The 52,087-nt window shown below is 61.6% G+C and carries 53 protein-coding genes and 2 pseudogenes; 18 read left to right on the forward strand and 37 right to left on the reverse strand.

Annotation, left to right across the window (positions count from 1 at the left end):
- Positions 1–63: 63 nt before the first annotated feature.
- Both HEP69_RS16410 and HEP69_RS16415 read right to left on the reverse strand, forming a co-directional pair.
- Complete coding sequence (locus tag HEP69_RS16410; RefSeq protein ID WP_290559607.1) at positions 64–543, reverse strand: transposase family protein; 480 nt, start codon at positions 541–543, stop codon at positions 64–66.
- Positions 524–949 (reverse strand): hypothetical protein, encoded by a 426-nt coding sequence (locus HEP69_RS16415; protein WP_290559608.1) that lies wholly within the window; start codon positions 947–949, stop codon positions 524–526. The genes HEP69_RS16410 and HEP69_RS16415 overlap by 20 nt, the downstream gene beginning before the upstream one ends.
- A gap of 256 nt (positions 950–1,205) precedes the next feature.
- Between HEP69_RS16415 and HEP69_RS16420 the strand changes: the two genes are divergently transcribed.
- The gene (locus HEP69_RS16420) at positions 1,206–2,210 is read left to right on the forward strand and encodes a tyrosine-type recombinase/integrase (RefSeq protein WP_290559656.1); all 1,005 of its coding nucleotides are present in this window, start codon (positions 1,206–1,208) and stop codon (positions 2,208–2,210) included.
- A gap of 349 nt (positions 2,211–2,559) precedes the next feature.
- Here the strand turns inward: HEP69_RS16420 and repC are convergent, their stop codons facing one another.
- From repC to HEP69_RS16460, 8 genes are all read right to left on the reverse strand, one after another.
- Entirely contained in the window at positions 2,560–3,759 is a 1,200-nt protein-coding gene (gene repC, locus HEP69_RS16425; protein ID WP_290559609.1) for a plasmid replication protein RepC, read from the reverse strand.
- Positions 3,760–3,935: 176 nt separating this feature from the next.
- Entirely contained in the window at positions 3,936–4,949 is a 1,014-nt protein-coding gene (gene repB, locus HEP69_RS16430) for a plasmid partitioning protein RepB (protein WP_290559610.1), read from the reverse strand.
- The gene (gene repA, locus HEP69_RS16435; protein WP_290559611.1) at positions 4,946–6,133 is read right to left on the reverse strand and encodes a plasmid partitioning protein RepA; all 1,188 of its coding nucleotides are present in this window, start codon (positions 6,131–6,133) and stop codon (positions 4,946–4,948) included. Before repA ends, repB begins: the two co-directional genes overlap by 4 nt.
- Positions 6,134–6,300: 167 nt before the next feature.
- Positions 6,301–7,029 (reverse strand): MBL fold metallo-hydrolase, encoded by a 729-nt coding sequence (locus HEP69_RS16440; RefSeq protein WP_290559612.1) that lies wholly within the window; start codon positions 7,027–7,029, stop codon positions 6,301–6,303.
- A gap of 62 nt (positions 7,030–7,091) precedes the next feature.
- The gene (locus HEP69_RS16445; RefSeq protein ID WP_290559613.1) at positions 7,092–8,132 is read right to left on the reverse strand and encodes an ABC transporter ATP-binding protein; all 1,041 of its coding nucleotides are present in this window, start codon (positions 8,130–8,132) and stop codon (positions 7,092–7,094) included.
- Positions 8,129–8,902: an ABC transporter permease gene (locus HEP69_RS16450; RefSeq protein ID WP_290559614.1), complete on the reverse strand. Its 774-nt coding sequence runs from the start codon at positions 8,900–8,902 to the stop codon at positions 8,129–8,131. The genes HEP69_RS16445 and HEP69_RS16450 overlap by 4 nt, the downstream gene beginning before the upstream one ends.
- Positions 8,899–9,762, reverse strand: coding sequence for an ABC transporter permease (locus tag HEP69_RS16455; protein WP_290559615.1), 864 nt, complete (start codon positions 9,760–9,762; stop codon positions 8,899–8,901). Before HEP69_RS16455 ends, HEP69_RS16450 begins: the two co-directional genes overlap by 4 nt.
- Positions 9,738–10,793, reverse strand: a complete 1,056-nt coding sequence (locus tag HEP69_RS16460; RefSeq protein ID WP_290559616.1) for an extracellular solute-binding protein — start codon at positions 10,791–10,793, stop codon at positions 9,738–9,740. The genes HEP69_RS16455 and HEP69_RS16460 overlap by 25 nt, the downstream gene beginning before the upstream one ends.
- 126 nt (positions 10,794–10,919) lie before the next feature.
- Between HEP69_RS16460 and HEP69_RS16465 the strand changes: the two genes are divergently transcribed.
- The 3 genes from HEP69_RS16465 (at position 10,920) to HEP69_RS16475 (ending at position 13,518) form a co-directional block, all read left to right on the forward strand.
- On the forward strand, positions 10,920–11,546 hold the full coding sequence (locus HEP69_RS16465) for a TetR/AcrR family transcriptional regulator (RefSeq protein ID WP_290559617.1): 627 nt from the start codon (positions 10,920–10,922) through the stop codon (positions 11,544–11,546).
- Between the two features lie 67 nt (positions 11,547–11,613).
- On the forward strand, positions 11,614–11,931 hold the full coding sequence (locus tag HEP69_RS16470) for an AAA family ATPase (RefSeq protein WP_290559618.1): 318 nt from the start codon (positions 11,614–11,616) through the stop codon (positions 11,929–11,931).
- A gap of 639 nt (positions 11,932–12,570) precedes the next feature.
- Positions 12,571–13,518 carry a 1-phosphofructokinase family hexose kinase gene (locus tag HEP69_RS16475; RefSeq protein ID WP_290559619.1) on the forward strand — a complete coding sequence of 316 codons (948 nt, stop codon included), beginning with the start codon at positions 12,571–12,573 and terminating at the stop codon, positions 13,516–13,518.
- 170 nt (positions 13,519–13,688) lie between these two features.
- On the opposite strand, the gene pqqE is transcribed toward HEP69_RS16475, so the two are convergent.
- From pqqE to HEP69_RS16525, 10 genes are all read right to left on the reverse strand, one after another.
- On the reverse strand, positions 13,689–14,795 hold the full coding sequence (pqqE, locus tag HEP69_RS16480; protein ID WP_290559620.1) for a pyrroloquinoline quinone biosynthesis protein PqqE: 1,107 nt from the start codon (positions 14,793–14,795) through the stop codon (positions 13,689–13,691).
- Positions 14,792–15,067, reverse strand: coding sequence for a pyrroloquinoline quinone biosynthesis peptide chaperone PqqD (gene pqqD / locus HEP69_RS16485; protein ID WP_290559621.1), 276 nt, complete (start codon positions 15,065–15,067; stop codon positions 14,792–14,794). The genes pqqE and pqqD overlap by 4 nt, the downstream gene beginning before the upstream one ends.
- Position 15,068: 1 nt before the next feature.
- A complete protein-coding gene (pqqC, locus tag HEP69_RS16490; RefSeq protein ID WP_290559622.1) occupies positions 15,069–15,818 on the reverse strand; it encodes a pyrroloquinoline-quinone synthase PqqC in 750 nt (249 codons plus the stop codon).
- Positions 15,819–16,712, reverse strand: coding sequence for a pyrroloquinoline quinone biosynthesis protein PqqB (pqqB, locus tag HEP69_RS16495; protein ID WP_290559623.1), 894 nt, complete (start codon positions 16,710–16,712; stop codon positions 15,819–15,821).
- A gap of 25 nt (positions 16,713–16,737) precedes the next feature.
- The gene (pqqA, locus tag HEP69_RS16500) at positions 16,738–16,836 is read right to left on the reverse strand and encodes a pyrroloquinoline quinone precursor peptide PqqA (protein WP_012177128.1); all 99 of its coding nucleotides are present in this window, start codon (positions 16,834–16,836) and stop codon (positions 16,738–16,740) included.
- A 363-nt stretch (positions 16,837–17,199) separates the two neighbouring features.
- On the reverse strand, positions 17,200–19,290 hold the full coding sequence (locus tag HEP69_RS16505; RefSeq protein ID WP_290559624.1) for a PQQ-dependent dehydrogenase, methanol/ethanol family: 2,091 nt from the start codon (positions 19,288–19,290) through the stop codon (positions 17,200–17,202).
- Positions 19,291–19,345: 55 nt separating this feature from the next.
- On the reverse strand, positions 19,346–21,013 hold the full coding sequence (locus HEP69_RS16510; protein WP_290559657.1) for an AMP-binding protein: 1,668 nt from the start codon (positions 21,011–21,013) through the stop codon (positions 19,346–19,348).
- Positions 21,014–21,122: 109 nt separating this feature from the next.
- A complete protein-coding gene (locus HEP69_RS16515) occupies positions 21,123–22,526 on the reverse strand; it encodes an aldehyde dehydrogenase family protein (RefSeq protein ID WP_290559625.1) in 1,404 nt (467 codons plus the stop codon).
- A gap of 130 nt (positions 22,527–22,656) precedes the next feature.
- A complete protein-coding gene (locus HEP69_RS16520; RefSeq protein ID WP_290559626.1) occupies positions 22,657–23,613 on the reverse strand; it encodes a helix-turn-helix domain-containing protein in 957 nt (318 codons plus the stop codon).
- Between the two features lie 182 nt (positions 23,614–23,795).
- Positions 23,796–24,326, reverse strand: a complete 531-nt coding sequence (locus tag HEP69_RS16525) for a winged helix DNA-binding protein (protein WP_290559627.1) — start codon at positions 24,324–24,326, stop codon at positions 23,796–23,798.
- Positions 24,327–24,445: 119 nt separating this feature from the next.
- Between HEP69_RS16525 and HEP69_RS16530 the strand changes: the two genes are divergently transcribed.
- From HEP69_RS16530 to HEP69_RS16540, 3 genes are all read left to right on the forward strand, one after another.
- Complete coding sequence (locus HEP69_RS16530) at positions 24,446–25,540, forward strand: LLM class flavin-dependent oxidoreductase (RefSeq protein WP_290559628.1); 1,095 nt, start codon at positions 24,446–24,448, stop codon at positions 25,538–25,540.
- Positions 25,537–26,031, forward strand: a complete 495-nt coding sequence (locus HEP69_RS16535) for a flavin reductase family protein (RefSeq protein WP_290559629.1) — start codon at positions 25,537–25,539, stop codon at positions 26,029–26,031. Before HEP69_RS16530 ends, HEP69_RS16535 begins: the two co-directional genes overlap by 4 nt.
- Before the next feature lie 131 nt (positions 26,032–26,162).
- Positions 26,163–26,651 (forward strand): ClbS/DfsB family four-helix bundle protein, encoded by a 489-nt coding sequence (locus HEP69_RS16540; protein WP_290559630.1) that lies wholly within the window; start codon positions 26,163–26,165, stop codon positions 26,649–26,651.
- A gap of 35 nt (positions 26,652–26,686) precedes the next feature.
- Here the strand turns inward: HEP69_RS16540 and HEP69_RS16545 are convergent, their stop codons facing one another.
- The 6 genes from HEP69_RS16545 to HEP69_RS16570 are packed head-to-tail and all read right to left on the reverse strand — an operon-like array spanning position 26,687 to position 33,661.
- Positions 26,687–28,123, reverse strand: coding sequence for an amidase (locus HEP69_RS16545; protein ID WP_290559631.1), 1,437 nt, complete (start codon positions 28,121–28,123; stop codon positions 26,687–26,689).
- Positions 28,124–28,141: 18 nt separating this feature from the next.
- Positions 28,142–29,788, reverse strand: a complete 1,647-nt coding sequence (locus HEP69_RS16550; RefSeq protein ID WP_290559632.1) for an amidohydrolase — start codon at positions 29,786–29,788, stop codon at positions 28,142–28,144.
- Between the two features lie 57 nt (positions 29,789–29,845).
- Complete coding sequence (locus HEP69_RS16555; protein ID WP_290559633.1) at positions 29,846–30,871, reverse strand: extracellular solute-binding protein; 1,026 nt, start codon at positions 30,869–30,871, stop codon at positions 29,846–29,848.
- 16 nt (positions 30,872–30,887) lie between these two features.
- Positions 30,888–31,697: an ABC transporter permease gene (locus tag HEP69_RS16560; RefSeq protein WP_290559634.1), complete on the reverse strand. Its 810-nt coding sequence runs from the start codon at positions 31,695–31,697 to the stop codon at positions 30,888–30,890.
- Complete coding sequence (locus tag HEP69_RS16565) at positions 31,690–32,586, reverse strand: ABC transporter permease (RefSeq protein ID WP_290559635.1); 897 nt, start codon at positions 32,584–32,586, stop codon at positions 31,690–31,692. The genes HEP69_RS16560 and HEP69_RS16565 overlap by 8 nt, the downstream gene beginning before the upstream one ends.
- A 4-nt stretch (positions 32,587–32,590) precedes the next feature.
- Positions 32,591–33,661 (reverse strand): ABC transporter ATP-binding protein, encoded by a 1,071-nt coding sequence (locus HEP69_RS16570; protein ID WP_290559636.1) that lies wholly within the window; start codon positions 33,659–33,661, stop codon positions 32,591–32,593.
- 143 nt (positions 33,662–33,804) lie between these two features.
- Between HEP69_RS16570 and HEP69_RS16575 the strand changes: the two genes are divergently transcribed.
- Positions 33,805–34,473 (forward strand): TetR/AcrR family transcriptional regulator, encoded by a 669-nt coding sequence (locus HEP69_RS16575; protein WP_290559637.1) that lies wholly within the window; start codon positions 33,805–33,807, stop codon positions 34,471–34,473.
- Between the two features lie 178 nt (positions 34,474–34,651).
- Here HEP69_RS16575 and HEP69_RS16580 read toward each other — a convergent pair whose 3' ends face one another.
- A complete protein-coding gene (locus tag HEP69_RS16580; RefSeq protein ID WP_290559638.1) occupies positions 34,652–37,207 on the reverse strand; it encodes an HWE histidine kinase domain-containing protein in 2,556 nt (851 codons plus the stop codon).
- Positions 37,200–37,751, reverse strand: coding sequence for a biliverdin-producing heme oxygenase (locus HEP69_RS16585; protein WP_290559639.1), 552 nt, complete (start codon positions 37,749–37,751; stop codon positions 37,200–37,202). Before HEP69_RS16585 ends, HEP69_RS16580 begins: the two co-directional genes overlap by 8 nt.
- 294 nt (positions 37,752–38,045) lie before the next feature.
- Here HEP69_RS16585 and HEP69_RS16590 point away from each other — a divergent pair, with 294 nt between their 5' ends.
- From HEP69_RS16590 to HEP69_RS16600, 3 genes are read left to right on the forward strand one after another with little or no spacing between them, the layout of a single operon-like run.
- Complete coding sequence (locus HEP69_RS16590) at positions 38,046–38,936, forward strand: mechanosensitive ion channel domain-containing protein (protein ID WP_290559640.1); 891 nt, start codon at positions 38,046–38,048, stop codon at positions 38,934–38,936.
- Positions 38,933–40,396: a potassium transporter TrkG gene (locus HEP69_RS16595; protein ID WP_290559641.1), complete on the forward strand. Its 1,464-nt coding sequence runs from the start codon at positions 38,933–38,935 to the stop codon at positions 40,394–40,396. The genes HEP69_RS16590 and HEP69_RS16595 overlap by 4 nt, the downstream gene beginning before the upstream one ends.
- Positions 40,397–40,402: 6 nt before the next feature.
- Positions 40,403–41,050 (forward strand): NAD-binding protein, encoded by a 648-nt coding sequence (locus HEP69_RS16600; protein ID WP_290559642.1) that lies wholly within the window; start codon positions 40,403–40,405, stop codon positions 41,048–41,050.
- 3 nt (positions 41,051–41,053) lie between these two features.
- Here HEP69_RS16600 and HEP69_RS16605 read toward each other — a convergent pair whose 3' ends face one another.
- Positions 41,054–41,296 carry a hypothetical protein gene (locus HEP69_RS16605; protein ID WP_290559643.1) on the reverse strand — a complete coding sequence of 81 codons (243 nt, stop codon included), beginning with the start codon at positions 41,294–41,296 and terminating at the stop codon, positions 41,054–41,056.
- Between the two features lie 82 nt (positions 41,297–41,378).
- On the opposite strand from HEP69_RS16605, the pseudogene HEP69_RS16610 reads away from it, so the two are divergent.
- From HEP69_RS16610 to HEP69_RS16625, 4 genes and pseudogenes are all read left to right on the forward strand, one after another.
- Positions 41,379–42,371 (forward strand): annotated as a pseudogene (locus tag HEP69_RS16610) (IS1595 family transposase).
- 223 nt (positions 42,372–42,594) lie between these two features.
- Positions 42,595–43,338 (forward strand): hypothetical protein, encoded by a 744-nt coding sequence (locus HEP69_RS16615; protein WP_290559644.1) that lies wholly within the window; start codon positions 42,595–42,597, stop codon positions 43,336–43,338.
- Complete coding sequence (locus HEP69_RS16620) at positions 43,335–43,868, forward strand: hypothetical protein (protein WP_290559645.1); 534 nt, start codon at positions 43,335–43,337, stop codon at positions 43,866–43,868. The genes HEP69_RS16615 and HEP69_RS16620 overlap by 4 nt, the downstream gene beginning before the upstream one ends.
- A complete protein-coding gene (locus HEP69_RS16625; protein ID WP_290559646.1) occupies positions 43,865–44,002 on the forward strand; it encodes a hypothetical protein in 138 nt (45 codons plus the stop codon). Before HEP69_RS16620 ends, HEP69_RS16625 begins: the two co-directional genes overlap by 4 nt.
- Here HEP69_RS16625 and HEP69_RS16630 read toward each other — a convergent pair.
- The 7 genes from HEP69_RS16630 to HEP69_RS16660 form a co-directional block, all read right to left on the reverse strand.
- Positions 43,999–44,238, reverse strand: coding sequence for a hypothetical protein (locus HEP69_RS16630; protein WP_290559647.1), 240 nt, complete (start codon positions 44,236–44,238; stop codon positions 43,999–44,001). The genes HEP69_RS16625 and HEP69_RS16630 overlap by 4 nt on opposite strands.
- Before the next feature lie 148 nt (positions 44,239–44,386).
- Entirely contained in the window at positions 44,387–44,584 is a 198-nt protein-coding gene (locus HEP69_RS16635) for a CsbD family protein (RefSeq protein WP_290559648.1), read from the reverse strand.
- Between the two features lie 178 nt (positions 44,585–44,762).
- Positions 44,763–45,086 carry a thiamine pyrophosphate-binding protein gene (locus tag HEP69_RS16640; protein WP_366111543.1) on the reverse strand — a complete coding sequence of 108 codons (324 nt, stop codon included), beginning with the start codon at positions 45,084–45,086 and terminating at the stop codon, positions 44,763–44,765.
- 33 nt (positions 45,087–45,119) lie between these two features.
- The gene (gene gdhA / locus HEP69_RS16645; protein ID WP_290559649.1) at positions 45,120–46,457 is read right to left on the reverse strand and encodes an NADP-specific glutamate dehydrogenase; all 1,338 of its coding nucleotides are present in this window, start codon (positions 46,455–46,457) and stop codon (positions 45,120–45,122) included.
- Between the two features lie 97 nt (positions 46,458–46,554).
- Positions 46,555–46,725, reverse strand: a complete 171-nt coding sequence (locus HEP69_RS16650) for a DUF1328 domain-containing protein (protein ID WP_290559650.1) — start codon at positions 46,723–46,725, stop codon at positions 46,555–46,557.
- 396 nt (positions 46,726–47,121) lie between these two features.
- Positions 47,122–47,301, reverse strand: a complete 180-nt coding sequence (locus tag HEP69_RS16655) for a hypothetical protein (protein ID WP_290559651.1) — start codon at positions 47,299–47,301, stop codon at positions 47,122–47,124.
- Between the two features lie 68 nt (positions 47,302–47,369).
- Positions 47,370–48,185, reverse strand: coding sequence for a formate/nitrite transporter family protein (locus HEP69_RS16660; protein ID WP_290559652.1), 816 nt, complete (start codon positions 48,183–48,185; stop codon positions 47,370–47,372).
- 402 nt (positions 48,186–48,587) lie between these two features.
- Here HEP69_RS16660 and HEP69_RS16665 point away from each other — a divergent pair, with 402 nt between their 5' ends.
- Both HEP69_RS16665 and HEP69_RS16670 read left to right on the forward strand, forming a co-directional pair.
- Positions 48,588–48,701 carry an entericidin A/B family lipoprotein gene (locus HEP69_RS16665; protein ID WP_290559659.1) on the forward strand — a complete coding sequence of 38 codons (114 nt, stop codon included), beginning with the start codon at positions 48,588–48,590 and terminating at the stop codon, positions 48,699–48,701.
- Between the two features lie 78 nt (positions 48,702–48,779).
- On the forward strand, positions 48,780–49,277 hold the full coding sequence (locus tag HEP69_RS16670; protein ID WP_290559653.1) for a DNA starvation/stationary phase protection protein: 498 nt from the start codon (positions 48,780–48,782) through the stop codon (positions 49,275–49,277).
- An 806-nt stretch (positions 49,278–50,083) separates the two neighbouring features.
- On the opposite strand, the gene HEP69_RS16675 is transcribed toward HEP69_RS16670, so the two are convergent.
- The gene (locus HEP69_RS16675) at positions 50,084–50,902 is read right to left on the reverse strand and encodes a PRC-barrel domain-containing protein (protein ID WP_290559654.1); all 819 of its coding nucleotides are present in this window, start codon (positions 50,900–50,902) and stop codon (positions 50,084–50,086) included.
- A gap of 866 nt (positions 50,903–51,768) precedes the next feature.
- Between HEP69_RS16675 and HEP69_RS16680 the strand changes: the two are divergent.
- Positions 51,769–52,087 (forward strand): annotated as a pseudogene (locus HEP69_RS16680) (DDE-type integrase/transposase/recombinase); the annotation flags it as partial.

A 52,087-nucleotide genomic window follows, 5' to 3' on the forward strand; every position in this document is an offset into this window, starting at 1 on the left:
GTTTTTTTTGTTGTGACGCGGCCCGGCCCACTGCGCCCCCCCCCCCCGTGTTCGGCGGCAGCGTCAGATGCCGCCATAGCGCGGTGTGCCGGGCGGGCGGTGCTGCAGCGAGATCCCATGCTCTTCAGCGCCCCGCTTCATCGCTTTGGACCGGAACTCCTTGGCGTTGTCGACATGAATGGTCTCCGGCAGGCCCGCGGAGGGCCAATCTGCGTCGATCCCAAGGGCGTTCAGCCAGTCACTCTTAGGCTGCACCACATGCTGGATGGCCAGTGAGACGGATAGCGCCGATGGTGGCTCAAGGGTCAGGTAGAAACCAGCCACCATACGGCTCGCGATATCGATCGCGAGCGTCAGCCAAGGCCGTTGCAAAGGCTTCCGATGGATCCGATCCACAGCGATGACATTGACCAGCGTGTGATCGATCTGGACAACTTCATAGGCTCGCTCAACCCGATAGCTGCCCGGCACCGGTCGATGGCGTTGCCGCGCGACCTTTGCCCCTTCTCGCGCCGCGGACAGCTCAGCCGGGTTCAGGGCCATCACACGCTTCCGCAGTGTAGACCAGCAAGGTGCCTTCAGCTCCTTTGCACGACATCGCCTGCGAACCTCTTTGTGAAGCGCGTTGATGCTCGGGCTCGGACGGTGACTTGAAAAACTGATCGATCGCCTCCGACACCACCGCTTCGATCTCATCCGGTAGGCGGCGGCTCCCGGTTTGCGTTCCAGGCGAAGATGCCAGAAGCGAACTGGTGAGAGGGCGCGCCTTGTAGGCCCGGATCAGCTCATAAAGGCGGGAACGTTTGACCCCCAACTCTCGGCACGCTGCGAGGAAATCAGAACGCGAGATACGCTGCTGAGTGGTCAACCGACGGATCACCGCTTCCCGCTGAACCGCCTGTTCCCAGGCGTCATCATCCGCCGCGGCGATGTCCAAACGATCGACCATGCCCTGAACCCAGAAAACACTATCTTATGTCCGATAATGAAATTAGAATCCACAAATGAAACAAGAACGACATACAGTCTCATGAATTCCGACCCAATCTCAAAAACGAAGAACCGGCAAACCCTTGAAAACAAATGGCCCACAGTCTCAAGAATTCCAGCAGTCCGACACAGAGCATGAGACGTCGACCTCAGCGTCTGCAGATACGACGGCTGAGTACGAGCGCGACGAGAGGGATCACTCGGAAAGCACTCCGATCGCCTTGCCCGCGCATGTCGCCGGATCAGGCACGCTTGATCGGTTGGTTGAGAATGCACGTGGCTACGCCAAAGCCTCGACGGCCGAGAACACCAACAGGGCTTACGCGGCCGATTGGAGTCACTTCACGCGGTGGTGTAGGATGAGAGGAACAGACCCGCTGCCCCCCTCGCCCGAACTGGTCGGCCTCTATCTGGCCGATCTGGCCGCGCCGACAAATGGGTCCCCTGCCCTAACTGTCTCGACCATAGACCGGCGTCTCTCTGGCCTCAGCTGGAATTACGGGCAACGCGGGTTCTCTCTCAACCGCAAGGACCGCCACATCGCCACGGTACTGGCCGGGATCAAGCGCAAACATGGGCGCCCGCCAGTGCAGAAGGAGGCGGTCCTGCCGGAGGACATCCTGGCGATGGTGGCTTGTCTGCCCTTCGATCTGCGCGGGCTCAGGGATCGGGCGATCCTGCTGCTGGGCTTTGCCGGTGGCTTGCGCCGCTCGGAGATCGTCAGCCTGGATATGGGCAAGGACGACACGCCCGGCAGCGGCGGCTGGATCGAGATCCTCGATGACGGCGTCGTGCTGACATTGAATGCCAAGACCGGCTGGCGTGAGGTCGAGATTGGCCGTGGATCGGCTGAGCAAACTTGCCCGGTCCATGCGCTGGAGCAGTGGCTGCATTTTGCGAAGATCGATTTTGGGCCAGTGTTCGTGCGGACCTCGCGCGATGGCAAGCGCACCCTGGACGCGCGCCTTTCGGACAAACATGTCGCCCGGCTGATCAAGGCGATGGTGCTGAAGAGCGGCATCCGTGCAGAGCTGCCCGAAGCTGATCGCCTCGCGCTGTTCTCGGGTCATTCCCTCCGCGCCGGGCTTGCCAGTTCGGCCGAGGTCGATGAGCGGTATGTGCAAAAACAGCTTGGCCACGCCAGCGCCGAAATGACCCGCCGCTATCAACGCCGCAGAGACCGGTTCCGGGTCAACCTGACCAAGGCCGCGGGACTGTGATGGGGAGTTCTCAGCTGTGAACTCCTGCACTGTGCGGTCAGTTAAGAATATGTTCACAGCTGTGAACCCGCGATCTTTCCGCCCCGCCCCGTCCCGGACTGACGGACGAGCCACCTCTCTGCTCTCAAACCGGCCGTGGACCATTCCGAACCAGGCCAGACCGCTTGGCAAGCCAGAGCAGTCCATCCGGCGAGATAGCCGATCCACACCCGTGCAGGCCGGACCCTTCCCCGCTTAACCTGCCCATTCGCGTGCCACCCTCTTTTGGCGGCGGGCGCACGATGAGACCCGCCACATCCTCGGGGAGGCAAATCACAGATCTCGCGCGATCCTTTCTGCCGACCCCCCCCTATGCCGCCTCGCGCCGCATCAACGCCATGACCATCGGACCGCAACTGAAGGCGCCGTCTTCGGCCTTGCGGGTGAGGCTGCGCAAATACCCCCCGGGCGAGGAAATCTGATCGAACCGTTCCAGCATGGCGGCCACCACTACCGCGGCCTCCTCGGGGCCCATGGCGCGTTGCGCGGCCTCCCAGGCGGATGGGGAGATGCCCATCATCGGACGCACGATGTCGGCCGCGCGCACAAGCTGATGCCAATGCCGGATCTTGTCGGGCACATAGGTTTGAATCTCGGCGCATGTGGCCAGGACCAGGCCCAGCGGGACATTGGGCAGATGCTGATCCGTAACCATGGGGTCCGGTTCTGACCGTGGTATGTCAGCGGAGCAGGCCTCGTCCGCCTTTGCTTTTTTTAAGCAAGGTTCAAGATCATAAGAGTCTGTCTTTGAATTCTGATAATGCTGCCCGGAATGGTGGTCATTGGTGCTCAGATTTTGTGTCTGAGGCTCCAGAATGTCACGTGCTTCGGTCAACGCATCGACAAGATCCGTCCGGATCGCGTCGAGATCTTCCAGTGTTAGCTTGCGGCGCAGCGCACGGGCGGTGAGCACCGCCAGATCGCCGAGCCGGTCCCAGAGGGGCATAGGCCGCGTCTCGGCCCCATAGGCCACCAGACCCGCCAAATCGCGCCGCATGAGGCTGACCGACTGGCGCAGGCGCTGATAGCGTTGCTCCGCGGCGCGGGTATCCTCGGCCAATGCGCAGATCTCTGCAAACCGGCGGGGCAGGGGGCTGAGATCAAAGCCGAACGCCTCTTTTGCGTCGCCATAGCGCCGGGCATAGCGTTTGCCATTCGGGCTGTCGCGGCGCAGGATCAGCCCGGCACGGACCAGCCCCGCCAGGTGGCGGCGCATGGTCGAACAGGGCATGCCGTTCAGGCGGGCGCAGATCGCGGCATTGGACGGATGGATAACCAGATCGGCGCTGTTGCCGCCAAGGATGGTGCCTGGGTGAAAGCTGAGCAGGGCCTGAAGCACGGTCAGCTCGCGGTCGGTCACTCCCAGGCGGGTACGGGCGGTGGCCAACTCGCGCAGCACCTCCCATTTGTTGGCGCCCTGCGGCGGCAGGTCGGGCTGCGCCGCGCACTGCTGTGCCAGCAGGGCAGCATCCATGGGTCGCCGAAACGACGTTATGGGCGTATAGGTCATGATATTCTGTCACGTGGCACAGAAAAGACGCGCCGCGAATCACTTATGACTTGCGGGAAAGGGTGCCGACCAGTATCCTGAGGGTGCTAGACAACAAGATTTGGTCTCGTGGGGCATCCGCTTTGCGGGACCTTTTCTTTACCTGTTCGTGCCTCCTGTTTTATCTGCTCTTGCTCTCAGTCTTCTCCGCGCCTTTGCCAGCGCGAATGAAGCTCTTCCAGGACGCTGTCGGCCCTGTGTTCCAGCCAATCGGCAAAGCTGCCATCGTCGATATCGAGACGCAGGCCTTGCGCGGATTTGCGCAAGGTACCCAACCGCTGCCCCGCTGCATGCAGCGAGCGGACTTTGGGTTTATCCTTGCTTTTCTGTGGTTTGGGTTTGGCGTCGCCGCGCGCGACTTCGGCCAGCACGGTGTCGAACGCCGCCTGCGACGGGTCGGTCTGTGTGTCGGCGCCCGTGACCATGTCAGTGACGGCCCGGCTGTGGGCGTCTTCGGCGAGGCGGATCAGGTGATCGGGGCTGAGATGGGTCGCTTCGATCGCCTTGGCCAGCGTGTCCCACCGGGGGCGGCCCACGCCATGGGCGGGACCGATGGCGCGGGCAAGATCCGGTGTCACGGTATCGACGATGGCCAGCGCCATCGAGATGGCCGATTTGGCCACGGTCAACACTTCGGCGACCTGCGACTGAGTGCCAAAGCCGACTTCGATCAATTCACGGGCAAAGAGGGCCTTTTCGATATAGCTGAGATCGCGGCGGGCCATGTTCTCCGAGATCTGTGCCCGGACAGCGGCGGTGTCGTCGAGCGTGGCGACCAGGGCGCGGACTTTCTCGACCTTGTCGGATTGGCGGATCGCCTCAAGCCTGCGGCGGCCATAGACCAGCAGATAGCGGTCGGGTTCGGTAGGATGGCGGCGCACGAGGATGGGCACGGTCTGGCCGTTCGCCTCGATCGCGTCGCGCAGGTCGTAGATATCCGACGGGTCCAGCCGATCGGTGAGGCGGGTATCGTCGATGGTCCGGGGATCGAGCTCCCAGACGTTGTGGCCATCCACCGCATCGCGGGCCGAGCGCAGGGCCCGATTGGCGGTCATCATCGACGGGGTCGGAGCCGTGGTGGACGGCGCAGGCCCCCCCGCAGCGGCGAGGCTGTCGAGCATCGAAAGCCGCTTTTTCCGGTTCTGTGTCATGGGCGCCCCCAGGTTTGCTGAATCAGCGCTGCGATTTCATCGTTGACGGCGTTCAGGCTTTCCATCGCGCGGTCATAGGTGGACCGGGTGAAGGCGCTGCGCTCGACCTCGTAGAGTGTCTGTTTGGTCAGGCCCGCATCGGATATGGCGGTGGATTTCAGCATCGGCGCATTCAGAACCTTTTCGGCATACATGGTGCGCAGAAAGGCGACGATCCGGTTTTGCGGTGCGTCGGTGGGTTCGTACCGGGTCAGCAGATAGCGCATCCAGTCGTGGGACATATCCGCGCCCGAATCCGCGATCACATCCATCAGATCGGCGGTCATGCGCAGAAATTGCGACATCGACATCACGTCCAGCATTTCAGGATGGATCGTCACCAGCACCCCGGTGGCCGCCGACAGCGCGGACATGGTCAGAAACCCCAGTTGCGGCGGGCAATCGATGACCACCACATCGTAATTGGCATCGACCTGGGCCAGCGCCTCTTTCACCCGGAAAAAGAACAGGCCCGCATTGCCCTGCGCCAGTGCGCGGGGGGTGTCATGCTCGAACTCCATCAGTTCGAGATTGCCTGGGATCAGATCGAGGTTCGGGATATAGGTGGGCCGGATCACATCGCGGATCGGCACCGGATCGTCATAGCGGATGGCATCGTACAGCGTGCCGCCCTGCGGCAGGTCGTATTCCGGCTGCACCCCGTGTAACGAGGTGAAGGAGGCCTGCGGGTCGAGATCGATGCCCAGCACGCGGTAGCCCTTGAGCGCCAGCCGCTGGGCCAGATGGGCCGAGGTCGTGGTCTTGCCCGAGCCGCCCTTGAAGTTCATCACGCCGATGATCTGCAAATGGTCGCCGTCGCGCCGCCCCGGCAGGTAATCGCCGGATCTGCGCGCGGTCTTTTCCAGCAGCACCCGCAACGCCTGGATATCGTGCGCCGAGTAATGCCGCCGGTTGCCCGGGGTGACTTCGGGTATGGGGCCTTTGCCATCCAGATGCAGCTTGCGCAGATAGCTGTCGTTGACACCCAGAAGGGCGGCGGCCTCTCCGCTGGTGAAGGTGCGCATGGTTTTGGCGGCGTCGGGGGGAAACAGGCTCTCGCGCTGCGCATGAAGCTGCGTCGCGAGCGCCTCGGAATGTTGCCTTATGACTGCGTTCAGGTCATCTTGCGCAAAGATCTTGTTCATCTGCCCTATCACCTCCCGTGACGTGTTCACGGTTTCTGGCGTTTTTATGCTTCTTTTCGTGACTATTGCCGCAACAAGCGGATTCGCGCAAGGTATTTCCACATATGGTGTCTTTTCGGCACGGGGCACACAAGCGGCGCGCCATACCGGATCGGAGGGGCGCGCCCTTAACGCTCTTTCTCGTCGAGCCAGTTTTTGATGATCTCGCGATGCCGGACGCGCCCGTAGCTGGGGAAGTGGCCGCCATGCACAACCCGCACCGGCAGATCGTAAAGGCGCACCATCGACGCGTGATAGTCGGCGGCGTTGGCGTGGTAGGTGTCTTCGATCAGCGGCCCGTCATAGACGATATCGCCGGAAAACAGGATACCCGTCGCCTGTTCCCAAAGAGCGATGCCGCCGGGCGAATGGCCGGGGGTATGGATGACCTCGAAATGCCGGTCGCCCAGATCGACGATATCGCCATCGTCAAGCAGGCGGGTGGCAGGGGCGGCGCGCACGTCATATGTTGCGGACGCATAGGGCAGGGGCGGAAGGCAGTGAAAGATGTCGTCCGTTACATAAGGATCGGCCAGGATCGCGGCACGGTCGGGATGGGCGAGAATGTCGGCCTCGGCCCGGTGTACGGCGCGATCGTCAAATTCGTGATGACAGCCGATATGATCGAAATGAGTGTGGCTGGCCACGGCGGTCAGCGCCCGTTCCGTCACCAGCGGCACCCACTCGCGCAGCGAGACGACGCCCATGCCGCTATCGACCAGCATATCGCGGTCGCGGCCGCGAACATGCCAGACATTGCAACGGTAGAACTCTTGGATATGCGGCTCGTCGATGAGCGTGACTTCATCACCGACGCGGCGGATCCTGTACCAGTCTTCGGGGCGGGCGCGCTCCATCTCTAATCCTCTGCTGCAAAGACGCAAAAGGCGTCCGCATCCGCCGACAGCATCATCGTTCTCTAATCCTCTGCTGCAAAGACGCAAAAGGCGTCCGCATCCGCCGACAGCATCATCGTTTCGCCCTCGCCAGGCAAGCGACCGGGGGGAAGATGGGCGATCAGGACCCTGTCGGGGTCGGCATCCATGCTGAGATGCGCGCGGATGTGGGTGCCAAAGAAGGCCGCCGTCTTCACCCGTGCGGGGCCAAGCGGGACGGGACCGTCACCTGGACGGATCGCCTCGGGCCGGATGCAGACATTGACGGGGCCTGTCCCGTGCCCGCCAAGCGCCAGCGACCCGAGGGGCGTGTCGATCCCCGAGCCGGCCCCGCATCCGGGGATATGGTTCATCTCGCCCATGAAATCGGCGGCAAACAGCGTCGCGGGCTGGCGATAGATGCGCATCGGCGGGCCCTGATCCTCGATCCGGCCCGCGTTCATCACCACGATCCTGTCGGCGATGGCCAGGGCTTCCTCCTGATCGTGAGTGACATGGACAAAGGTGGTGCCGACCTTGCGCTGGATCGCTTTGAGTTCGTCCTGCATCGCGCGCCTGAGCTTGAGGTCGAGCGCGCCAAGCGGTTCGTCCAGCAACAGCACATCCGGTTCGACTGCCAATGCCCGGGCGAGGGCGACGCGCTGGCGCTGGCCGCCCGACATCTCATGCGGGCGCCTGGATGCGGCCCCGGCCAGCCCGACAAGATCAAGCAGAGCCTCGGCCCGGGCGTGGCGGGCGCGGCGGGCCATGCCGCCCATGCGCAGTCCGAACCCCACATTGTCGCGCAGGCTCATATGCGGAAACAGCGCATAGTCCTGAAACATCGTGGTCGTGGGACGGCGGGCCGGGGCGACATGGGTCATGTCGCGCCCGCCGATCAGAACCTGCCCCCGGGACGGGTCGATAAAGCCGCCCAGCACCGACAGGAGCGTGGTCTTGCCGCACCCCGAGGGGCCCAGAAGGGTGATGTACTCCCCCGCCTCGATCTGGAGGGCGATATCCTTGAGCGCGTGGAACGGACCGAACCAGTGGTCGATACCCGTCAGCAGCACCGGAGCTGTCATGAGCGGCGTCCCCTTGCAAAGAAAAGCTCGACACTCAGAACGACCACGACCGAGATCAGAAAGACAAGGCTGCCGATGGCGTTCAGCCGGGGCGAAAGCCCGGAGCGGAGCATCGACCAGATTTCGACCGGCAGGGTGACGTCGAAGCGGGTGAGCAGGAAGGCGATGATGAACTCATCCCAGCTGAGCGTGACCGACAGAAAGAACGCGGCCGCGATGGCGGGCGCCAGCATCGGAACGGTGATCAGCAGGATCACGCGCGCCTCATCCGCACCCAGATCGCGCGCGGCGCGTTCGGCGTTTTGCTGCTGTGCGCCCATCGAGGCATAGATGATCGCGAAAGCCAGCGGCAGGTTGATGACCACATGCCCGATCCCGGCTGTGAGCAGCGACAGCCCCAGCCCCGCGCGCGTCAGCACGATCAGAAGGCCCAGACCGACAATCAAGTAGCTGACCGTGAGCGGCGCGATCAGCACCCCGCGCAGCAGCGCCGATCCGGGCAGGATGTGGCGGGCCAGCCCGTAGGCCGCCAGAAAGCCCAGCACCACAGCCAGCGTGGAGGCGCCGAGAGCAACCAGCAGCGAGTGCGCCAGCGCGCCTGTCAGATCGTCATCCCCCAGGATGTCGGCATACCAGCGCAGCGACGGCCCCTGAAACGGCGGCACCGGCAGATTGCCATCCTGAAACGAAAACAGCACCAGCACCGCAACCGGCAGGTAGATGAACACGAAAGCGGCCATGAGATAGAGCCAGGGCAGGGCGTGTCTCATATCCGGTCGAGCCTCAGCCAGCGGGCGCAGGCCAGGTAGGCCAGTGTCACGATGCCCATCAGAACGATGGCCAGCGCCGAGGCAAGCGGAAAATCGGCGCGGCGCCCAAGCTGGACCATGATCACCTGCGGCACGGTCAGTTCGGTATTGCCGCCCAGGATCTGCGGCGTGACATAGTCTCCGATGCACAGCACAAAGGTCAGAAAGGCGCCTGTGACGATGCCCGGCAGGGTCAGCGGCAGGATCACGTGGCGAAACGTCTGAAACGCACTGGCCCCCAGATCCATCGCTGCGCGGCGGTAATTCGGCGAAAGCTGGATCAGGTTGGCATAGATGGTCAGCGTCAGCAGCATGACGAAGAAATGGACAAAGCCGGTGATCGTGGCAAAGCGCGTGTTGGCAAGCGTCAGCGGCTCGGCGATGAGGCCCAGGTTGAGCAGCGTCTGGTTCACCACCCCTTCACGCGCGAGCACCAGCAGCCACGCATAAGATCGCACCACGTAGGAGGTCCAGAACGGCAGGATCGCCAACAGGAGGGTCAGCCGCTGCCAGCGCTTGGGCACGCGAAACGCAATGATCCAGGCCAGCGGATAGGCCAACAGGACCGAGACGATTGTGACCGTCAGCGTGATCTCAAGCGACACGAGGATGGCGCGCCAGAGATAGGCTTTTTCCGCCAGTTCGGCGTAATTGGCCAGCGACAGCCCCCAGACCAGCGTCCGGCCATCCAGTGTGGCCAGGCTCATCGCGCCCATCACGATAAGGGGCAGGATGAAAAAGGCAAATGTCCAGAGAAGGGCCGGGGCGACAAAGCCCCAGCCACGGGCGGTCTGCGTCACTGTTGCAGCGTGTTCAGCCACAGATCCTGCATCTCGATGTCAAGATCGGTGTCAGGCGCGGGATAAAGCTGGGTCCGGGCCAGATAGCCGGGCTGTTCGTCCCAGCGCAGCACCGCCTTTTGCGCGTCTGTCAGGATCTCGCCCGCCTTGGCGTTGGCGGGCATCCCCCAGAAACACGAGGACGTGGCCAGCCGGGCCTGACCTTCGGGGCTGGTGATGTATTTGATGAACTCCAGCGCGAGGTCGGGCTGGGATGTGCCTTGGACGATGCCGATCGACTGGGCCCAGCGAACCGCACCCTGATCGGGGATGGTCCAGGTCAGTTCGGGCTGATCCTCGGCCAGTACGGCTGTCAGCCATTCGCCGCCGCCGACAACGATATCCACCTCTCCGGTGGCCAGCGCCGTTTGCGCGGCAACCACGCCCGCGACAGAGGCCGCCCGGCCGCGCATGGTCGACAGAACCTCGCCAATGGCGTCAAGATCATCGGCGCCGATCTCGGCCGTTGGGATGCCCGCGGAAATCGCGGCCAGCCCGATCAGCGGCAGATAATAGTCATAGATCGAAATCCGGCCCTGATATGTCTCGGACCAGACGGTTGCGAGGTCTTGCATATCCGCCGGATCGACCTTGTCAGCATTATACGAGATCGTGTTGTAGCCGAATTTCTCGGTCACGGCATAGGTGACGCCATCGACGGTGTTGTTCTCGGCCATCACGACTTCGGGGAAGAAGTCAGCGATGGGCAGCGCATCCTCGGGCAGGGGGGCCAGAATGCCGCCTTCGACGGCGCGGAACACGTCGATCCCGTCGATCACCAGCACATCCCAATCGCCGGGCCGGGACTGTTCCAGCAGGGCCAGGGCGGCGCCGGTGCCCTCGTATTCGCGCAGGTTCACCTTGACGTTGTGGGCGGCCTCGAACGGTTCGATCAGCGCCGGGTCGGTATGGTCGCACCAGACCAGCGCATTCAGCTCTTGCTGGGCGGTGGCGGGGCTGGTCGCAAGAAAAAGCGCTGCGGAGCAAAGAAGAAACGAGGGCAGGCGGTTCATGTGATGTCTCCCGGTCGGATTATGGGTTGGCCGCACAGGCGCGGCGCATTACGAAAAAAGTTGAAGTCATTCAATTTTACAGTCAACACTATTTTTACCACCGCGCTCAATTCTTGATGGATCGCCATGACCGGACTGCGTGAAAAACAAAAGGCCGACCGCAAAAGACGCATCCTTGAGGCTGCGGTGACGCAATTTCGGGCAGATGGGTACCGCGCGGTGCGAATCGAGGATTTGGCCGAGATGGCCGAAGTGTCGGTTGGCACGGTCTATAACTATTACAACACCAAGGGCGATATCCTGATCGCCACGGTCGCAATGGAGGTCGAGGAGGTGCTTGCCTCGGGCGCGACAATCGTCGCCGACCCGCCCGCCGGGGTTGGGGATGCCCTGTTGCAGTTGATCTTTGGCTATTACGATCATTCGCTGGAGTATCTGTCAAAAGAGATGTGGCGCACCGCCATGGCGCTGTCGATCCAGGCCCCGCAAACCCCCAACGGCCAGCGCTATAGCGCGTTGGATGCGCGTCTGTCGGCACAGGTGACCGATCTTATTCGCGCGCTTCAGGCGCGCGGCGAGGTCAAGGCCGATCTTGATGCGGAACCGCTTGGCCAGGTGATCTTTAACAATCTCAACCAGATGTTTATCGAGTTCGTCAAAGACGACGCGATGAGCCTTGAGACGCTGCGCGCGCGGGTCGCGGAGCAGACCCGCCCTGTTGCCGATTTGATCGCCAGGGCGGGGCCGGGCTGACAACGCGTCGGAGGCATCCTCATCCTTGCGGCAGAAAACCTTGCAAATCTTCCACATGATGGAACAAATGCAAGGTAAGATCACCCGAACCCATCAGAGCCGCATCGAACGCGCGCTGGCAGACCAAGCGGGCGTCGTCCTGCTGGGGCCGCGCCAGGTGGGCAAGACCACGCTGGCTCAGGATATCGCCGAGGCGCGCGACGCCGTCTATCTGGATATGGAGCGCAGAGCGGACAGACAGATCCTCGACGAGCCCGATCTTTACTTGGATGAGCAGATGGGGCGTCTGGTCGTGATTGATGAGGTTCAGTTGATACCGGGCCTGTTCGGCGCGCTGAGGGGGCAGATTGACCGCCGCCGCCGCAAGGGGCATCGCGCCGGGTAATTGCTGCTGTTGGGGTTGGCCTCCAACACGCTTTTGCAGCAAAGCGCGGACTCCTTGGCCGGGCGGGCTGCTGAACGCGGCCGGGATCGCGAGGTCCCCGGGCCCGGCGGCCTGCGCGCGGTGCCCGTGGCGGGTGCCCTTGATCGGCTGCGCACCCTATAGCCTTGCCTGCGGCGCGCCACATCCCGCAGGATCGGCACGAGACCAGCCTTTCGATCATCTCGACACCGTCGGGATACGTCGCCGCGCCCGATCCATGGCCATGCGCAGGCCCCGCATGTCGCTTCGGCTTTGCGCCATCAGAGCGTTTTTATGGAGCTTTGAGCCGCCCGTATTCCGTCTGAATCGGTTCGTTGGCCTGCATGGCATAGAGACGACAGACGAGGGTCTGACCGTTCGCTGTTGCCGGTATCCCCGGCATCCGGGGTGATTTAGATCCATCGAGCCGCGCCATTGGTAATTGCGCCAAGCGCCAGCTGCCGCTGATCGGGCGCGATCCCCGAAAATCAGCGGTTGCGTCGTCACGCGATCCCGCTTTCTATCCCAGACCAGCGCGGGCGCGATGCTGCGGATGTGAGCAATCTCAATCCGGTGGGAAGGCAGGGCGCCCAGGCTTGCATCCAAAGAGAAGGGGCTGCGGTGGCCGACATTCTGACAATCACGCTGAACCCGTCCATCGATCTTGCCACATCGGTTGCGCGGGTTGTGGCGGGGCCGAAACTGTATACCTCATCGCCCAGAGTGGATCCCGGCGGCGGCGGCGTCAACGTAGCCCGGGCGATCCGCATACTTGGCGGGCGGGCGACCGCCCTGCTGGCGGTGGGCGGCGCCACGGGAGAGCGCCTGCTTGATCTGCTGGCCACTGAGGATGTGGACACGCTGCCGGTGCCCGTCGGCGGCGAAACGCGGCAAAGCTTTGCCGTGACCGACGAGAGTAACGGCGCGCAATTCCGCTTTAGCGTGCCGGGGCACACCCTGGGGCGGGCCGATGGCGATCTGTTGCTGCAAACCATCGCCCGGGCCGCCCCCGAAGACGGTTATGTCGTGCTGAGCGGCGGTGTCGCCCCCGGTCTGGGAGACGATTTTCCACAACGCATTCAGGCCGCGATTGCGCCGCGGACCGATCGGCTGATCATGGATACGTCCAAGGCCGCGCTGGCCAGAGTGATCGCCGAACCCTCGGCGCCCGCGCTCTTGCTTCGCCTTGACCGAAGAGAAGCCGCGCAGGCGGCCCGTCGCGAGATGGAGACGCTTGACCACTCTGTGGCCTTCGCATCCGATCTGGTGGCGCGGGGTGTGGCGCGGATGGTGGTGACGGGACAGGGCGCGGAAGGGTCGATCATGGTGACCCAGACCGCCCGGTATCATTGCCGGGCCGCCGCCGGGCCGGTGCGCAGCAAGATCGGGGCGGGCGATGCCCTGGTTGGCGCGATGACGCTGGCCCTGGCCAGAGGCGACACCCCGGATCAGGCGCTGCGCTGGGGCGTTGCGGCGGCCAGTGCGACAGTCGGCACCGAAGGCACCGCGCTGTTCGCGCTGGCCGACGTGCAGGCACTTTTTGAAAGCTGCACCCTTGCCAAGGTGTAAGAAAGGCGAAGGGCCGTCCTGATCGAAGGGTCCGATCTTTTGGGGCGCCTTGACCCGGTCCTGGGGGATATCGCAGTTGCAATAGACGACAGATGAGGCCCCAAGGCGTTTGGACTGCGACTGGCAATGTCGCACAGTGCCGGTTACCGGCTGCCGGTGCCGTGATCGGATTATCCGGCAGGGTCGGTGTTTCCGCCCGGGGATTTGCGATAGACCAGTGGCGCATCGGCCTGAGCGGCGTGAGTCTGAGCCTGCGCCTGCAAGGCGCTGTGATGGGGCGACTTGACGCAAACCGGATCCGTGGCCGAGGGATCGCCCAGGATGGCCATCGCCTGACAGCGGCATCCGCCGAAGTCGATCGTCTTGCGCGCACAGCTCTGGCATGGCTCGGACATCCAGCCGGTGCCGCGATAGGCGTTGAACGCGGCCCCCTTGTACCAGATCTCGCCAAGCGGTTTATCCGCGACCCGGTCAAAGCTCAGATGCGGGATCGTCTCGGCGGCATGGCAAGGCAGGACCTTGCCGTCGGGGGTGATGTTGAGGCCGGATGTCCCCCAGCCCCCCATGCAGCGCTTGGGATACTCCTCGTGATAATCGGCCGGCACATAGTCGATCACAAGCTGCCCCTTGAGCCGCGCGCGCGCCTCTTTGACGATCCGGGTAGCCTCGCGCGCCTGATCGCGCGTCGGCATCAGCGCATCGCGGTTTTTCAGCGCCCAGCCATGGAACTGCACGGTCGCGATTTCGATGCGGCGGGCGCCCATCTCCCGCGCCATGTCCAGCGCGCGCGGCAGTTGATGCAGGTTGCGGCGGTGGAGGACCACATTGAGCGTGAGCGGAAACCCGATGTCTCCGATCCACGCGGCCACCTGCATCTTGCGCGCGAAGCCACCCGCGTAACCGCCAATCTCATCGGCCATTTCGGGATCTGTGCCTTGCAGCGACAGTTGCACATGATCGAGGCCAGCCGCATCCAGCGCCGCCAGGCGCCGTTCGGTGAGGCCGATCCCGGAGGTGATCAGGTTGGTGTAAAGACCCGCGGCACGGGCGGCGGCCACAAGCTGGGTCAGATCCCGGCGCGACGCAGGCTCACCGCCCGAAAGATGGAGCTGCAAGACACCCAGGTCCGCCGCCTCGCAAAACACCCGCGCCCATGTGGCGGTGTCGAGTTCGGCCGCCTGCCGCGCCATCTGCACCGGGTTGGAGCAATAGGGGCATGACAGCGGACAACGATGGGTCAGCTCGGCCAGCATGGCGATGGGGGGTGCGACGGTCATTCGGTCACATCCAGATAAAGACGGGTGCGCAGCGCGCCCAGAAAACCGGCGCTGTCTTTTCGGATCTGGTCGACGGGCGCGTCATAGCGTGCGGCGAGGGTGTTCGTGATCTCGCCAAAGCTGCGTGTGCCATCGACCTCCGACAGGATCGCATGGCCCACCGCATCCAGCGTCACGGCGCGTTCGGGGGCCAGCAGGACCCATGTGTCGCGCACAGTGTCGTGATGCAGGCGCACGCCACGCGGCAGGACGGGTATGTCGGTCTCGCGCATTTCAGGACGCCTCTTTCAGGCCCAGCCCCTGACCCGGGACCCAGGCGCCGGGCGGGATGCGCGCGGGTTCGACATAGGCCCCCCAAAGCGCATCGAGCTGCGCCCAGAGCACATCCGTCTTGAAGATCAGCGCCTGTGCCGCTGCGTCCTGCTTGTCGGCGGTATCCGCATGATCAAGGACCCAGGCAAGGCCGAAAGCCACGTCTTTGGGCGCTTCTTTCAGCCGGGTGCTGAAATAGCTGAGCGAGCTGTCATCCGCGAAATCGTAGTTCCTCAGAAGGCCCTCGATCCGGCTGGCATGGATCCTGGGCGCGAAAAGTTCGGTCAGGGACGACGCCACCGCTTCGAGCAGGGTCTTTTCGCGCACAAAGCGGACATAGGCATCGACCGCGAATGTCGTCGCGGGCAACACCCCCTTGCGCGAGGCGACATAATCGGGGTCAAGCCCCACTGCCTCGGCCAGCCGCAGCCAGCGGCGGATGCCCCCTTCATTCTCGGCGGTGCCGTCGTGATCCTCGATACGCGCGCGCCATTGGCGCCGCAGATCGGGGCAGTCCACCCGGCTCATGAAGGCGGCGTCCTTCATCGGGATGGCGTGCTGGTAATAGTAGCGGTTGATCACCCAGGCGCGCACCTGATCGGGCGTGCAGCCGCCGCCATGCAAAAGGTCGTGGAACGGGTGCAGATCATGATAACGCTCGGCCCCGATCTGGCGCAGGCGGGCTTCAAACGCGTCGCGGCTTGGGGTCATCTAGGTGATCTCCATTCCGTCCTGGCCGATGATCCAGCCCGCGGCCTCGGCCTGTGCTTTTTCGTCGGACGCGGGACGCAGCACCGGGTTGGTGTTGTTCATATGCACAAAGATCTTGCGGGCAATCCCCATGTCCCGGAACGCGGCGATGGAACCATCCGGGCCGCTCATCGACATATGGCCCATGCGCCTGCCGGTCTTTTCGCCCAGGCCCGCGCGCACCATCTCGTCATCGCGCCAGAGGGTGCCGTCAAAAAAGAGCAGGTTGGCCCCACGCAGCCGGTCGCGCAGGTCGTCATTCAGCATCGCGCAGCCGGGGATGTAGAACGCGGATTTGCCCTCGGCCACAAGTTCAACGCCGACGGTCTGATCGCCGATCAGGTCGGTCTGCACCGCGTCCCCCTCAAGATAGAGCGGCACCTTGCCCGGCACGGCAAAGAGCCTGGCCATCAGCCCGGGCGACAGTTCAAACGGTTGATCAAGGGCGATGGTCTTTCGCGCCACAACCGATGGGTTGAGCGCATCGAAGATCGGATTCTGGGCCAGCACATCGTGAATGCCGGCAGTGGCGAACAGGGTGAAAGACTGCATCTCGCGCAGGCTGAGCAGGCCCGCGACATGGTCGATATCGCCATTGGTGACCAGCACTGCGCGTAACGGAAGCCGGCGCAACCCTGTCGGATGAAGGACGCGCGCTTGCGCCATCTGCCCACGGATATCCGGGGACGCGTTCAAAATGGCCCAGGATGCGCCATCCGCGGACACCGCCAGCGAAGACTGTGTCAGGGACGGGATCGCACCGCCGCGCGCGAGATTGCAATTGTCACATCCACAGTTCCACTGCGGCAGGCCACCCCCGGCAGCGGCCCCCAGTATCTGCGCGCGGAACGCCATCTATGACCCCCGCGCGCAGACGCGTTCAGAACAGGACTTCGCGTTCTTCGTCGCTGTCGGGTCCATACATGTTGATCTCCATTCCGCATTCGATTTCGCGGATGATCGGTTTGGTCCAGGCCATGAGTGTTTCCTCCCAAAAATAGCGGTTTGTGTTGACGTACAAGCTGGCAGAGCGGGGCAAGAAAGGCGACTCCTAAATTCCAGGGAACGGGCGGATCCTGGCCTGTCTTGGCCCCTGTCATTCATCGTCGTTCCAGCCACCAAAAGAGATCCTCCTATTTTGTAACATACTGATTTCGCAACCAAGATATGGCTCTTTACGTCCATTGCCAGCGTATCGGACCTGAACCGCGACCACGTTTGCGTTATCCGGTCTTTGCCATACCCAATATGCCGCAAAGAGATTGCCGCGCGATGGGCTTGGACCGGTTTGGGTGGGCTGAGCGGGCATGCCGCCGCTCAGCCCGATGTTTGCCCTGCGGGCTTACTGAGGTTGCAGCGAGTCCGCCGTCCCTTGGATAAAGGCCACCAGGTCGGCCACATCGCCGGGGGTCAAAAGCTCGGAAAAGCTTGGCATCCCGCGATCGACCGCGACACCGTCAAGGATCCAGTCATGCGCGTTTTCCAACGTGCCTGGCGCGGAATACCCCAGGTTCGGGATCGCACCGCCATTGTTGACGCCCGGCACCCCGTGGCAGAACAGGCAGTTCGCCACATAGATGCCCAGGCCCGCCGAGATCCGCGCCGGATCATAGGGCACGCCCGAGACCAGTTCGGTCCGGGTCGAGATCTCGGCCTCGGGCATGGGCGCATCGGCACCGACCCGGAAGGTAAAGACCCGGCCCGCGCCGACGCGGTCGGTTGCGCGCTGCATCAGACCATAGACCCCGCCCCAGCCCACGGCGATGGTGACGTATTGCACGCCCTCATGCTCCCAGGTGTTGGGGGCGGCGACCACGCCGGAGGTGACCGGCACCTGCCAGAGCAGATCGCCATTGGTGGCGTCATAGGCGATGAACCGGCCATCCGCCGTGCCCTGGAACACCAGGTTGCCGGCGGTCGTCAGGGTGCCGCCATTCCACGGGCTGATGTATTCCGCGCGCCAGACCTCGCGCTGCGCGACCGGATCCCAGGCCAGAAGATGGCCGAAGGGCGTTGCTTCGGGGGCCACCACGTTGAAGAGATAGCCCAGGTTCCAGCCGATGCCCGACATGGTCGACATCGGTTGATGGCTGTTGAGCTGCCAGTTGGGATCGGTGGATTGCACCAGCGGCACCCCTTGCGCCGGGATATAGACCAGTCCGGTATCGGGGTTGAAGCTCATCGGATGCCAGTTATGCGCGCCATAGGCGGAGGGCACGGTTTCAAAGGGTTCGTCCAGCGAGCGGGCGGCGGGGTTCTCGATCGGGCGACCGTTGTCGTCATAGGCGGTGGCCCAGGTCGTTTCCACGAACGGCTCGGCGGAAATGAACTCTCCCGTGGCGCGGTCGATCACATAGAAAAACCCGTTTTTCGGGGCCTGCATCAGAACCGCGCGCATCTCTCCGTCGATCTCCAGATCGGCCAGGATTATGTGCTGGGTCGAGGTGTAGTCCCACGTGTCGCCCGGTGTGTTCTGATAGTGCCAGACATATTCGCCGGTATCTGGGTTCAGCGCCACGATAGAGGCCAGAAACAGGTTGTCGCCGCCCGCGGGGCTGCGCAGGTGCCGGTTCCAGGGGCTGCCATTGCCGGTGCCGATGTAAAGCAGGTTCAGATCGGGGTCGTAAGCCATCGCGTCCCAGACGGTGCCGCCGCCGCCGGCCTCCCAGTAATTGGCCGAGGGGTCCCAGGTTTCGGCGGCCATTTCCATGGCGGCGTTCTCGAACGGCTCGGAGGGGTCGCCCGGCACGGTGTACCAGCGCCAGGATTCCTCTCCGGTCGTGGCGTCATAGGCGGTGATGTACCCGCGCACGCCAAATTCCGCGCCGCCATTGCCGATCATCACCTGACCGTTGATGATCCTTGGCGCGCCGGTGACGGTATAGGACATCTCGCGGTTTTCGATGGTGTCGACACGCCAGATCCGTTCGCCGGTGGCCGCGTCAATGGCGTGCAGATAACCGTCATACGCCCCGACATAGACCTTGCCCTCATAGACGGCGACGCCCCGGTTGACCACATCGCAGCAGCCCCGGTCCCCGAACGATCCGGGCACTTCGGGGTCATACACCCAAAGCGGCTCACCGGTCACGGCATCGAGCGCATGCACGATGGACCAGGACGCGGTGACATACATCACCCCGTCGACCACGATGGGTGTGGACTGCACGCCCCGGTCGGAATTGAGGCCATAGGACCATTCCAGACCCAGCTCCGCCACATTCTCGGAGGTGATCGCGTCGAGCTGCGAATACCGGGTTTCGGCATAGTTCAGCCCGTAATTCAGCCAATTTCGATCATGGGCGTCATTGGCGATGATCGCCTCTGTATCAATCGCCCCCACGGCTGTGCGGATCTCCTCCTCCGTTATGGTTTGCGCCATGGCCGGCGCGGCCGCCAGAAAGGCGGCCCCGATGAATGAGTATCGCAGCATAATGTCCTCCTCCACAATTTTGCTGGCTTTGTCTTGCGTGCGTTCTGGGTTCTGATCACTCCGTGGTTTCGGCCAGATCGGCGATCATCTGATCGCGCATGATGAATTTCTGAGGCTTGCCGGTCACCGTCATCGGCACCGTCTGTTTGATGTGGACATGGCTCGGCACCTTGTAATGCGCGATGGCGCCCCGACAAAAGGCGCGCACATCCTCCTGTGTCAGGGTCGCACCGGCACGTGGGACAACCCAGGCGCAGACCACCTCGCCCAAATGCGCATCCGGGATACCAAAGACCTGTGCCTGCGCAATGTCCTGGTGGGTGAAAAGAAACGCTTCCACCTCGCTTGGATAGATGTTCTCACCGCCGCGCAGGATCATATCCTTGGCCCGCCCGGTGATGTGACAGTAGCCATCGGTGTCGATTGTAGCAAGATCGCCGGTCTGCATCCAGCCGTCGGTGATCGCCTCGGCGGTGCGCTCCTCATCGCCCCAATAGCCTTGCATGACGCAATAGCCGCGGGTCAAAAGCTCGCCCTGGACACCGGGCGGCACGGTGCGGCCCGCCTCATCGACGACCTTGCATTCCACATGGGGGTGAATACGCCCGACCGTGCTGACGCGTCTGTCGATGGGATCGTCGATATCGGATTGGAACGAAACCGGCGAGGTTTCGGTCATGCCATAGGCGATGGTGACCTGATCCATGTTCATTTTCTGCTGGACCTGCCGCATCACCTCGATGGGACAGGAGGCGCCGGCCATAATCCCAGTGCGCAGATGGCGCAGGTCAAAGCGGTCGAGATCGGGCACGCCCAGCTCGGCCACGAACATCGTCGGCACACCATAAAGCGCGGTGCAGCGTTCCTCGGAGACGGCCGCCAGCGTGTCTTCGGGGTCGAACCCTTCGCCGGGGACGACCATGGTGGCGCCCTTGGTGACGCAGCCCAGCGTGCCCATCACCATGCCGAAGCAATGGTAGAACGGCACCGGGATGCACAAGCGGTCGGCAGCGGTGAGCCCAAGCGTGGCGGTGACGTTGTTGGCATTGTTAACGATGTTGCGGTGGGTGAGGCAGGCGCCTTTCGGTCTGCCGGTCGTGCCGGAGGTGAACTGGATGTTGATCGGATCGGTGGCCCGAAGGTCCGCGCCGATGCGGTCGAGATCGGCGCGCGGCGTCTCGTCTCCGATGTCACACACGGCGTCGAAACCCAGCATGCCCGGCGGCGGGGTGTCTGTAATCGCGATAACCCGCTTGAGGTCGGGCAGCCCGGCCGCCGATAACGCGCCCGGCGCCGCCCCGGCCAGCTCGGGCGCAACAGCGTGCAGCATCGCAATATAGTCGGATGTCTTGAACCGATGCGCCGTGATCAGGGTGCTGCATCCTACCTTGTTGAGCGCATAATCCAGCTCATACGGGCGGTAGGCGGGATTGATACAGACCAGGATCGCCCCGATCCGGGCGGTGGCAAATTGGGTCATCAGCCACGCGCTGTGGTTCGGAGACCAGATGCCGACCCGGTCCCCGGTTTGCACGCCAAGCCGCAGCAGCCCACCGGCAAGCCGGTCGACCTGATGCGCAAAATCGGCATAGCTCCAACGGATCGCCTCGGCGCGAAAGACGGCGGCCTCGCGGTCGCCATATGCCGCGACCGCCCGGGCCAGAAGCGCCGGGATCGTCAGCTCAAGAAGCGGCGTGTCGGACCGGCCGCGCACATGCGCCATGCCGCCGATCGGGCTGCGGTCTGCCACGTGGGTGTCTCCCGATAGTGATATCCGATGCGGTGGGCCAGGGGCACGCGGCGCCCCCGCCCGGATGCGAACCCGGCCGCCCTCAGGCCCGGGCGACGTTGATCACCTGCATCTGCGTGTATTCCGCCAACCCCTCGACCGATTGCTCGACCCCGAGGCCCGAGCCCTTGAACCCCGCCATCGGGATATGCGGCCCGATATTGAGTTGCTGGTTGACCCAGACCGATCCGGCTTCGATCCGGCCCGCAATATCGGTCGCCGCATCGACGTCGGCGGAATGGACAGCGCCGCCCAGCCCGTAATCCGACGCGTTCGCCCGGGCGATGACATCGTCGATATGCTTGAAAGCGATGACCGGCAGGATCGGGCCGAACTGTTCTTCGTCCACGATCCTTTGACCATCGGTCACATCACGCACGATGGTGGGTTCGACAAAATAGCCCTTTCCGTCGCGCGGGTGCCCGCCGGCAATGATGGTGCCGCTGGCCCTGGCATCATCAAGATAACCCTTCACCTTTTCAAACTGCGCCTTGTTCTGGATCGGGCCGATGGTCGTGCCCTGTTGCAACCCGTCGCCCAGCACGGCCTGGGCCGCAATCTCTGACAGGGCGCCGCAGAATTCGTCATAGATATCCTCGTGTACATAAGCGCGCTTGACCGCGAGGCAGACCTGGCCTGCATTCAGGAACGCGCCGCCATAGACCTTTTCCGCGGTCGCGCGCACATCCACGTCCGGCAGCACGATGGAGGGATCGTTGCCGCCCATCTCGAGCGTCACGCGCTTCATCGAACTGGCAGCTGCCGCCATGATCCGCTTGCCGGTCTCGGACGAGCCGGTGAATCCAATCTTTGAGATCCCCGGATGGGTCGACATCTTGGGGCCCAGATCGTTGTCGTCGGTGATGATGTTGATCAGGCCCGGCGGGAAGATATCGGCGCAGAGCGCTGCGAGCTTCAGCGCCGAAACAGGTGTTGTCGGAGCGGGCTTGAGCACAATCGCATTGCCCGCCATCAGCGCCGGGCCGATCTTCCAGCAGCACAAGAGCAGCGGAAAGTTCCAGGCGATGATCCCGCCCACAACGCCAAGCGGTTTATGGCGCGTCTCGATGAAGAACTCGGCGTCGTCCTGGATCACGCGGTCCGGCAGGTCCAGCGTGGCGGTGTGGGCCAGATAGCCAACGCTCCACTGCACTTCGCCGATTGCCTCGGGCAGCGGCTTGCCTTGTTCGAGGGTGATGATGCGCGCCAGCTCCGCCTCGTTCTGGGCAATCGCTGCGGACAGCTCTTCGATCTTGGCCCGGCGCGTTGCCATCGAGGTGGCCTCCCAGGCCTTTTGCGCCGCCGCGGCGGCGGCGACAGCATCGTCAAGCTGTGCTTCGCTGGCATGGGGGACCCGCGCGAACGGCTCCTCTGTGGCGGGGTTGATGATGTCGAGCATCGTGTCGCCAGCGACAAGCCGCCCCCCGATGAGCATAGGATAGTCCATGAGTTCCTCCCGTTTTCCGTGGTGTGACCACGGTTTTCTCAGGGGAACCTGTCAGGTGGATGGATCAGTGCCTATAGGGCGGTTGGAGGTTTGACGGCGGATCTGTATCGCTTTGAGACAGTCGCGGCGCCTAATTGGCGATCCCGAGGTCCTTCATCCGCCTATAAAGCGTCGCCCGCCCGATCCCAAGCTGCCGCGCGGCGGCCGAGACGTTGCCCGAAGACCGTGACAATGCGCGCAGAATCGCCGAACGCTGGATTTGCGCGATATCCCGGCCCGCGCCCGGCGTGCCCAGCAGATCGGCCGCCGGTTGCGCCGCGATCGGCCCGTCCAGACCCAGATCGAATGCCAGCCGTGCCGCGCGCGTGGCCCCGATAACCAGGTCGTCGGGATCCACCGCAAGAAGGGCCGTGCCGTCAGCCTGGGTGACATCCGCGACCATGATCCGCGCGCCAGGATGGCGCAGGCGGAAATACGCGGTCTCGATCCGCCGCGCGCATTGCACCAGCGCATCGACCAGCAACAGATTGGCGGCGCTTGTCTGATCCGCCCGCACCGTGCTGATATCAAGCGCGCCGATCACCTCCCCCTCGGAGCCGAAGACAGGCGCGCCAATGCAGGTGAGCCCGGTACTGCGGGCAAAGAAATGCTCGTCGCGGTCGATGATCACGGGGCGCAGTTCGGCAAGGCTGGTGCCCATGCCATTGGTGCCCTCGACCTCTTCGGAACACAGCGCACCCGGCTCGAGCCCGATGGCGCGAAAAAACGTCTCGTCTTCGGATTTGCAACGATGATCGATCACGACGCCGGTTCGGTCGGTCAGGTAGAGACCACATCCCGCAGCGCCCACCAATTGAAACAGCCGGTCAAGCTCTGTCTCTGCCACAAAGCGAAACGTGCCGTTCTCTTGCCGGATATCCTCAAGATCGGACCCATCAAGGCGGTGCAGCCTTTTCTGATTTCCCGGATCCAGCCCGTACCGCACCATGGAGCGGAACCACGAGGCCGCAATGCTTGACCGTGCGACCGCCGAGGGCGACAACGCCCGCGCCGTCACCCGCTCGATATGAGAATTGTGATGTGTCAATGCGTTCTCCTCCAACCCTTGACCCCCATCCTAAGCGGCCCGTTCACTGGCTGCCAAGAGCGGTGGCCGCGGGCCGGGCGGCGATTGACCCCGGCCATCCGCCCGGGGCGGCCCGAGCGCGTCTTGCGGTGGCCCGGGTGGCGGCGATCACAAGATCAGACCTGGCACGCCGTGGTGGCACGCTAGCGTCGATGGGTGGCCGCTATCCTCGAAATCTCTTCATATATCCCGGCAAGGATGTTCAGACATTGCCCGGCATCTTTGAGACGGGTGTCAAATTCGGGCAGGCTTGAGATCTGCTCGATCAACAACCGTCTGCGGATAGCGCCATAGTCGTCCGTGATCCGCCGTCCTTCCGCGGTCGTCTGATAGGTCACGCCCGTGCGGCCAGACCCTTGTTTTTCAATCAGATCCGCAGAGAGGAGCTTGCGCATCGAATACTGGATATTCGGAATATCGTCCCGGTTGGTCAGCCGCGCCAGCTCCTTGATACTCTTGGCGCGGTCATTCATCCGAACGATATGCAAAAGCGCGTTTTCAGGACCGCTCGCCCCGACATCGCTGACCGAAGCAAGGCATTCGGTTTGCCATCGCCCGAACGCCTCGAAGCAGCGCATCAGGGCGAACTCCAGCTCGGTGCAGACAACCTCGGTGTCACTCTCTGAAAGATGCCAGCGATAGTCGAGGTCGTGATCCTCTGCCTTGTCCGTCATCTGCGTCTCCTCTTTTTTGAACATAGCATACCGACGATTTTGTTTGACGAAAATATGATTTTGCACATATTTTAGAATCAAAAATAGAATTTAAAATCTATCCTATAGGGAGACAACAGATGTCGATTAACGTGATGAAGGCCAAGAACGGCTTTAAGCTGGGGACTTTTTCATCCAATTGCTCATCGGGGATGACGGTGACCAAGTCACCCGACCGCTGGGTGAACAGCTGGGAAAACAACCTCAAACTTGGCAAGATGCTGGACGACGCTGGCATCGACTTCATGCTGCCGATTGCCCGCTGGATCGGTTACGGCGGAGAGACCGATTTTCACGGAGGTGTCCTGGAAACCGTGACATGGGCGACAGCGCTGCTGGCCTCGACCAAGAATATCAGCGTATTCGCCACCGTGCATACGGCTGCAAACAACCCCGTCATAGTGGCCAAGCAGATGGCCACCATGGATCAGATCGGACAGGGGCGCGCCGGTCTGAACATCGTCGCGGGCTGGAACAAGCCAGAATACGAGGCCCTGGGACTGACGCTGCCCGATGATCACGAAACGCGCTATGGATATGCGCAGGAATGGTTCGATATCGTCGAGAAGCTGTGGACGTCGGAGGCGTATTTCGACTGGGACGGAGAGTATTTCAACCTCAGGCACGTGGCGGGCGATCCCAAGCCCGTGAATGGCCGCCCTCCGATTCTGAATGCGGCGGGATCCGAGATCGGGCGCGCTTTTGCAACGGACAATGCCGACTATCTGTTCACACCGGCAATTGATCTCAGCCGGTCGGTCGAAGAAATCAAAGAGCTCAAGGCCCTGGCAGAAACCAAGGGGCGCGATGTGGGCGTGCTCACGTTCAGCCACGTTATCTGCCGCGAGACGGAGCAAGAGGCCACGGCCTTGCGGGATCGCCTCATGGGGGATCTGGCTGACTGGGACGCGGTGGACAATCTGGTCAATCTTCAGTTCGCGCATGCTCAATCGTTCCCCCATGATCTGCTTGCGCAAATCAAGAACCTGTTTGCGATGGGCCACGGCGGCTTCCCGCTGGTCGGAACGCCGCGTCAGGTCGCAGACGGGATCATCACGCTGCACCAGACCGGCTTTGCCGGGACGACACTGTCCTTTGTCGATTACGTTGAAGAGTTCCCCTATTTCCGCGACAATGTCCTGCCCTTGCTTGCACAAGCGGGGATCCGGTCATGAACCAGCCCCTGGCAAAATCGTTCACCAACGCGATGCGGGCGTTGGTGGGCAATTGTTCTGTCATCACGGCGGGGGAAGGCGAGGATATCTCGGGCCTTTTGGTGACATCCGCGATTTCGCTGAGCGCCGATCCTCCTTTGCTGCTGGCCTGCGTTAACAGGGCGTCGTCCAGTTGGCCTCTGCTGAAGAAATATCGGAAATTCGGCTGGTCGTCCCTTGGTGCGGACCACCAGAAGGTCGCCGAAAACTTCTCGGGCTTTGGTGGCCTTAAAGGTGCCGACAGATATCAAGGGGCAAAGTGGCGCCCGGCGGAGACAGGCGCGCTTTTGTTGGAGGGGGCACCGGCCGGTTTCGACTGCGCGCTTGAAGAGATGATCGACCGCGCCACCCATTCGATTGTGATCGGCCGAGTGCGCGCGATCAGGCAAAACCCGGCAGCGGGCGCGCTGGTTTACTGGAACGGGGCGTTTCGCCCCTTGCCGGGCGCGTGATGGGCTGAAAACCTCTGGCATGGCCCGGATCAATCGGCGTTTTCAAAGAAACGACAGGCGAAGGTACCGATTGACGCAAATCAAGACATGGATCGGGCTGGGCACGCTATAGGTCGATCATGCCAGCAGCCATGAACAAAACAGATCTGCTTGCGGTATTCGACAAGGATCTGGCAAAGTTGCGCAAGACCCTCGGCGGCCTCGATGAACAGACCGCCTCGTTGTCGGCGCCCGGCGATAGCGTGACACTCAAGGGTATCCTTGCACACCGTACCCATTGGATGGGCCTGTTTCACCAGTGGTACGAAGATGGCCTTGCCGGTCGCCGGGTTCATGTGCCTGCCAAAGGGTACAAGTGGAACCAGCTCAAGACATACAACGCTCCACTCTATGCCAAAGGCGAAGAAACGGCCCTGCCAGACCTGCTTTCAGACTTTGAGAGCGCGTGTAACAGGCTGCGCGCGTTCATCGAAACCCGCGATGACACGGAGTTGTACACTGCGGGCAGATATGCATGGACCGGGAAATGGACAGTTGGGCGATTTGCGGAGGCAACCGGCCCGTCGCACTTTCGGTCCGCCAACACCTACATCCGAAAGGCACTGCGTGCCGCGACCTGACAGGCCAGGGCGAGGGGAATGCCACAAGGATGCTGTCAACCAGGCCGAAGATCGGGCCGGTTTCGATCGGTCAGGAAATTCTGGCCACGCACATTTTCGTAAGCCAGGGCCGCGCGGCATACATCCTGATCCCGATATGTCTGGCCAACGATTTGAATGCCGGTGGGTACCTGACTTTGGCCGAAGCCCGACGGGGCGGAGACCACCGGACACCGGCAGAGCATGTTGAAAGGGAGGGTCAAAGCCCACCCGGTCAGCGGGTCGACACGCGCACCGTTGATGGTGATTTCGTCGGTCACACCATCGCCGTCGGCCGGAACCGAGGGTATACCCGTGGTGGGACAGACGAGCAGCCGGTGGCTGGCAAAGACCGCACTGAGCGCGCGGTACATGTCGTTCTCAACCTCGAACGATTGCAGGAACCTTTTGGCGGTACTGCCGCGGGAGCTCTTGAGATGGGCGATGGTGTAGGGCATCAGCAGGTCTGGGTCATGATCTGCGAATTGGGTCAGATAGGTGCCCATCAGATGGTTGAGATGCCCCATCGCGCCGTCCAGAATGTCGGCTGTCCAGGGCAGATCGACCTGCTCGACGATGGCCCCGGCGTCGCGGAACACCTCCAGCGCGGCCTCGGTGTTGCGGCGCACCTCGTCACTGACGGTATAGAACCCCAGATCGGGAGAATACGCGATTTTCCAGCCCTTGATGGATTGCACGTCGGTGGAAATGTGCAGTTTGGGCCGCAGCGAGACGATGTCGTCAGGGTGGGGGCCGCACATCGCGTTTTGCAGCAGCACCATATCCCTGGCCGTGCGTGCCATCGGACCGTCCACCGCATAGCCGTCAAGGTTGAAGGGCGAATCCGTCGGGTTGCGACCAAAGGTCGGCTTTAGTCCGTAAAGGCCACAGGCCGAGGATGGGACCCGGATCGACCCGCCGATATCGGAGCCGGTGCACAGCGCCGATGTGCCCGAGGCCAGCGACGCCCCGGACCCGCCAGAGGATCCGCCGGGAGACAGGCGCAGATTCCATGGATTGCGCGTCACGCCCCAGAGCTTGCTATTGGTGATTACGGTCCCCGAAAACTCGGGCGTCGCGGTGCGCGCATGCATGATGCCGCCTGCCCGCAGGACATGGTCATTCATCGGCGAGGTGGAGGTCGCAACATAGTCCTGCATCACGAGCGCGCCGTTTGAGGTGGGATATCCCGCCACATCGCCTTCGTCCTTGATGCCGATGGCAAGCCCGTCCAGCGGCCGGGTACGTTTGTCGGCGGCATAGCGGGCTTCGGCGCGTCGGGCCTTCTGCAGGGCCTCGTCGAAATGGGTATAGCTCAGTGCGTTGACCCTGGGCTCGACCGCGCCCGCGCGATCAATCATGGCCTGCATATGTTCGACCGGCGACAGGGTCTTGGCCCGGAACATCTCCAGCGCCCTGTATGCGGGCAAGTAGACCAGATCGGTATCAGACATGCGTCATTCCTTGCACGGTCATGTTTCGAAGGTGATGCGTCCGGCGCAGATGGTTACGGCAGGCATGGCATTGCCCAGTTGATCGGGAGGCATCGCATCGAGGTCGGACCCCATCACCACCACATCGGCCATCATGCCGGGGCGCAACCGGCCCTTGCGATCCTCGTTGAACTCGACCCAGGCATTGTCGCGGGTATAGGCGGCAAGCGCGTCGCGCAGCGTCAGCCGCTGATCCGGCCAGTAGTCCGGCAGTTCAATCCCGGCCACCGCGCCCTGGATGCTTGGCATTACGTCCACCGGAACCACCGGCCAATCGGTTGAAAAGACCAGTGCGGCGCCGGTGTCGCGGATTGTTCTCCAGGGGAAGGCGGTCTTGAATTGATGCGGATGCAGGAGGTCATTCGGCTCGTAAGGCGGGAAAAACCCGCCCCGTGGAGAATGCAGCGGTTGCATCGAGGCGACAACGCCAAGCTGTTTGAACCGGGGAATATCGTCGGGATGGATCGTCTCGACATGCTCGATGCGATGTCGGCTGTCGCGCGCGCCATTGGCCTTTTGCGCCGCCTCGTAGCCATCCAGCGTCTGGCGCACGGCCGCGTCGCCAATGGCATGCACGGCGATTTGCAGGCCCATGGCATCGGCGCGGATACACGCCTGCTTGAATTGCGCGTCCGAGAACAGCGGTTCGCTGCGGCTGTCGGTGCCCGGATAGGGCTCCAGCATGTAAGCGGTCCTGCTGTCCAGAACGCCGTCCTGGAACATCTTGACCCGGTTCGACCAAACCATGTCGCCCGTGTATCTCGCGCGCATCTCGGCTGCTTCGTCGATGCGTTCGACCGGGTCGGTATGTTTCAGATGCATGGGGATCTCCGTGCGACACAGAAGCGTGCCCTCGGCCTCCATCTCGGACAAAAGCTCAAGCTGGTAGAAATTGCCGTCCATGTTGTGCAGGCCAGTGATGCCGTGCCGGGCACAATGCTGGAACCCTTTGGCGATTGCGGCCTTGTCGATGGCGCGGGTCTGACGGTCCGGTGCGGGAACGGGATCCGCTCCGGTCAGCATACCGAGCATGTCCCGACCGCCGAACGTCGTCATCTTCAGGATCGGCTCAAAGGCGGCGGGCTCCAGCAGTTCGCCGGTCGCAAGCCCATCCGCGCCCATCACCACCTCCGAGCCGACGCCGCAATCGGCACCGTGCATCAGGCCCGCCATTTCCAGCGCTCTGGTATTGGCATAGACTGTATGGTGATCGGCGGTAGAGGCCGCAAAGGGCCGATCCGGAATGGCCGCGTCCAGATCGTGGCGGGTGATCGGCCGGTCCCCCATCAGCGCATAGTCGATCGAGCAGGCAAAGAGCAGCGTATCGTCGGGCCGTTCAGCCGCATAGGGACGCAGGGCAGCGGCCAGTTGCTGGGCGCCTTTGAGGCCATGCAGGTTCAGGAAATCCAGTTCGGCAGAGCCGCCGAACAAATGCACATGGCTGTCGATGAAGCCCGGTAAGACCGTGCCGCCCTGGGCGTCGATCACCCGTGCAGTCCCGGCCATGTCGCGGATGTCGGCGGTGCTGCCAACGGCAGTGATCATCCCATCTTCGATGGCCAGGGCCTCGGCGTCCGGGCCATCGAAGGTGATGACCCGCCCATTGAGAATGACAATATCAGGCATTTCTGTCTCCAGGGATCGGAGCGCCGGGTCCGACGCCCCGTCTGCGCATTCGCAGGGTTACTTTTGCAGTTCAGTCCAGATCCGGGTGTAGATCTGCTGCACCGCGGGCGGGCAGACCTCGGCCACATAGGCCGCGGCCTTAAGCTCGTCGGGGATGACCACTTCGGGGGCCGAGGACATCTCTTCGGGCATGTATGCCTGGGATCCGGCAATGCCGTTGGCATACCGCGCAAAGTTAGAGATCAGGGCGGCGTTTTCCGGGGCCATGATGAAATTCTGGAAGATCTTGGCATTCTCGGCGTTATTGGCCTCTTTCAGCACGACGACATTGTCCATCCAGACTGGATAGCCTTCCTGCGGGTAGCCGAAGACGATATCGGGGTTCTGCTCGCGCGACCGCAAAGAGGCACCGTTCCAGTTCACCCCGGCAGCCAGATCGCCCTTGGCATATTTCTCGATGGTTCCGTAGTCGATCGAGAGCCAATGCTGCTTGGCCTCGACCAGGGTATCGCGGACCTTCTTCAGGATCTCTCTGTCCCCGGTGCACTGTTCGCCGCCATGGAACTTGATCGCCAGGCTCATCACATCGGTCATTTCCGGGACGACATTGATCTTGCCGCGCAGCTCCTCCGGCGGGTCTAGAAAGATGCTCGATGTATGCGGGTTCCCGTCATAGACGGATGTATTGACCGTGACACCGACCGTGCCCCATTGCCATGGCACCGAGTATTTCCGGCCTGGATCAAAAGCGACATCCACCCATTGCGGGTCCATGTGCTTGAAGTTTTCCATGCTGTTGGGATTGGTCTCCAATAGCAGGCCTTCGCCAACCCAGATCGGGATGAAGGTGCCAGAGGGCACCACGATGTCAAAGCCGTGGCCGCCTGCCTTGACCTTGGCCAGGGCGGTGTCGTTGCTGTCGAAATCCGTGATCGTGACCTGGATTCCTGTCTCGCTCTCGAATTTCTCGATCAGTTCGGGGCTGGTATAGTTGCCCCAGTTGTAGATGTTGAGTTGACCTTCGGCCAGGGCCGGTGAAGCCAGGGCCGTTGCAAGGCCGATTGCAGTGACGAGGTTTTTCATTTTGGGTCTCCCTGATCTATTGTTTCTTGCTCTTTGACAGCAGGTAGAACGCGACAACCAGAGCAACGGATATCGCGAGCAGAACAGTTGAAATCGCATTGATTTCCGGGGTCACCACGCGGCGCAGCTGACCCAGCATATATGTGGGCAAGGTGTCCTGGCCGGCGGATTTCGCAAATTCGGTGATGATCACATTGTCCAGCGAGATCACGAATGCCAGCATAGCGCCGGCCAGGACACCGGGCCAAAGCTGCGGCAGCGTCACCATGCGAAACACCCGCCACGGCGTGCCGTAAAGATCCGCCGCCGCCTGTTCGAGGCTGAGATCCATTCCCTGCAACCGGGCACGGATCGGCATATAAGCAAAGGGAATGCAAAAGGCGGAATGGGCGATGATCAGATACCACAGCCCGGTATAGCCGGTCGCGACCTTGACCATGGCGAAGAAGATCAGCAGAGCGACCGCCGTGACGATTTCGGGGATCATCAGCGGCTGGTTGATCATCCCGAAGACAAGGGCCGAGCCGCGGAACGTGCCGGTGCGCGTGGTTGCCAGCGCCGCCATTACGGCCACGCTTGTTGCGACCAGGGATGCGCAGGTGGCGATGATCAGGGACAATACCGTGGCGTCCTGGACCTTCTCATTCTGCCAGGCAGAGACATACCACCGCCACGAGAACCCTTCCCAGATCGCGATGCTTTGTCCGGCGTTGAACGAAAAGACCACCAGAAGAATGATCGGCAGATAGAGCAGCACGAAACAGCACAGCGCCACGAAGGCAAACCCGGACTGTCGGCGGACATCGAAAGCGCGCGGCTTAGTCATGGCGCCCCTCCTGGGTTCCTGCGGAACGCACATAGACGAACAGCGCAACCATCACGATGGCCAGCAAGCTGATTGACAAGGCCGCACCCAAGGGCCAGTTCCGGCCCTGTCCGAACTGCAATTCGATCAGATTGCCGAGCATGAGCTGTTTCCCGCCGCCCAGAACGCGGGGGGTCACATAGGCACCCAGCGCGGGCACAAACACCAGGATCGAACCCGCCACGACACCGGGTTTGACCAAAGGAAAGATGACCTTGCGCAGGATACGCCAGCGCGAGGCATAAAGATCATAGCCCGCCTCGATCAGGGAGAAATCCATGCGCTCCATGCTGGCATAGATCGGAAGAACCATCAGCGGCAGATAGACATAAACCATGCCGAGGGTCACCGCGAATTCGGTAAAGAGCATCTGGATCGGCGCATCTATGATGCCCAGCTGGATCAGCCCGGTATTGATGACGCCTTCGTTGCGGATGATCTCCATGACGGCAAAGGTGCGGATCAGCAGGTTTGTCCAGAACGGCACCATGATTAGCAGCATCCACATGTCCCGCGTTTCGCGGGGGCGCGTGGCAATAAAATAGGCCGTCGGGAAACCGACAATGAAGGCAACCAGGGTTGTCACGAGCGAAAGCTTGACCGAGCGCCAGAAGATGGAGAGATGCGCATCCGCAAAAGACAGCGTGTCATCGAAGAAATCGCGTTCCACGACGACATTGAACCAGGCGTCGGTCGAAAACGTCCAAACGACCCCGCCATAGTCACCGGGTGTCAGGAAGGAATAGACCAGGACGATCAGCAGCGGGCCGGTCGCGGCAAAGAGCAGGATCACGAGTGCCGGAGTGAGGAGGAGCCAACGTCGACGGGCGGTTCGCACTCCGTTGGGCATCGGCTCAATCCCTCAGCACCTGGGCGACGCCCGGATTGAAGCTGATGCCGACCTGTTCGCCGACCTTGTGATCTTCGGCTGCATCAGGTTGGTTTTGCCGCCGGATGACAAAGGTCGACCCGTCTTGGGTCATCACGTGATAATGGGTATCGGTCCCGAAATAGACAATGTTCTTCAACAGACCATCGAGCAGCGCGCCCTGGGCTTCCAGGGTGGCGTGTTCGGGGCGCACGGCAATCGTCACAGGCCCCGAAACCGCCCCGTCAGGTGCGCTTCGCGCGGCGATCTGTCTGCCCGAAGGCAGCCGCACAAGGGCGGTATCACCTTCCAGCGACTGAATTTCGGCAGTGACGAAATTGGTATCGCCGATGAAGTCTGCCACGAACCGCTCGGCAGGATGATCATAGATGTCCTTGGGTCCGCCGACCTGCAGGATACGCCCCTTGTTCATCACCGCGATCCGGTCCGACATGGTCAGGGCTTCTTCCTGATCGTGGGTGACGAACACAAAGGTGATCCCGGTTTCGGATTGCAGGCGTTTGAGTTCGATCTGCATTTCCTTGCGCAGTTTGAAATCAAGCGCCGAAAGGGGTTCATCCAGAAGCAGAACTTCGGGCTTGGGCGCCAGAGCCCTGGCCAGCGCAACCCGCTGTTGCTGCCCGCCGGAAATCTGGCTGGTCATCCGGTCGGCCATCTCGGTCATCTGCACCAGCTCCAGCATCTCGCCGACAACCGATCTGATTTCGGATTTCGGACGGTCCAGCATCTCCAGCCCAAAGCCGATGTTTTCGGCAACGGTCATGTGCGGGAACAGCGCATAGTTCTGAAACACCGTGTTGACCGGGCGGGCATAGGGCGGCTTGGACAGAATGTCGTCGCCATGGATGGTCAAGCTGCCCGAAGACGGATCGACAAAACCGGCAATCGAGCGCAGCAAGGTCGTCTTGCCACATCCCGAAGGGCCAAGCAGCGTGAAGAATTCGTTCTCGCGGATTGTGATGTTTATGTCCGTGAGCGCCGTGAAGGCCGTCGCCCCACTGCCGAAGGTCTTGGACAAGGCAACGATGTTAATCATGCGGCGCGCGCCATCTGAGCTTTCTCCCCGCGGCATATGGACGGTTCGGCCTTGATTTGGCTCTTGCGCGATTCAATATGATCAAACTCTTTAGAGTCAACTTTAATATTGTAGCCAGCTCTAAAAATCCATAAAGTTAGCGCATGGCAGGACTGCGGGAAAGACAGAAGGAGCAGCGCCGCGAGGAGATGCTGAGCGCGGCGCTGTCGCTGTTTCGCAGCCGCGGTTACGAGTTTGTAAAGCTTGAGGAAATCGCCGAGGAGGCGGGGTTTTCGGCGGGCACGCTATATGGGTATTTCAAGACCAAGAAAGATCTGCTTTTGGCGGTTTTGGTCAAGGATTTCGAGTACGGGTTCTTTTGCGGCAAACAGACCCTTGATGGCCCCGCGACCGACGCAATCAGCGCGATCAATCAACTGACCAGGTGCCATTTTGCCCACAGGGAGGCCGGACCAACCTCGGAAATGTGGCGGTTCGCCGTGGCTGCTTTTCTTTCGCACCCAAAATCCGAGTTTTCCCGGCAATATGAAACCTGTTTGTTCCGAATCCACCGCCAATATGTCCGCCTAATCCGGAAATTGAAGGCGGACGGGCACCTTCCGCAATCTGTCTGCCCCGAAGAGATGGCGACCTTTCTGGACAGCACGGCAAATATGGGGTTCCTGGAGTACATCCGCAAAGAGTCAGCGTGCGAAGCGGAATTCGAAGCCCAACAACAGCGACTGAACCACCGCATCGTCGACTGGGCACGCAAAAGCGCGCCCCAACCCGGTTCAAGCAATCTCGGCAACCTTGAAGTGGACCCCAGCTGAGAGCGGCTTGGATGGTCATGCGCCCTGAGGGGCGGGTGAGCGCGTGCCAGGATCAAATGCAACCGCCGACAGAGCCCCCTTATGCGGCAGGTCCTCAGCCAAGCGGCATCAGACCCCCGCAGATCGCGCCCATGCACCACCCGAACCAACGCGGATCTCACGCGGGACACGACATCTGCTAAAGGACACTCTTCAAATGCTGGATCGTGTACGGCTTTTTCAGGATCGCAACACGAGGAAACCGCGCCACGAGATCCCCGCCGGAGCCATAGCCCGTCGCCAACACGACGTGCAGACCATCCCGGAGGCACTTCTCGACCACCGGGTAGGAAAACTCATCGCCGAGATTGACGTCGATGAGCGCAAAGCCGATCTCATTCCGCTCCAGAATGGCCATCGCGTCGGCCACGTTGCTGGCGGTGTGGACATGGCTGGCGCCAAGGGACACAAGCATATCGGTCGCGTCAAGCGCGATGATCATGTTGTCTTCCAGGATCAGCGCATTGCCCGAGAGGCGCGCATCGCCAGTCGCCTGGCGGAGGATCTGCGCCTTTGGCGCACCGGCGGGTTTGGCCCGGCGCACATGCTTGGCAGGAAGGACAAAATCCGCCTCCAGACCCGTTTCGGGATAGCGCAGGTCAGCCTCGCCGGTCAACTCGAACGGAATTGACCGCTCGATGATGGTTGTACCGAACCCTTTGCGCGTTGGCTTTTTGACCGGCGGTCCGTCCTGTTCGCGCCATTGCAACACCGCCGCTCCGTCATCTCTCTGGTCAATGTCGATTGTGACCGATCCTGACGCGCCGCTCAAAGACCCATATTTGGCGGAGTTTGTCACAAGCTCATGGATCACCAGCGCCAGCGTGGTGAACGCATTTGGGGTCAGATCCAAGGAGCGCCCTGTGACCCGTACACGATCGGCCTTGGCCGACAGGAAGGCCTTCACCTCGACGTCGATCATGGACCCCAGCGATGTCCAGTCCCACTCGGCGTCGGTCAACTGGTCATGCGCGCGCGCAAGCGCATGGATGCGCGCATCCAGAACCGATCGATAGGCGTCGATCGTGGTGGCGTCATCCTGGCCTTGCGAAACAAGCCCGCGGATCAGGTTCAGGATGTTGCGCACACGGTGGTTCAGCTCTGCGATCAGCACCTCTTGGTGATCCTGGGCGCGCTTGCGGGCCGCATTGCTTTCATCCGCGAGCTTGAGAACCACCTCAAGCAGCGTCACGCGCAACGCATCGGCCGCGCGGCGCTCACTGTCCTTCCAGGGCGCGGAGTGGTCGCGCACGATCTCTTGCCAGGCAGCAAAGCTTTTGCGTGGGGTCAGACGGGCATTGCCGACGCTCTTTTCAGCCGGTTTTTCGGGATTGCCGGCCCAGGTGACGGATTGCGCAAGCTCAGACCTGAACAGAACCAGGTAATCGCGCGGGGTTCGAGAGACAGGCAGGGCCAGAAGGCCCGCCACCGGCTGCGACAAGCCCGCGGCCTGGGGATAACGCGACACCAGGTGATCGGTGGCGTAGATCTCTGCGGGCGGGGCCGTGTTCAGAAAGCGCGACAGCTCCCGGAACTCGTCATGGGTCGGTGCGGCACCCGTCGCCTTGTAGCGTCCGTTCGACAGGATAGCGGCCCCATCGAAAGGGATGACGGCCGCGATTTCATCCGTGAAGGCATCGAAAACCTTGAAGAGGTCCTGGCCATCCGACAGCTGCGCCATGAGCCGGTCATGCAGGTCGCGCGCCCGGTCCACATCCGCCAGTTCCTTGTGCATCTCCAGCTGCGCCAACTCATAGTTAAAAAGCTGCGCAAAAAGCTCGATGGTGCTGCGTCTTTCGTAATCGACATGGCGGGGGGCGCGGTGATGACAGGAAAAGAGGCCCCAAAGCTTGCCATTGCGCAGGATCGACACCGACATGGATGCGGCAACGCCCATATTGCGCAGATAGTCCAGGTGGATCGGCGACACTGCGCGGGTGACGGCCATCGACAGGTCCAAGGGGTCGCCATGCGGGTCAAATTCGGGATGAATGGCATGGGTTGGCCCGTCAACATCCGCGATGATGCGCAGAACGTTGCGGGTATAGAGCGCGCGCGCCTGTTTCGGGATGTCGCTTGCCGGGTAGCGCAGGCCAAGATAAGGCTCCATGCCCGGCTCAAGCGTTTCGGCAATCACCGTGCCGCTTTCATCTTCGGCAAATCTGTAGACCATGACCCGGTCAAAGCCCGACAGGACCTTCAGCCCGCGCGCCGCTTCCTTGGCCATCGCGTCCAACGTGTCATGCCTTTGAACGCGGGCGATCAAGGCCTGGACATTGTCGGCGTCGTCCATGTGCCGGCTCTTGACCGTTCGAGGTTCGAATTCGAACACGATGTTGCGCGCGCCATTGTGCATGAAGACGTCGAAATGCCGGTCATCTCCGAAGACGGGATAGGAAAAGACACGTGCCGCCCCCTGTTGCAAGGACAGCACCTGCATCCGGGACCGGAGATGGTGTATGGTTTCCTCAGGCAGAATATCGACGATCCGGGTGCCGATCAGGGCGTCGGGGTTCAGGCCCAAGACCGTGCTGCAATTGTGCGATACATGTGTCACCATCCAATCCAGCGACATCGCGATAAGGCATCCGTAATCCTGAACTCTGCCGAGGATATGAATCGGTTCGCGGTCGCAATCCGTCAGGTCGACATGTGCGTTTTCGGAACGGAGGTTCTGGTCAGGGGTCTCAGACATGAGCGTACAGACGTGGTTCCGGGTCCTGGGATGCGCAATGGTCGTAGAACTGAAAGATATGGTTTGCGTCGCAGACGATGCGGTCGGCGGCGAGACCCTCCGCCGGAAGACGCGCTGCCTGCGCACAGAAGGTCTGCCAGACCTCGATATAGCTTGGCGCCGAGAAATAGGCGCTTGCGCGCCGCACCTGCATGTCCCGCGCCCCAAGCCACCGCTTGCCAAGCAGGGCAGATCCCAGGCGAGAGCCCGCGATCACGTAATCCAATGCCAATGACATGGGCGCAACGGGCAGATCCCGTGTCGACACGCTTGCATCGCAACCCAAAACCGTGAGGTCGGCACCGGCCCGGGCATGCAGGTCGTCCATCATGTCTTGGCTGAGATCGCGGCGCGCATAGGGCCTCAACGCGCCCAGGGCCCGCCGCTGCATGCCCAAAAAGGCCGCAAGACCGTGACGGTCCACAAGATCCCATCCCGACACGCGGGTGTCGAGACGGTAATGGGCCGACGCCGTCTGCGCGCGCAGCCGCGCGCGCAGGGTCATCGTTGGATCTTGTACCAATGCTTGTATCTCGGAATGAATGATGGATCGGATGTTTGGTACGGTTTACATCGCTCCACCATTGCAGTCATTAATCTATGACATAGAGAGCCACAAAAAAGACTCCGGCGCAGCACCGGCCAGAAGCGGCCCTCATCAGCCCGTCGATCAGACAGAAGACACTTTTTTCAATGGCTTGGCGACTTTCTCCGATGTCACCGACACAGCGGCGCGATCGTTCAGCGGATCATGCGGGTTTGGTTGGGAACCTCCGTCCGGTTCGCGCGTTGCCAGCCCATGAACGCATCCGACGCACAACTCGACCCGATCACGAGCATATGGTTCGACGTGGTGCTCACCAGGGGCGAGGCCTTTCCGGCGGCCCTGCCGCGCGTGACCTTCGCGCTCATCGCCGCGATGCTGATATGGCTGGCCCGCGCTCTGATCCGACGGCTTGGCCAAAGGTTCGGGTTTCGCCGGAACCTGATTGACGTCTTGCTGCTGGTGGCAGGCGTGGCCGGGTGGATCTTGGCAGGGTTGATGGCGATCCCTATTGTGTTTCCACCGGTGACGCCGTCCAATGCCCTGGTAACGCTTGGGCTCGGCTCGGTCGCCGTTGGATTCGCGTTCAAGGATGTTTTCGAGAATTTCCTGGCCGGCATCCTGATCCTGATCCGCGAGCCCTTCGAGATCGGCGATCATATTGATTGCGAGGACGTGGAGGGGCATGTGGAGCAGATCACCATCCGAGACACACATATCCGCCAGACAGACGGGCAGCTCGTGGTCACGCCCAATGCGCATCTCATTCACAGTCCTGTCCGCGTGGGCACGAACCGCGAGGTCCGGCGCGCGGGAATCATCGGTGGCGTTGCCTATGGTGAAGATGTGGACGCAGCCCGCGACGTGATCGCTGGTGCCGTGCGCGGGGTGGACAGCGTCCGTGACGATGTGCGCGACATTCAGGTGTTCGCCCATGCCTTTGGCGCGTCCTCGACTGATTTCGAGATCACCCGGTGGACCGGGTCCCGCCCGGTCGACATCCGCGCCAGCCGCGACCAGGGTGTCGCCGCAAAAAAGCCCGCGCTGGATGAGCCGGAGATCGAAATTCCATTCCCGTACCGGACCCTTACCATGAACGACCCCATCGAGGTGCAGCCCGTGCCCGCCAAGGACGATGCCGCGTGATCACATCCCGCCGCTTTGCTGACGGCGCCGACGCGCTGCGCGTCCGCGCCCGGCCTTCGGTGGTGGCGCTGACCCTTGCCAAACACGCACCGATTTCCGCCATTCTCTATGGCCCCCCCGCGATCTGGGCCGGGGTCACCGGAGAATGGGCTTTGATGACGGCGCTGACCGTCCCTGCGGTTTTGGGGCTTTTGGTTTTTGCGCTGGTCCTGCGCCATCCCCTGCCGGGCGACCTGCGTCAGATAGAGGCGATGGTCAGCGTCGCGCTGGTGTTTCTTCTGGGCGCGCTCGGCGCGGCTCCGGCCTTTGCGACGCTCGGACTGCCTGCGATCGACGCCGCCTTCGAGGCGATGAGCGGGATCACCACAACGGGTCTGAGCGTCGCCGCCGCCCCCGATAACTGGCCCTTTGCCGCGCATGGCCTGAGGGCCTGGCTGCAATGGGTGGGCGGGCTGGTGATGGCAACGGCGGTTCTGGCACTGCTTCTGCCTGCTGGCGTGCCAACCCGCCGTCTGGGCCAGGCCGGTATCAACGAGGGCGACCGCATCGCCTCGACCCGCACCAAGGCGCGGCAATTGCTGGGCGTCTATCTGGGCCTGACCGTGCTGATGACAGGCGCGGCGCTGCTGGTCATTCCCGATTGGCGCGAAGCGCTGGTGCTGACCCTGTCGGGTCTTTCCACCGGCGGCTTTGCCCCCCGCTCGGATTCGCTGGCCTCCTATACCGCGTTGGCTCAGACCGTGATCATGGCGTCTGCGCTGCTTGGCGCCGTGTCACTTCTGAGCTTTGTCCTGATCCTTCAGGGCAAATGGCAGAGCGCCTGGCACATTGGCTCGCTTCGGCGGGTGGGGCTTGGGGTTGCCGTCCTGGGTGTGGCGGCCGCCGCCCTGACGCTCCTCGATGGCGCGACAGAGCGAAGCGACAGCTATGGTGTGTTCCTCGATTTGGTCTCGGCCCTCACGACGGCGGGGTATTCGACCGGCGCGATGCCCACGACGGGCGCTCTGTTGATGCTGTTTTTCGTAGCCATGCTTATGGGTGGCGATACCGGCTCGACCGCGGGCGGCTTCAAGCTTGCCCGCCTGGGCCTGCTTCTTCGGGCGGCCCGACATGCGCTTCGGGCCCCCGCGCTGCCGAAAAACGCTGTGGCACCGCTGCGACAGGACGGAGAAAAGGTGGGAGAAAAGCTTATCATCAGCGTTCTGGCACTGGTTCTGATCTATGCCACGGCGATGATCCTGCTGTGTATCCACTTTGGCCTGCATGGGTATCCCTTCACCGAATCGGTCTTCGAGACGATCTCGGCGCTTTCCACAGTGGGTCTGTCGGTTGGAATTGTCGGGCCCGATTTGCCCGCCGATCTGAAACTGTCGCTGACGTTTGCCATGTGGCTCGGGCGGCTGGAGTTCATCGCGGTGCTGGTGCTGCTGGCGCCGCGCACCTGGTTGAAAGGAGCCTAAGACCCCATGCGTGTCACGATACTTGGCGCATCGCGCTTTGGCGCGGCCATTGCCGAACATCTGATCGAAGACGATCACGAGGTGATCCTGATCGACAAGGACCGCGACCGGCTTGACCGTCTTTCCGAGCGGCTCGATTGCGGGATGATCGAGGGCGACGGCACCATGCCGACCACCCTGCGCGAGGCCTATCGGGACGAGGCGGATGTGTTTATCGCCGTCACCAACGCCTCGGATGACAACATCCTGGCCTCCTTGGTTGCGCGCTCGGTTGGATTTGGTCGGGTGATCCCGCAGATCACAGCGGCCGAGCTGATGGATGTCTGCCATGAGCTGGAGCTGGACGACGTGATCAACCCCCACGCGACTGTGGCAGAGAGCATCTGTGCGGGGCTGGAGGACAAGACCCCGCTTGATCAGGAGACGGTATTGCACAATGAGTTGGCCCTGAAGCGTGTCACCGTGCCCGACCGGCTGGACGGGCAGGCCCTTTCGGAGATCGACACGCCCGAAACCGCCCGTGCCATCGCGCTGATCGTGGGGGAAAAAGAGCGCTTTGCCGACATAGACACAAAGGTCAGCGCCGGAGACTGCGTCCTGTTCGCCGTTGACCGCGACGCCCTCAAGCCGCTTGCAAGGGCCTTTGCCGATTGACGCCTATTCCGTCACGGCGCGGCCAAGCTCCTCCGCGTGCAGCCCGATCCGGTGCATGTCGCGGTCAGTCTCCTTGCGTCCGATGGTTTGGGACACGGCGGCGTTCGCGTCCGCTAACAGACCGATGGCAAGCGATGCGATCACCATGGTGACAGGATAGATGAAGCCAACGGCAGCCAGCGGATCGCCCCGTCCACACCGGGCCGTCGGCCGGATCTTTCCGCGCCATCCTCGGCCCCTTTGCATCCTGCCAAAAAAGGGCGATTGTATACTTGACAAACCCACGTGAGATTCCTATCTAAAACTCATAGAGTCAAAGGAGTCCACCATGTCTGTTCTGTCCGCCAAATACATGCACGATGAAGCCGCTGCGTTCGCGCACGTTGAAGCGATGCTGTGGGCCGATGGACCGGTTTGCCCTCATTGCGGTGTCGTGGAGCGCGCCTACAAGCTGGAAGGCGTCCGCACCAAGCCCAGCAAGAAGAACCCCGAAGGCAAAGAGCGTCACGGCCTGTGGAAGTGCCGCGACTGTCGTGGTCAATTCACTGTCCGCAAAGGCACGATCTTCGAAGAAAGCCACCTTCCCCTGCACCTGTGGCTGCAAGCCATTCACCTGATGGTATCCAGCAAGAAAGGTATCAGCAGCCACCAGCTACACCGCGTTCTGGGCATCACTTACAAGAGCGCATGGTTCCTGACCCACCGCATCCGCGATTGAATGCGTGACGGTGCGCTTGCCCCGTTCGGCAGCAATGGCGGCGCAGTTGAGGTTGACGAGACGTTCATCGGCAAGGAGCCGGGCGTCACGAAGGCAAAGAACGCCCGTGGCGGCTCTCACAAGATGAAGATGCTGACACTGGTGGATCGCGACACCAAGCGCGCCAAGAGCATTGTTGTGGACGACCTCAAGAAGTCCACGCTGATCCCGATCCTGCAAGAGAACATCGCTAAGGAAGCCTTCATCCTGACCGATGAGGCCCGCCAATATCAAGGTATCGGCGCTGGCCGCGTGTTTGACGCCCATGATTGGGTCAATCACGGCAAAGAGGAATACGTGCGCCGCGAGAACCCAGAGGTTCACACCAACACTGTTGAAGGCTTCTACAGCATCTTTAAGCGAGGCATGAAGGGCGTGTATCAGCACTGTGGCAAGCAACACCTGCACCGCTATGCGGCTGAGTTTGACTTCCGGTACAATAATCGCATTGCTAACGGCATTGAAGATTCAGAGCGTGGCGAGATTGCACTTAAAGGCGCCGTCGGTAAGCGCCTGACTTATCGGCGGACTGACGAAGCGCTAAGCTGCGGCGTTCCGAACTGAACCGATCAGGGCTCGGAATATCATTTCAGCGGCTTCCATCGTGGCAGCCTTAGCCAGTATCTCAAAGCCAGCGTCTGGTCGTGCCTTCAGTGATGAGCAAACAAAGTACCCGTCAGGCCCACCCATACCTTGGCCCATGGCCTCGCGGTACATCTTTTGCGATAGTGGGGTAACGAACACAATCTGCTCTCCCATTTCGCCTTCCATGTAAAGGTCTTCCATCATGTTGGACACCAGCGAAAACTACCGCATTCACCCTGAGCCCAGAATATCTGCCAACCAATTGTCAGAGTATGCACTCGCCTCTCCTTCTCGACGTCAGGCGATACTGCGCAATGCAAAATACGCCCCAACTTTTTTGGTAGTACGATACAGCGAAGCTCGCTCGTCTGTCTGCGACTATCTTCTCAACGGAACGCGACCTGTTGCAATGTTGCATAAAGCCGAAGCGGAACTCAAGGCAGTAGCCGCGTCACTGGGGTCGAAGTTCAAGGAAAACGACGCGCTCCTGTCCGCTGAGGCAATCGCCTCATTTGCTGCGTTTTCATCTGACCCGAAACAAATGCCCAAAGCGTTTTCCAAGCTGACCTTTGCGCCGCTGGTTGGGTATATGCCAAAACTACCGCTATCCGGTGTCGAGGTGTCTGTTCAGATTGATCTGGTGAGCAAAAACGTGGCGAAAGACACCTGCGGGGGGGTGTTGCTGCAAACATCTAAGACTATCTCCGCCAAGAGTTGGCGAGATGAGCATTCGCTATATGCTACATCGCTCATTTGGATGGCATCGGCCCAGCACCTTAAGGGGCATGGTGAGGTTGACCGAAACCTCTGCTATGCGATTGATCTGTTTGGCAAAAGAGCTATCAAGGCGCCAGCGTCCTACAAGACACGCGTCAAGAACCTTGAGGCCGCTTGCGGTGAGATTGCTGCGATGTGGGACAGTATAGAACCCCCCGCTGACCTATGACCAAGACGGACGACTGCCTACGCGTTATTGGCGATATTGCCATTCGCTGGTCTGAGGTTGAGAGCAACCTTAAAGAACTACTTTGGCTTTATGTCGGGACAGATCGGCCAACATTTGACCTTTTGTTCGGGAGATCAAATGGGGATCACATCGAAAAAATGCTACGGCGAGTAGTAACGGCAAAGGAGGTTGATGACATCGCCAGAAAAGATGCCTTAGAAGCGCTGACTCGATGCAAGGTTATCCGAGACAATCGCAACACCATTCTACACAAAATGCGTTCCGACCACATAGAGGATGCTGCTAGCCTCTTCCCCAAATTAGTTGCGACACAAGAGAGCTTGACGGCATACTCCGAGGCTCTGAGCACATGTATGGCCAAACTATCGCTGTTCGTTGCCCGTCGGGAGGCGCTAGAAACTCCCGATGGCTTTGATGAAGCCCCGGATGCGGACGAAAGAGTACCAACTTATGAGCCGATCAGGTGGCCACCAAAAAGCGACAGAATTGAAATTGAGGACACTCAATGACCAAAGATAAACAACAACTAGACCGCTTCAAAGAAGCCGCCCGCGAACTAGAGGCGGACGACGACGAAGAACGGTTTATCGAGAAGCTAGGCAAGCTGGTGAAGCAAAAGCCGGATGAGAAGAAGGACAACTAACCCCAAGTAGCGGGCTTGTTAGCCACTTCTTCGATGCGGCGCTCTAGCTTTGCGATGCGCTCCGCCGCTTCATCTGGCGTCTGTGCGCTTGTCTTGGTTTGGAACTCAGCAATACGAGTATCTTTGATGCTCAGCAACTCTTTCACCGCATCTAAACGTTGCCTGTAAAGAATCCATACAACACCCCATATAATAATCCCGAGAACGATGACCGTAACGGGCGCGGCGCTAATCACGCCCCACTCCTTTTGAATGTATGCAATGGCTGATTCCATCAGTCATGGTAAGATCGCCCCTTCGGGTTTGTCAAATATACAATCGCCCAAAAAAGGGCCTCGCCCCGGTATGTGTCAGGGGCGCGGCCTGGTCTGCGTGTCCGGTCGGTCAGATCTTGGCAAGAATGTCGTCCACGGTTGCGCGGATCTGTTCTTTGGTCTTGCCGGTCTTCTGCTGAAGTTTGCCTTCAAGCTGCTCGCGATCGCCTTTGGCTTCTTCGATTTCATCGTCGCTCAGCTCACCATAGGTTTCGCGCAGCTTACCTTTGATCTCTGTCCATTTGCCTTCGATTTGGTCGCGGTTCATATCGTCGCTCCTTTTGATGGAATTTGGGGGAAGGGTCGTTCTTGTCGTCCGGCGTATGGACCGCGCGTTGCGGCGCGGTTGTTACACGTGTTTCCTGTCTTCTGAGATAGAAACGCGCGGCAGCGCGAATTGTTCCACCCGATCTTGCAGCTTTAGACCAGCGATCGGCGCGCCCAGATTACGCGCAAGGCGCGCGGCGCCGAGCGCCATGACGGGGGCCATCGGTCAGCTTTTCCAGCGGGTACTCGACCGGGTCGGGCCCGATGCTCACCAACAGCTCGGCCGAGGCAATGGCACCATCCACATGATCGGAGACCGGCACGCCGAAAGCCCCCAAATGGGTGGACGCGTCGGGCGCAACGCAGCCTTTGGCCATGAAGGCAGCGCCTTGTTCATGGCGGCACAGAACGACATCTATGCAAGACGCGGTGAGCGCATCCATCAGCGCGTTGGTTCCTTCGCCCTGCAAGGCGAAGACCGTCCCGATCCCGCCTTTAGGCAGCGGATGACCAGCGCGGCCCTGTTTCCCACAGGTTCAGATTGCCCCCATGGCCGTGACCGCATCGGCCACTTTGCGGAACCCTGCGATATTGGCGCCGCGCACATAGTCGATCCGATTTCCCTCCCGCCCATTATCGGCCACGCGGGCATGAATCGCGCGCATGATATCCTTTAGTTTTCTGTCCACATCTTCGGCGGGCGCGAATTGGCGGTGGCTGTTTTGGCTCATCTCAAGGCCCGAGACAGCGACGCCGCCTGCATTGGCGGCCTTGCCTGGCGCGTGCAGGATTGCCGCCGCCATGATCTTGTCCTGCGCATCTGCGGTCAGGGGCATATTGGCGCCCTCGGCCACGATCCGCGCGCCACCATCGACCAGCTCTTGCACCATCGCGGCACTCAACTCGTTCTGCGTGGCGCAGGGGAGGGCGATGTCGGGCTCCAACGACCAGGGCGTCTTGCCCTCCACAAAGCGAAGGGCTTTGGACGGTGGATCTGCGATATCGCCTCCGGCCGCTTTTTGGGACCGCACCCAGGCGATTGTGTCCTGGTCGAGACCGTCCCGGGCCCAAAGCGTTCCGCTGGTATCGGACAGGCTGATCACCTTGGCGCCGCGCGCCAGCGCCTTTTCCGCAGCGTGAGTAGCCACGTTGCCTTTCCCGGAAATCGCGACGCGTTTGCCGGTGAGATCGTCGTTCAGATCGCCAAGCATCGCTTCGACAAAATAGACCAGCCCATAGCCCGTGGCCTGGGTCCGGATGGCCGAGCCGCCAAATGACGGGCCTTTTCCGGTCAGCGCGCCGGTGAACTCGAGCGCATGTGCCTTATAGGCGGCAAACAGCCAGCCGATCTCGCGCGTGCCGACGTTGATATCGCCTGCGGGAATGTCACGATCCGGGCCGATATGCGGGGCCAGCTGACGCATGAATGCCTGGCAGAACCGCATGATCTCTGCGTCCGAGCGACCCTTTGGATCGAAATCGGACCCGCCCTTGCCGCCGCCGAGGGGCAGTCCCGTCAGGGCGTTCTTGAAAACCTGTTCAAACCCCAGGAATTTCAGCATAGAGGGCGACACCGTCGGATGAAATCGCAACCCCCCTTTGTAGGGGCCGATGGCATTGGAGAACTGCACGCGCCACCCGCGATTCACCTGGACCTGGCCCGCGTCATCTTGCCAGACGACGCGAAAGCCAATGATCCGGTCCGGGACGGTCAGACGCTCCAGCACCTTGGCGGCGGTGTAGTCGCCATGGGCTTTTTCGATTGTGATCGTATCGCGCACGACATGACGGACGGCCTGGTGAAACTCGGTCTCGCCGGGGGCCGTCTTTTCCAACCGGTCCATGAAGTCTTTCAGCAGTGCATCGCGCGACATCTTCGTCCCTTTTGTCGGTCGGCGCCCCGGGCCACGGGGCGACGGTAGACCCTGCAAGAGGGCCGACCGTCCTTGTGTGACAGATTAGGGTGTCTGGTTAGGGCGTCTTGCCGCGCAAGGCGCGCGCCACCATCGCGACGACAAACAGCACGAGAAAGATGAAGAACAGGATTTGCGCGATCCCGGCAGAGGCACTTGCGATCCCGCCAAAACCAAACACAGCCGCGACCAACGCGACGATCAAGAATGTGATAGCCCAGCCAAGCATGGGGTTTCTCCTTTGTTGGTTACAATATGTTAACGGCTGATGGGCAGGTTCGGTTCCATGCCGATCCGCGAAAAAGGATCAAAACCGGGCAATTGTGCACAGAGCGACGCGGCATGCCGTCGGCTGGTCCATCGAACCGAGGGGCTTGCGACATCGCGGGGGCGCCATATCGCCGCTCTCATCGGGATATACATGTCGCGGGGGAGAGAGGTGGCACGGGCGCAGGCGGCGGACGTCGTGTCGGCAGCCTTGCCCAAGCGCGGTGCGTCGATCTGAAACCGCGCGACCGGGGCAAAGACGGAACGGCAGGCCGTCGAGACGGTGGCAGAAATGATCTGTTGCTTGGCTCGGGGTGCGGCGGGGACCCGGAGATCATGAGGCCGAGGACAGCGGGAATCAGCGGTCGGCCTGACTGGTGGAGACAGTCGGCACCGGCGGACCGTCGGACGGCTCGGTGGTCCAGATCGCAACCGCCAGCGCACCGGCGAATGTCAGCGAAATGGCAAGCGCCATTGCCCAAAGCGGGGGGCCGTGGCGGCGTGCTTGCTTGTCGAGGTTGGTGTCGGGTGCGGACATGTCCATCTCCTTTTTCCATAGACACAACGCGCGACCGACCGGAATGGTTCCACGGGCGGGCCTGCCGGTCAGGGATGGGTGTCCGCCTCGGTCTCTTCGACTTCGGCCTTGACCTGCCCCCAGGCCAACAGGGTGAATACCGCAGTGCCCCCGACGACATTCCCGGCCAAAACGGGAAGAAAGAAATCCAAGGCCGCCGAACCAAGCCCGAGATCTCCCTGGAGCAGCAGGAACCACATCTCGACCGACCCGGCAATGATATGCGTGAAGTCCCCTGCCGCGATCAGCCATGTGAACAACACAATCAAAAGCACCTCATTGCCGTTTTGGCCCGGCATCATCCAAACGATCGATGCAACGAGAATACCAGCCGGGATGGCGCGCAAAAACGCCTCGGACGGTGGGAAACCGGTCGCGTGGGCAGACAGATCGGCGATCACTCCAATCAGGTCAGGTTCAAAGGCACCACTGAAGGCCATGAATGCCGCCGCGACGGCAGCGCCGAAGATGTTGGCGGTCAGCACGATCCCCCAGAGCCGCATCACAGAAAGAAAGCACCGCGTCGAGCGCTCTGCCACCAGCGGCAGGACGGTCGTGATCGTATTTTCCGTAAAAAGCTGCATACGGCCGAGGATGACCAGCAAAAACCCAAAGCTGTAGCCCAGGTTTTCAACAAGATAGCGCCATGGCGCGTCGGGTAAATAGGTGCGCAAGATGGCTTCGCCAAGGACCGAAAAGGAGATCAGGATGCCAGCCGCGACCCCCGACCAGATGAGGGAGTTGGCTGGGCGCTCCAACTCCTCCTCACCATCGCGGCGAATGACCTCATAGATCAGTTTCGAGTTCAGCCGCGTGGCTTCGTGCACCGCTTGTCGTTCGTTCATGACATCCCTTTCCCGGTATCCATAAACGCTCCTCCGACAGAATTGTTCCCAAAGGTCAGGGCCGCCCGGCCCGAAAGCTGCGAAAAAAGGTCGGAACCAATTCTCGCGTCGTCGGTTGTTCCGGGTATGAGGGATTATTGTCAAATCCGGCTCGCGGAACGCGCAGATCGTTACCGACACGGTGCGCCGACCGCGCCCGGGGCGGCCATTTTCCCGCGCCGCTCGGCCGTTCGATGTCATCGCGCACCGATGCGATCGATCCACCGTGCAGAATCGGCACGTTTGACTGATCGACAGCGGGGCCGCGATGACCCTTCGGAGAAATGGCTCTGTTAACGGCAGTGCTGATCCAAACTTCTTATCATCAGGAGCCCATCCATGATCTTTCGTATCGCACTTCTCATGTCCGTCCTCGGCCTTGCCGCCTGTGAAACCGTCGAGGGTTTCGGCCAAGACGTCCAAAGCGGCGGCCAGGCCATCTCGGACGCCGCGAACGAGATCCAAGACGATCTCTGAGGCGCCCACATCCTAGACAAGCGGGAGCGCGGTCACGGCGTCCTGCAGTCAGACATACTCAAAACAAGGAGACCCCCAATGAGTGAGGCACTTAACGTTGTCCCCAAAGTCGAACCCATCGCGACCGGTGTGCGCGATCCCGAAGCCATCGCCGATGGCCTTGCCGATGTGCTGGCAGACACTTATCGGCTGATCTTCAAGACCCACGCGTATCACTGGAACGTCACGGGTCCGACTTTCTATTCCGTCCACAAACTGACCGAAGAGCAATACGAGAACATGTTCACCGCCGCTGATGAACTGGCGGAACGGATCCGCGCACTGGGCCAACTGGCGCCAACGCGCATGGACGACATCATGGCCAGGTCACGGATCGAGGATCTGGAGGTGACCCCCTCCGCCGGTGAGATGATCGAAGACCTGGCCTCCGATCATCAGAATCTGGCCCATCTCCTCCATGCGTTGGTCGAACTGGTCGAGGCGCGCAAGGACCCGGTAACCGAAGATCTCGCGACGGAACGGTCTGCCTTCCACGAGGAAGCTGCATGGATGTTGCGGGCCATCGCCGCCTGCTGAGAGCGACCGATGTAACGAAAAACCCCGGTCGACCGGATAGCGCGTTGCGGGACTTCGGGATTTGCAGGGCTCCTCCGATGGTTCGGTGGAGCCCTGCCTGCCGACGCCCAATGATCCAAGGTCAGATATCAGGCCGGGATACGGTGTCTGTTCCGCAGGGCGGGGCCTGGATCGGGCGGCTGCCCGGATCATCGGCAATCTCGGTCTGCTTGTCCCGGGAAAACCAATTGCGACCCTCTTGTCAGCGGACCGGGTCGGAGGCACCGTTGCTTCCCAGATCGTATCATCTGCCCGGGACGATGGCTGGCAACAGCCGGGTCCAACTGGACAAAGGGGGATTGGCGAAAGCGCACTCCTTCCCGAGTTTCGGAAAGGGTTGATCGAAACGGCGGACCCTCACAATCCCGCTTGAAACCGCCAGAGCGGATTCGGTAGGTGCCGCGGATTTGTCCGTGGACACCAGGTTCGCGCATAGCGGTTGCGCCACGGCGGTCTTCATCGAACGAACGATCAGACGAACCTCAAGAGCCTTTCGGGCGACGTGGTCTTGCAAAAGTACCCCATCGCGATCTGATCCGTTCGATATCCGCCGAAGGTTCGGTCTGGCCCAGCCTCTTCGCGCCCCGCAACATTATGTGCGGCACGGCGCCATCGCGGCGGCGGCCGGTCCCGCCCTGGCGCGTTTCTGGCCCGGCATCGCTTTTTCCTGGCGTGTCTGGCGCCCTGGTCCGGCAAAAAAAAAGGAGCCCGGCTGTGCGGGCTCCTTCGGGGGATATCTTAACCTACGGGGCGTCGATCAAGCGATCCTAGCTGTTCCAGGTTGGAAGCGCCTCAAGCTCTTCTTTCGTCATCGGCACGGACACCCGCAGCGTGTCGTCTTCGCTGCGCGTGATATCGAGCTTGTCGAGCGACAGCTCAACCGGCTTTTCGCCCAGTCCCAGAAAGCCGCCCACATCCACGATCGCAGCGTCAATGGTGCCGTCTTCGGACAGGTTCAGCTGGCTCACCTCACCGATCCATTCGCCCTCGGCATCGTAGACACGCGTGCCGGTCAGATCCTCGGCCGTCAGCTGACTCAAATCAGCATCCGGCAGACGTTTTGCGTGCATGTCGCGGTCGGCGGCGGCGCCCTGCGCATAGGTCGAGCCAGACGAGCTGTCGGAGCGCGCGGCCATATCAAACCCTTCATATGCAGGCGCATCTTTCAGATCAGCCATCGAGGCCGGGATCACAAGAAAGACATCACCGGCCTCTTCGGTTTCGCTGTTGGAAACGAACCGGATCTGACCCATGTTCATGGCGACCTGCCGCTCGCCGATGCCCAGGAAGCCACCAATATCGACCAGAACGGCGCTGATCTCACCGTCGCGCGTGATTATCAGGTCGTTGATCTCACCCACGTTGTCCCAATTGGCCTGCATGCCAGCCACTTCGTCGATGTCCCAGGTGGTTTCTTCGACGGGCTCGGCGGCATAGACGTTCATGCCGATAAAGTCGGACGCGTGCAGATCCGTCTCGGCGCCCATACGCGGGAACAACGGTTGATCCATGCTGGACTGTGCCTGGGCCATACCCGCCAGGGCCATGGTTGCGGTCAAGGCGGTTGTCATCATAAGCGGTTTCATTGCTACCTCCAGGTTTTGTGAAACGAAAGGCATCTGCCTTCTGCCTGTCAACGTGCGAGGATCGTGTTTGTTCCAATAAACTTTTGATTTTAAATGAAAAATGCCCGCCGGAGATCGTCTCGGCGGGCAGTCTGGAACAGTGTCACCGGCGGTCGGGCAGGACGAGGGAGAGCCCACCGGACACGCGACAGAGCGACCCAGCATCGCCCTGTTGCCCCTTCAACTCCTGAGACCGTATTCGGTTCCGAAAAGACTGCCGCGGACCTTTGTTCAAAGCCCTTGCCGACCGCTGTGCCTTTCGGCCCCCGCAAGCGCCCGCTGAGACTTGGCACTTGGTTTGAGAATTGTGGCGCCGGTTTATCCTTGGGATTCTGGCCATGACCGAACCTCTGCCGGACGAGATTGACGACGCCCTCTGGGATGAAGCCTGTCGCCGAGCAGCTGCGATCCGTCAGGTCCTGATGCGCGGTTTTGGCCAGTCTACTGCAGCAGCTGTTGCCGATCTTGCTTTCGAACCGGAGCTCAGTCAGGCGTCTGCCTGCCGCCTATTGAAGAGGTTTCGCGCTGACGGGACCGTCCTGTCACGGGTAGCGACAATGCGCGGACGCCGCACCGGCCATCGCGCTCTGGATACGCGGCGAGAGGACATCCTCCAAAGGGCAAACCGCAAATAGTGTCTGAAGCCAAGCCGTCCGTCGGTCTCGCAGCTTGTGCGAGACATTCAAACGGATGGCAGCGTGGCGGGGCTGAAGCCGCCGCATCGGCGGACGATCGAAACGCGTCTTGCCGACCTCGACCTGCGCCTCGTTGCACAGCGCCGGGGCGAGCAGGAGACGGTATAGGCCTTGACGCCAGTTCCGGGGAGATTGCACACCTCCCGACCGCTTGAGATCGTGCAAATCGATCACACAAAGGCCGACATTTTTGTCGTCGATGAAGAAACCCGGAACCCTATCGGACGGCGCTGGCTGACCTTGGCCATGGATGTCTTCAGCCGCATGGTGACGGGGTTTCACCTGACGATGGAGGCGCCATCCCGGATTTCGACGAGCCTGTGCTTACTGCATTCGGTTTATGACAAGACTACCTGGCTAAAGGCGCGCGAGATCGATGAACCCTGGCCTGTCGCCGGCCTTCCCGACAGGGCTCACGTGGACAATGGCGCAGATTTCCGGAGCCCCCCCT

The sequence above is a fragment of the Aestuariivita sp. genome, from assembly GCF_021404545.1.
Classification (GTDB): Bacteria; Pseudomonadota; Alphaproteobacteria; order Rhodobacterales; family Rhodobacteraceae; genus Aestuariivita.

Excerpts from the sequence above, each read along its gene's own strand:
- HEP69_RS16665 (WP_290559659.1), top strand. The coding sequence starts at position 48,588 with ATGTCCGTCCTCGGCCTTGCCGCCTGTGAAACCGTCGAGGGTTTCGGC.
- HEP69_RS16505 (WP_290559624.1), bottom strand. The coding sequence starts at position 19,290 with ATGCTGCGATACTCATTCATCGGGGCCGCCTTTCTGGCGGCCGCGCCG.
- HEP69_RS16540 (WP_290559630.1), top strand. The coding sequence starts at position 26,163 with ATGAACAAAACAGATCTGCTTGCGGTATTCGACAAGGATCTGGCAAAG.
- HEP69_RS16635 (WP_290559648.1), bottom strand. The coding sequence starts at position 44,584 with ATGAACCGCGACCAAATCGAAGGCAAATGGACAGAGATCAAAGGTAAG.
- HEP69_RS16620 (WP_290559645.1), top strand. The coding sequence starts at position 43,335 with ATGACCAAGACGGACGACTGCCTACGCGTTATTGGCGATATTGCCATT.
- HEP69_RS16670 (WP_290559653.1), top strand. The coding sequence starts at position 48,780 with ATGAGTGAGGCACTTAACGTTGTCCCCAAAGTCGAACCCATCGCGACC.
- HEP69_RS16655 (WP_290559651.1), bottom strand. The coding sequence starts at position 47,301 with ATGTCCGCACCCGACACCAACCTCGACAAGCAAGCACGCCGCCACGGC.
- HEP69_RS16440 (WP_290559612.1), bottom strand. The coding sequence starts at position 7,029 with ATGGAGCGCGCCCGCCCCGAAGACTGGTACAGGATCCGCCGCGTCGGT.
- HEP69_RS16445 (WP_290559613.1), bottom strand. The coding sequence starts at position 8,132 with ATGACAGCTCCGGTGCTGCTGACGGGTATCGACCACTGGTTCGGTCCG.
- HEP69_RS16570 (WP_290559636.1), bottom strand. The coding sequence starts at position 33,661 with ATGATTAACATCGTTGCCTTGTCCAAGACCTTCGGCAGTGGGGCGACG.
- HEP69_RS16525 (WP_290559627.1), bottom strand. The coding sequence starts at position 24,326 with ATGACGGACAAGGCAGAGGATCACGACCTCGACTATCGCTGGCATCTT.
- HEP69_RS16545 (WP_290559631.1), bottom strand. The coding sequence starts at position 28,123 with ATGTCTGATACCGATCTGGTCTACTTGCCCGCATACAGGGCGCTGGAG.
- HEP69_RS16460 (WP_290559616.1), bottom strand. The coding sequence starts at position 10,793 with ATGAACCGCCTGCCCTCGTTTCTTCTTTGCTCCGCAGCGCTTTTTCTT.
- HEP69_RS16565 (WP_290559635.1), bottom strand. The coding sequence starts at position 32,586 with ATGCCCAACGGAGTGCGAACCGCCCGTCGACGTTGGCTCCTCCTCACT.
- pqqA (WP_012177128.1), bottom strand. The coding sequence starts at position 16,836 with ATGGCCTGGACCAAACCGATCATCCGCGAAATCGAATGCGGAATGGAG.
- HEP69_RS16560 (WP_290559634.1), bottom strand. The coding sequence starts at position 31,697 with ATGACTAAGCCGCGCGCTTTCGATGTCCGCCGACAGTCCGGGTTTGCC.
- HEP69_RS16675 (WP_290559654.1), bottom strand. The coding sequence starts at position 50,902 with ATGAAACCGCTTATGATGACAACCGCCTTGACCGCAACCATGGCCCTG.
- repA (WP_290559611.1), bottom strand. The coding sequence starts at position 6,133 with ATGAACAAGATCTTTGCGCAAGATGACCTGAACGCAGTCATAAGGCAA.
- pqqE (WP_290559620.1), bottom strand. The coding sequence starts at position 14,795 with ATGACCGTCGCACCCCCCATCGCCATGCTGGCCGAGCTGACCCATCGT.
- HEP69_RS16465 (WP_290559617.1), top strand. The coding sequence starts at position 10,920 with ATGACCGGACTGCGTGAAAAACAAAAGGCCGACCGCAAAAGACGCATC.
- HEP69_RS16555 (WP_290559633.1), bottom strand. The coding sequence starts at position 30,871 with ATGAAAAACCTCGTCACTGCAATCGGCCTTGCAACGGCCCTGGCTTCA.
- HEP69_RS16510 (WP_290559657.1), bottom strand. The coding sequence starts at position 21,013 with ATGGCGCATGTGCGCGGCCGGTCCGACACGCCGCTTCTTGAGCTGACG.
- pqqC (WP_290559622.1), bottom strand. The coding sequence starts at position 15,818 with ATGACCCCAAGCCGCGACGCGTTTGAAGCCCGCCTGCGCCAGATCGGG.
- HEP69_RS16605 (WP_290559643.1), bottom strand. The coding sequence starts at position 41,296 with ATGCAAAGGGGCCGAGGATGGCGCGGAAAGATCCGGCCGACGGCCCGG.
- pqqB (WP_290559623.1), bottom strand. The coding sequence starts at position 16,712 with ATGGCGTTCCGCGCGCAGATACTGGGGGCCGCTGCCGGGGGTGGCCTG.
- HEP69_RS16470 (WP_290559618.1), top strand. The coding sequence starts at position 11,614 with ATGCAAGGTAAGATCACCCGAACCCATCAGAGCCGCATCGAACGCGCG.
- HEP69_RS16515 (WP_290559625.1), bottom strand. The coding sequence starts at position 22,526 with ATGGACTATCCTATGCTCATCGGGGGGCGGCTTGTCGCTGGCGACACG.
- HEP69_RS16530 (WP_290559628.1), top strand. The coding sequence starts at position 24,446 with ATGTCGATTAACGTGATGAAGGCCAAGAACGGCTTTAAGCTGGGGACT.
- HEP69_RS16615 (WP_290559644.1), top strand. The coding sequence starts at position 42,595 with ATGTTGGACACCAGCGAAAACTACCGCATTCACCCTGAGCCCAGAATA.
- repC (WP_290559609.1), bottom strand. The coding sequence starts at position 3,759 with ATGACCTATACGCCCATAACGTCGTTTCGGCGACCCATGGATGCTGCC.
- HEP69_RS16585 (WP_290559639.1), bottom strand. The coding sequence starts at position 37,751 with ATGACCCTGCGCGCGCGGCTGCGCGCGCAGACGGCGTCGGCCCATTAC.
- HEP69_RS16660 (WP_290559652.1), bottom strand. The coding sequence starts at position 48,185 with ATGAACGAACGACAAGCGGTGCACGAAGCCACGCGGCTGAACTCGAAA.
- HEP69_RS16590 (WP_290559640.1), top strand. The coding sequence starts at position 38,046 with ATGAACGCATCCGACGCACAACTCGACCCGATCACGAGCATATGGTTC.
- HEP69_RS16450 (WP_290559614.1), bottom strand. The coding sequence starts at position 8,902 with ATGAGACACGCCCTGCCCTGGCTCTATCTCATGGCCGCTTTCGTGTTC.
- HEP69_RS16625 (WP_290559646.1), top strand. The coding sequence starts at position 43,865 with ATGACCAAAGATAAACAACAACTAGACCGCTTCAAAGAAGCCGCCCGC.
- HEP69_RS16580 (WP_290559638.1), bottom strand. The coding sequence starts at position 37,207 with ATGTCTGAGACCCCTGACCAGAACCTCCGTTCCGAAAACGCACATGTC.
- HEP69_RS16550 (WP_290559632.1), bottom strand. The coding sequence starts at position 29,788 with ATGCCTGATATTGTCATTCTCAATGGGCGGGTCATCACCTTCGATGGC.
- pqqD (WP_290559621.1), bottom strand. The coding sequence starts at position 15,067 with ATGCGCGAGACCGACATACCCGTCCTGCCGCGTGGCGTGCGCCTGCAT.
- HEP69_RS16535 (WP_290559629.1), top strand. The coding sequence starts at position 25,537 with ATGAACCAGCCCCTGGCAAAATCGTTCACCAACGCGATGCGGGCGTTG.
- HEP69_RS16575 (WP_290559637.1), top strand. The coding sequence starts at position 33,805 with ATGGCAGGACTGCGGGAAAGACAGAAGGAGCAGCGCCGCGAGGAGATG.
- gdhA (WP_290559649.1), bottom strand. The coding sequence starts at position 46,457 with ATGTCGCGCGATGCACTGCTGAAAGACTTCATGGACCGGTTGGAAAAG.
- HEP69_RS16415 (WP_290559608.1), bottom strand. The coding sequence starts at position 949 with ATGGTCGATCGTTTGGACATCGCCGCGGCGGATGATGACGCCTGGGAA.
- HEP69_RS16650 (WP_290559650.1), bottom strand. The coding sequence starts at position 46,725 with ATGCTTGGCTGGGCTATCACATTCTTGATCGTCGCGTTGGTCGCGGCT.
- HEP69_RS16600 (WP_290559642.1), top strand. The coding sequence starts at position 40,403 with ATGCGTGTCACGATACTTGGCGCATCGCGCTTTGGCGCGGCCATTGCC.
- repB (WP_290559610.1), bottom strand. The coding sequence starts at position 4,949 with ATGACACAGAACCGGAAAAAGCGGCTTTCGATGCTCGACAGCCTCGCC.
- HEP69_RS16410 (WP_290559607.1), bottom strand. The coding sequence starts at position 543 with ATGGCCCTGAACCCGGCTGAGCTGTCCGCGGCGCGAGAAGGGGCAAAG.